Raw genomic sequence first — 56,196 nt, 5'->3', positions numbered from 1 at the left:
CCACCAGCCCCTGACCGTAGAGCAGCGCCAGCGCTCCGACCGGCAACCTGACCACCACTCGCTTGGTCACCGACGGCGTCTCGGCCACAGTCTCGACCTGCCGGCGTCGGGCGCCGACGGCAACGCCAAGCAGCGCCGAGGCAACGAACGTGATCCCGTTGAACACGAACAGCGGCATGGAACCGAAGTACTGCAAGGCGAATCCGCCGACCGATGCCGATAGCAACATCCCGCTCTGCAACGCGATCTCGTAGTGCCCGCTGAAGCGGCGCAGTTCCGGCGCCGGCACTCGCTCCCGCACCAGCGCGGCACTCACCGGCATGAACAGCGCGGCCAGCACGGCCAGCGCGAAGTTGCTCGCGTAGACGACAGCCTGCTGCGGCGCGCCAACGGCCAGACCGATCGGCAGACCCAACGCCGCGACCGCACTGACGACATCGCAACCGATCCACAGCAACCGCCGGTCGAGCCTGTCTGCCAGCCGGCCGAAGTACGGCGACAACACCGCCTGCGGCACGGCGACGGCGATGAAGAGCCAGCCGACGTCGAGCATCGACCCCTGCGCCTGGACGAGCAGCAGCGCGGCGCCGATCAGTTGGATGTTGTTCCCCAGGGAGGTGATGAAGGCTGCGGGCAGCAGCAGTCTGTGCGATCTGATCACCCGCCCGACGCTGCCACCAATCACTGACAATCGATGTCAGCCTTGTTTTTCGATACTGTAGTAGCGAAAATAGAGAAATGGTGAGAGGACGACCGAGAGATACCGGCGTCGAGGCACGTGTGCTCGAGGCCGCCATGGCCGAGATGCGAGCCGGCGGGTACGACGGCCTGTCGGTCGACCGGGTCGCGGACCGGGCCGGCGTGGCGAAGACGACGCTCTATCGCCGTTGGCCATCCAAGGCCGAGCTGGTGGTCGCGATGATCACCGGCCTGCGCGCCGCCGTGCCGTTCGAGCCGAGCGGCGACCCGCGCCGCGACCTCACCGAGCTGGTGACGGGCATCGCGACCACGCTGAGCGCCGTACCGACGACTCTGATCGCCGATCTGGCTGCGGCTGCCGCACGGGAGCCGAGGGTCGGTGAGAGCGTGCGCGCTCTGTGGGCTGAGCGGCATGCGGCTGTCACTGCGGTCATCGGGCAGGCCCAGGCGGACGGTCTCGTCCCCGGGCACGCCTCCCCTGCCGTGCTCGTGGACCAACTGGTCGGGCCGCTGTACTACCGGCTCCTCGTCACCGGTGAGCCCATCGATTCCGCCTACGTGAGGGAGCTGGTGCACAGCACCCTCGGACCTGATCCGGAGAAGTCATGAAGAAGCGCCACAAGATCCTGGTTGCCCTCGGCACTCTTGTCGTCCTGGTCGCCGGCTACACCATCTACACGATCGTCCGTCCGTTCGTGCTGCACACCGAGCTCGACATCGCCGCGCCACCGGACCAGGTCTGGAAGGTGCTCGCGGACCGGCAGGCATACCCGGAGTGGAACCCGTTCATCGTGTCGTCGACCGGTGAGCTGACGACCGGCGGGACCATCACCAACGTCCTGCGCGACACAAAGGGCGAGGAGCTCACCTTCAAGCCCACGCTGCTCGTGGTCGAGCCGGGCAAGGAACTGCGCTGGATCGGCAAGGTCGGCTTCGGCGGCATCTTCGACGGCGAGCACTCGTTCCGGCTCGAGGCGCTGCCCGACGGCCACACCCGGCTGATCCAGCAGGAGACCTTCCGCGGCGCGGCCGTCCCGTTCACCCGCTCCATGCTCACCGGCACCATCGAGCCCCAGTTCGTCGCGATGAACCACGCACTGGCCGCCCGCGCGACCGGCTACTGATCCATGCATCACACGCATCAATAGTGCGGAAAAGATTCATTGGACCGATGAAGCGATCCTTGGTTGGGTCGGTGTCATGGATATGCGCACGTTGGGACGAGTAGCGATCGAGGTCAGCCCGGTCGGGTTCGGGTGCTGGGCGATCGGCGGTCCGTTCAGCAATCCGGCCGGCGAACCGCTGGGCTGGGGTGAGGTGGACGACGAGGAGTCGGTGCGCGCGATCCGGCGGGCGATCGACCTCGGTGTGACGTTCTTCGACACCGCCGACGTGTACGGCGCGGGCCACAGCGAGCGCGTTCTCGGCAAGGCCCTCGGAGGCCGGCGCGACGAGGTCGTGATCGCGACCAAGTGGGGCAACACCTTCGACGAGTCGACGCGGGTCATGCACCACCAGGACGGCTCGGTCGAGTACGTGCACAAGGCTGTCCGGGCGTCGCTCGACCGCCTCGGCACCGACCACATCGACCTGTATCAACTGCACTTCGACACGACCGACGAGATCGCACTGCCGTTGCGGGAAGCGTGCGAGGACCTGGTCCGCGAAGGACTGATCCGCAGCTACGCGTGGAGCACGGACACACTGCACAGCGCGGAACTCTTCGCCGAGGGCGAGCACTGCTCAGCGGTGCAGCACGAGGCGAGTGTCCTGCACGACGCGTCGGACTTCTTCGCGCTCTGCGAACGGGCCGACCTCGCCAGCATCAACCGGACGCCGTTGGGCATGGGTATTCTCGGCCGCCGCGCCGCGGACCGGCCGGCCACCGGCGCGGACATCCGCACGTTGCCGCCGTCGTGGCTGCGCTTCTTCGACAAGGGCGGCGTACCGGCTCCGGAGTGGTGGGACAAGGTGTCGGCGATCCGCGACGTACTGGAGAGCGACGGCCGCACGCTGGCGCAGGGCGCGCTCGCGTGGCTGTGGGCACGGAGCCCGCGGACCGTCCCGATTCCCGGCTTCCGCACTGTCGCGCAGGCCGAGGAGAACGCGGCCGCGCTGTCGTTCGGTCCGCTCCGCGACGAGCAACTGGCGGAGATCGAGAAGTTGCTGACGGAGTGAGCTGACCCGCTGGGCAGGACGACACGTCTTGCCCAGCACGCCATTTATCGATATACCTCCTGTAGCGACAGGAGGTCCACGTGCTGCTAGTCGACGGGTTTGGTGGTGCCGCGCCGGATCAGGTGCGCCGGCACGATCAACTCCTGCGGGTCGCGGGTCGGACCTCCGCCGTTGAGCTGGGCGAGCAGCAGTGCGGTGATCGCGTCGGCCATCTCCTCGTGCCCCGGGTTGACGGTGGACAACGACGGGACCAGGTACGGCGCTTCGTCGATGTCATCGAAGCCGACCACCTGGACGTCGTCCGGCACGCGCAGTCCGGCATCGGCCAGCGCGCGCAACGCGCCGATCGCGACGAGATCGGTCAGCGCGAACACGGCATCGAAGCCGATCCCCCGCTCGATCAGTCGCCGGACCTCGTCGTACCCGTCCTGGAGGCGGAACCTGCACCGGACGGCCAGGTCCGGCTCCATCGGTACGCCGGCCTGGGTGTGCGCGAGCGCGTAGCCCTCAGCACGCAGAGCCGGCATGTTCGCGGAACCGGTGGGGTCGCCACCAAGCATCGCGATGCGGCGGGCGCCGGTGGCGAGCAGGTGCGCGGTCGCCTGCCGGGCGCCGTCGACGTTGTCCATCATCACGTGGTCGAACCCCGACGGCAGCGCCCGCTCACCGATCATCACCACGGGCGCATCGGTGCGGATCTGGGCCAGCTCGGCCGGGTCGATGTCGACCACGCTGAGGATCAGGCCGTCGTACATCCGGAGCCGGGAGAACGCGACCGCGTCCATCTCGCCCTCGCGGCTGGCGCCGGTCCGCTCCATCACGATCCGCAGACCCTGCGCCTCGAAGCGATCCGCGAGCCGGCTCGCCAGCTGACCGAAGTACGGGCGCTCAAGCTCCGGAACCGCGAGTCCGACCACGCCGGTGCGGCCGGCGCGCAGGTGCCTCGCGGCCAGATTGACCTGGTAGCCGAGCTCGTTGATCGCGGCCAGGACCCGCTCCCGGGTCGCGGCACCGACCCGCGGCCGGCCGTTGATCACGTTCGAGACCGTCATCGTGGACACCCCCGCGGACCGCGCCACGTCGGCCATCGTCACCACGGTGGATGCCTTCTTCATGGCGACAACTGTAAGAGACCAAGGAGCTGAGTCATGTCGACTGCATCAGCAGCGCGCGTCGTGATCGATCTCGACGTACCCGGTCCGGCCATCAGCCGGCATCTGTACGGGCACTTCGCGGAGCATCTCGGCCGCTGTATCTACGGCGGTTTCTACGTCGGCGAGGACTCGGACCTGCCGAACGAGGGCGGCATCCGGCTGGACGTGGTCGAGGCGCTGCGAGCGCTGGACATCCCCAACCTGCGCTGGCCGGGCGGCTGCTTCGCGGACGAGTACCACTGGAAGGACGGCATCGGGCCGAAGGCGGACCGGCCGTCGATGATCAACACGCACTGGGGAAATGTTGAAGAGAGCAACCACTTCGGCACCCACGAGTTCATGGCGCTGTGCGAACTGCTCGGTGCCGATGCCTACGTGAACGGCAACGTCGGCAGCGGGACCGTCCAGGAGATGAGTGAGTGGGTCGAGTACCTCACTCGCGACGGCGACAGCCCGATGGTCCGGCAGCGCAAGGCCAACGGCCGCGACGAGCCGTGGAAGGTGCCGTTCTGGGGTATCGGCAACGAGGCCTGGGGATGCGGCGGCAACCAGCGCGCCGAGGCGTACGCCGATCTCGCCCGCCGCTACGCCACGTTCTGCCGCGACCATGGCGACAACAAGCTCTACCGCATCGCCGCGGGTGCCTCGAACGACGACCTGGCCTGGACCGAGGCCCTGATGAAGGCGGTGAGCTGCCTCGGCTGTGGTCGCACGCCGCGAAACATCTTCCAGGCCGTCTCGATCCACTACTACACGGTGGCCGGGACCTGGGACAGCAAGGGCAGCGCGACCGACTTCGATGTCGAGGACTACTACCGCACGATCATCAAGGCCCAGGACATCGAGCGGGTCATCCGCGGGCACAAGGCCGTGATGGATGCCTACGACCCGGACCGGGCGATCGGCCTCGTGCTGGACGAGTGGGGCACTTGGTGGGACGTCGAGCCGGGCACGAATCCCGGATTCCTGTACCAGCAGAACGCGATGCGCGATGCGCTGGTCGCAAGCCTGCACTTCGACGTGTTCCACCGGCACGCCGATCGGTTGACGATGGCAAACATCGCGCAGACCGTGAATGTCTTGCAGGCGATGCTGCTCACCGACGAGGACGGTGGTCTGGTCCGCACCCCGACGTACCACGTGTTCGAGATGAACAAGGGTCACCAGGATGCGGTGTCGGTCCCGGTCCATGTGGTCGAGCGGCCGGCGCCGTACAAGCTGGACGGGAAGACGATGGAGCTGGTGTCGGTGTCGGCGAGCGTCAAGGACGGGCAGGCGCTGATCTCGGTCAGCAACCTGGATCCTGTTGCGCCGCTGGACGTCGTACTGGATCTGCGGGGTGGTGAGCTGCGGAACCCGGCCGGACGGTTGCTCACAGCATCGAAGCCGCAGGACCACAACACGCCGAGTGACCCGCAGGCAGTCTCGCCGGTCTCGCTGACCGGCTTGGAATCCGACCCCCGCGGCCTGCGGGTCACCCTGCCGCCACACTCGTTCGCGACGGTCAGTTCTGCTTTGTGACCGGGATCTGGAACTCGTGCACCCAGTTCGCCGGGTTGCCGGGGTCGAACTCCAGCGTCACCTCGCGGGCGTAGCCCAGGCTGCGGTAGCCGTTGTCCTCGATCCAGCGGGCCAGCGTCTGCATGCTGCGGTCCGCCTCCATCATGTCGCCCTTGTGCACGATGGTGGCGGCCTGCGGCAGCTCGGGCAGTTCGAGGAACTCGACGTCGGGGCTGGAGCCGGAGTCTGTGCCGGTGTCTGTGCCGGTGTCAATGGGTACGGCGGCATGGGCCCGGACCTGCTCCTCGTCGGCGTCCTCGTAGTAGGCGACGGCTGCACCGGTCGGCGTCACACCGGCGGCACAGAGGCGTTCGAAGAGCTGGACGAACAGCGGCTGGAGGACCGGGCTGATGTCCGCACCGTCGTAGCTGGCGCAGATCGCGGACAGCTCCGCGACCCTGGTCGGGGCGATACGTTTCAGGACAACGTCGTCGGTAGGCATGTGACCTTCCTTCTCGATCAGGCGGAGCCTCGCCTCGACACTGACGAGTTGCGCCGTACCGCGTGCCAGGTCGGCCTCCAGCTGCGCCTGGCGCAGCCGCAGCATGCCGCGGAGTTCCTCGGCGCTCAGCTTGGCGTCGACGATCTCCTGGACCTGCTGCAGGCTGAACCCGAGATCCTTCAGCGCGATGATCCGGTTCAGCCGGCTGAACTGGTCGGCCGAGTAGTAGCGATACCCGCTGACCGCATCGACCACGGCCGGCCGGAGCAGCCCGATCGCGTCGTAGTGCCGAAGCATCCGGGGCGATACCTGCCCGAATGCCGCGAAGTCTCCGATGGTGAACATGTCCCCACCTTCCGGCTTGACACAGTGTGAAGGTCAACCCTGCCGTGCGATCTGAGTACGGCGGTAGCGCCCGGGCGTGACATCGGTGGCCTCCCGGAAGGCTTTGCTGAAGGCCGACTCGGAGTGGTAGCCGACCCGGGCGGCGACGGCGGCGACCGTCAGCTCGGGGTCGGCCAGCAGGTCCGCGGCCACCATCATCCGCAGACTGGTGACGAACGCCGCGACCGTCGTTCGCGTGTGCTTGCCGAAGTGCCGGACGAAAGTTGCCCTGGACATCGAGGCGGTCGCGGCCAGGCGGTCGAGCGTCCAGTCGGCGCCGGGGTCGTCGAGGACGGCGTCGATGGTGCCGGCGATCCGCCGATCGGCGACGGCCGTCCAGGGCGCGACACCTGGCAGGTCACCGCGGCGCAGCATCATCGCGAGCAGCCCGGCACACAGTGCGTCGACGACGGCCGCCGTACCCGAGCCCTCGGCCAGCGCTTCAGCCCGTAGCAGTGCGGCGAGGGTCCGGACGGACTCGTCGGCGGCGTCGAACGACACGACCAACGGATCCGGCAGGCTCCGGAGCAGCAGTACGCCGGAACCCGACCCGACTGAGTAGTGACCGCAGAAGATGTCCGTCACCGCCTGGCCCGAGGGACTGCGGATCGTGTCGAACGCGGTCCCGGGAGTCTCGACCGACGAGCGGACCCGGCCCGGCCCCGCCGTTCGGATCAGATGCGGCGGGCTGCCGGCGAGCAGCACAGCGTCACCACCGCGGAGCGGAACCTGCCGGTCCGGCAGTTCCAGGACGCAGTCGCCGTCCAGGACGAAGTGGAACGCGGCCTCGGCGTCGCCGTACGCGGGGACCTTCATCTCGGTCGCCCCGGCGAGCAGGCAGCGCTTGTCCACGCTCGCCCGGATCCGGGCGAGTCCGATCACGTAACTGATGGCATCCATGAGACATCTGCGCAGAAAAGTGAGTTGGAATCGGCTGTTCTGTCTCAAGGCTACCCGTCAGACTCAAGCCATGACTGCTGCTGCGGAGAACACATTGCGGGCCGACGTCGTCGTGATCGGGTTCGGCAAGGGTGGCAAGGTCGCCGCCGCCACGCTCGGACGGGCCGGCCGCCGGGTGATCCTGATCGAACGCTCGGACCAGATGTACGGCGGGACGTGCCCGAACGTCGGCTGCGTTCCGACCAAGGCGCTGGTGCACCACTCCGGCCGGCGCCGTCCGGACGACTCACCGCAGGAATGGTTCGAGCACGCGATCGGCGAGGTGCAGGCGCTCACCTCCACGTTCCGGGCCGGCAACTACGACGCGCTCAACGGCGCCGAGACGATCACGGTCCTGACCGGCACGGCCCACTTCGTCGACGCGCACACTGTTGCTGTCAGCAACGGATCCGGCGAGGTCCGGGTGGTCGGCGAGACGATCCTGGTGAACACCGGCTCGGAGCCGGTCATTCCGGGTATCCCAGGTCTGCGCGAGAGCCCGCGGACGGTGACGAACGTGGACCTGATCCACACCTCCCACCTGCCCGGCCGGCTGGCCGTGATCGGCGGTGGCTACCTGGGCATCGAGTTCGCGTCGATCTACCGGCGATTCGGGACCGCGGTGACCGTGTTCGAGGCGTCGCCGCAGATCCTGGGCCGGGAGGACGACGACATCGCGGCCGCCGCATCGGAGATTCTGGCCGGGGACGGCGTGGAGGTGGTGACCGGGGCCGAGGTGCTGGAGATCCGCGGTGAGGACACGGTCGTCTACCGCAAGGACGGCCGCGAGCACAGCCTCCCGGTGGACGCGATTCTGGCCGCGACCGGCCGTACGCCGGCGACCGCCGAACTACGGCTCGAGAACGCCGGTGTGAAGACGACGGACGGTGGTGCGATCGAGGTCGACGAGCACCTTCGGACCAGCCAGTCGCACATCTTCGCGCTGGGCGATGTCAACGGTGGACCGCAGTTCACCTATATCTCGCTCGACGACAGCCGGATCGTGCTCGACCAGCTCCTCGGCTCCGGGAAACGATCCACTGCCGACCGGATCGCCGTACCGCAGACGTTGTTCATGTCCCCGCCGCTGGCGACCGTCGGGCTGACCGAGAAGGCGGCCCGTGCGGCCGGTCATCAGGTCAGGATCGGGATGCAGCGGGTGGCCGACATCGTGGCGATGCCGCGCGCGTACATCGTCGAGGAGACGCGCGGGGTGATGAAGTTCGTCATCGACGCGGCGTCCGACGAGATCCTCGGGGCGGCGCTGCTCAGCGTCGACGCGCAGGAGTTGATCAACACCGTCGCGCTGGCGATGCGGCACCGGATCACCGCGACCGAACTGCGCGAGTCGATCTACACCCACCCGTCCTCGACCGAGGCGTTCAACGACGTCCTGGGCACGATCGTCCGCGGCTGACGCCGCGACAGGAGGGTCAGGAGGAGATGACGCGGTCGCGGCGGTCGCGGACCGCCGCGACCGCGAAGCCGGCCAGCAGGACGGCGATGCCGCCGGAGCCGAAGCCGATGACCAGGTCGCTGCGAGACTTCAGCCGCGCATCGCACTGCATCGGCGTGACCCCGTTGCCCGGCTGGAAGACCGAACCGCAGTTGAAGTCGTCGACGTGGACCGGACGGACGGCGAACACGACCCCGGCGATCAGCAGGACCACACCTACCGCGCCGAGTACCTTGCTCAGCACTGCCCGTCTCGCGGTGTGCAGGGAACAGCCGTACGGTCCGACCACGCCTGCCTGGTCAGATCCCGCATACGGCGCTCACACTCCCTGGGTCCGGTAAGATTTGATCAAATCTAACGCAGCTAGCCGTCCTCCCTGAAGTCCGGACCCCGCCCCCGGATCAATCTTCACTTAGTTCTAACGCTCAACAGGCCGGTCCGGTTCAACCGGGCAGGACGGCGACCAGCGACCCCACGGCACGGCCGTGCGCGACGTCGGACAGCGCTCGGTCGACCGCGTCGAACGGGACCTCGGTGGTGTGCGCACGGACCGGCAGCCGCGAGACCAGACGGAACAGTTCCTCACCATCGCGACGGGTGTTGGACGTGACGCTGCGCAGATCGCGCTCGTGGAAGAGATGGCGCTCGTAGTTCAGCACTGGTACGTCGCTCAGATGGATCCCGGCGACCGCGACGGTTCCTCCCGGTTTGAGCGCTTCGAGGGCGTACGGCACCACGTCACCGGCCGGGGCGAAGACGATGGCCGAGTCCAGCGGGACGGGCGGCCGGTCGGTGGTGTCGCCGGCGAACGCGGCCCCCAGCTCTCGGGCGAGCTCCTTGTTCTGCGCGCCCCGGGTAATCACGAACAGCTCCGCACCCTGCGCGATCGCGAGTTGGGCGGTGAGGTGGGCGCTGGACCCGAATCCGTAGATCCCGAGGCGGCCACCGGGCGGCAGGTTCGCCCGCAGCAGTGAGCGGTAGCCGATGATCCCCGCACAGAGGAACGGGGCCAACTCCACCGCCGGGCGATCGGTCGGCAGCGCGTACGCGTAGTCCTGCGGCACGACGGCGTACTCGGCGAAACCGCCGTCCGCGTCCCAGCCTGTGTACGACGATCGCGGGCAGAGGTTCTCCGAGCCCGACCGGCAGAACTCACACGATCCGCACGTACGCCGCAGCCACGCGATGCCAGCGCGGTCGCCGATGGCGAACCGGTCTGCTCCGGTGCCGCGATCGACCACGGCACCAACGACCTGGTGGCCCGGCACGACTCCCGGTCTGCGCGGCTCGAGGTCGCCTTCACACAGATGCAGGTCGGTCCGGCAGATGCCGCACACCTCGACCCGGATCAGTACCTCACCCGGTCCGGGTACGGGGACGGTACGACGTACTCGCTGCAACGGACCCTGATCGATCGGCGCGGGCCGGTCGACTGCCCACACGTCCATGAGATCGCTCATACTCCGACGATCGCAGACGCCGTTCAATTGGGCATCGTGAACTCGACCTTCTGGGTGGACGGCTTGCCGGAGTGGTGTGCGGTCGCGATCGTGATCCGGCGCATGATCGTGGAGAACGTCTCCCAGTCGGGAGCGCAGTACCCGGTGCCGATCGGGAACCACAGCGCCGTGTCGTGACCGATCGACGTCGCCACCCCGGCTTCGACAGCCTTCGCTGCCTCTGGTCCCATCGCGGCGCGGCCGTCCTGACCGATCACGAGTGCAACCGGATCGGCGACGCCGGTGAATCGTGGCAGCAGGCAAGCATCCGCGGAGCCGCCGATCCCCAGCATGAACATCGAGACCAGGTCGAATCGCTCCGCCAGTTCACGAACCGCCGGGAAGAGTGCCTCGGGCAACGGCGTCTCCATGCCTTGGTAGCCGATGGCAATGGTTGCCGTCTCCTCCAATCCGGCCGGACGAACGTCGATGTCGATCACGCCGCTGACCGGGCCTTCACCCGCCACCGTCAGCAGGGTGCTGCGCGGCGCCCAGCGGCGGCAGAACTGGGTGAGCTCCCGGATGTCCCAGAGCTGACTGACCGGTTCCTCGGTCCCCCAACCTGCCGGCGGTCCGCCGGCCAATTCGCGGAACAAGAACTCCGTGGCGCCGCCAACGACCGCGGACTCGACCGCGGCGTGCCGGACTCGCGCGACGATCTGCAGATTCGCATGGATCTCGTCCGGCGGCGCCAGCCAGTGCTGACTCGGCCGCGGCTGGCCCGTCTCCCCGGTCGGCACGAACAGCTCGCCGTTCCAGGTCAGCGGTACGCCGGTCAGACCGTCGTACGGACTGTCCGCTTGGACCACCCACCGCGAGCCGCCGACGAGGAGTTGGGTCCGGACCGCGTGCGTCACTCTAGAGGTGGGCGGGGTGACGAACTGCAGTTCGCGGTTGGCTTTCTCGGCTGCCAGCGCAGCGTCGAGGAGCCAGGTCGACAGGCCGATCACTGCTCTGTCCTGCATGAGCACGACGGCCTTCTCGGTGATCAGATCGGCGCCGGCGATGTAGTCGAGGAATTCGCTCATCGCTGGCCCTCCTCTCGGGCCGCGCGAACGGCCTTCGCCAATGAGAGTTCGCTCGGGGCGAACGAGAATACGTTGCTGTCGGCAACCAGGAAGAGGCGGTTCGCGTTGCCGGGTGATGTGAAGACGATCCACTCCTCGGCGTGTGAGGTGTGCCAGCCTTGCAGAGCCTCCGGTGTCCAGGTGTCGGGCGCGACCGAGTGCTGCGCGAGCCAGGCCGCCAGTACTGTCCTGGCTTCTGTCACTGACATCAGAGGTCTCCTGTTCTGCCGGTCCCGGTTACCACGTGGACTCCGGATCCGCGGACGAGCCGCCTTCCCAATCGCCGTTCGGCTCGCGGATGGTGAACTCCAGCCTGCTCAGCTCGGTCGCGTACACGTGCGGCCACGGTTCGTCGATCGCGTTCGGCGCCGGTTGCGTGTCGATCGCGCGGACGTCGCCGTTGTGATCGACGTACGCCGCGAACCAGTGACCGCCGCCGTCGGCCCACCCGATGCAGATCGCCGCCACCGTGCCGGGTGGGCGGCCGCGGAGTCCGTCCTCGACGGATTGGTACGCCCTGCGGGTGAAATCTGTCAGGTCTGCGGCCGAGTTCGGATGCCCAGGCAACGGTTGGAAGTCCATCCGGTGCCCTGGACCGCGGACGCCCATCCATTCGTAGCTGTCGTCGTAGTCGCCGGGGATCGGCGTACCGGGCGTGCCCTGATGGGGCGCGGGCGCCCTGCGGAAGTCACCGTCGGCCAGCCGGACCGCCCGGCCCTGAAGCAGGTCGACGGTCGCCCGCATCACGGCCGAGCAGTTGAACATGAACTCGACCCACTGCTTCTCGTAGTTCGGATTGAGCAGGTTCTTCCACCGCGGCACGGTGTGCAACGGGACCGGGCCGGCCGCGTTCGTCAGGTTCTGCTGATGGACCTGGCCGGGGTCGAGCGGGTTGTAGCGAGCGCGGTCGCGATCACCCCGGTGCACGCCGGGTTCGCCGTACGCCGGTGGTGGCTGGAGGTCGAGCTCCTGCTCCCACTGGTGCTCCTTCGGCCCGAACTCGTCAAAGATCGGATCCCCCGGCCGCACCCGAGCCCGAGGCGGCCGCCCCCGCTCCTGCGGCACGTCATACGAGATCCGCCCCGGATCAACCATGTCCTTCCACCGCGGACTGTAGGTCCCGATATTGCTCGGATCCGGCTCCTGACTGCTCCGCCCCAACGGCTCCGTCGGCACCGGCCCATCACCATCAACCTCCCCAGGCTGATTCCGATAAAGCCCAGCCTCTCGCCGCCGCCAAGCATCCACCCCACCCTGATCCACCCGCCCCTGCGTGGGCTTCTGCCCACGACCAGGCTGCCCTTGCCCACGACCGGGCTGCCCCGGGTGCCCACGACCGGACTGCTTCCCGTGGCTGGGCTGCTGGCCGTGCTTTGAGTGCCCGGGTGCTTCTCCCGGCGCATCGGATCCCTCGGAACCCCTGCCTCTTCCAGGCTGGTCGGGCGCGTCCGTACGACGCCCCCACGGGTTCGGACCATTCGCCCGCGAAACCCGCTGCGTAGCATCCGGATCCTGCGCACCACCACTCTCCGGCATCTGCTCACGAGCCTCGCGGTCCGGATCTGGTCCATCACCAGGCTCCCCCAACCCCTCGCCCGGAAAACGATCCGGGTCCGGCGCACCGTCGTGCTCCCGCATCTGTTGACGCGGGATGCGTTGGGTCGCGTCCGGGTCGGGAGCGTCGCCGTACGCCGGCAGCTGGTCCTGCGGGACGCGGGCCGGGGCGCCCTCATGCTCCCGCATCTGCTCGCGCCGGATGACCTGCGTTGTCTCCGGATCCGGTGCGCTCCCGTGCTGTCCCAGCTGGTTGCTTGGGATGGGTTGGGTGGCTTCGGGGTCAGGGTCTTCTATCCGGTGGGTGGGGTTGGGGGGTGGGAGGTGGTCGAGGTGCGGGACGGCGGGGAAGTCGTCGACGTCGACCATGTGGATGACGATCTCGCGACGTACGCGGGGCTTCCCGTCAGCGGTCAGGAACCGCTGGTCGAAGGAGACGTTCTCGCTGATGCCGACGGTCCGGTAGCGGACGTTGCGCGGCTGGATGTACTCGGACTCCGAGTTCCGCAGCCCGCTCAGCTTCCCGCTCGGGGCTCCCTTGCGTGTCTGGACCTCGAGGACCACACCCGTCCGGTTGTTCTCATGCGCGAAGTCCGACGCCACCGCCGGATCCGTCGACGTGAACTGGAACCCCTCGAAGTCCGTGTTCTCACCGACCTTGAACGTCTCCAGCACCCAGTTCATCAGCTCGCTGTGCGGCAGATGCCTCGGCAGCCGCATCCCCCGCCACACCATCCGCGGATCCACCGCGTCGGCTGCGCTCATCACCACCGTGTCGACGTCCTCCGCCACCCGGATCGCTTCCTCGGTCAGCCCGCTGCTCCCGTCGGTGTTCATCACCCGCCGCAGATCGCTCAGCTGATGCCCGGCGTACAACGCCCGGTTCACCGCCCCGAAAGTGCTCTGCGTCATCAACTTCACCGACTCGTGAAACCGCTCCGGCACAGTCCGCCCAAACTCCTCCGCCTCCTGCCTGGTCCGCGCCAACACCTCAGGATCCGCCGCACGCCGCACATCCCCCGACGCAAACCCGTAATCCTCCGGCGTACGCCGCACATCCGGCACATCAACGTGAGAAGCATCCGGGACACCCTCACCAGAGCCCTGCGAAGTACGCCGTGCATCCGGAGTGTCGGCGTGGCGAACGTCGGGGACCGCCTCGGCGAAGTCCTGCGGAGTACGACGTACATCCGGCGCCTCGAAGTCCTGCGGCGTACGCCGCACATCAGGCGCCTCGACGCGAGAAGCATCCGGGACACCCTCACCGAAACCGCGCGCAGTACGCCGGACATCCGGCGCATCAACATGAGAACCGTCTCGCACGCCCTCACCGAAATCCTGCGAGGTAGGCGGTGCGTCCGGCGCCTCGAAGTCCTGCGGAGTACGCCGTACGTCCGGGGCATCGACATGAGAAGCGCCCGGGACACCCTCACCGAAAACCTGTGGGGTACGACGTACGTCTGGGGTGTCGACGTGACGGACGTCGGCGACGCCCTCGGCGAAGTCCTGCGGAGTACGCCGGACGTCCGGCGCATCGACGCGAGGAGTGTCCGGGAGGACGTCACCGAGGTCCTGCGGCGTACGACGTGCGTCCGGCGCGTCGAAGTCCTGCGGGGTGCGGCGTACGTCTGGGGTGTCGGCGTGGCGGACGTCGGGGACGATCTCGGCGAAGAGGTGGATTTTGCCGTTGTGCGGGAAGACGCGGGTGAACTTGATGGTGAGGCCGCGGCCGAGGACCAGCTCGCGTTCGCCCTCGCCGTGGGCTGAGTGGTGGCCGGTGTAGAGGGCCGGCGTGCCCTTCGAGACCTTCAGGTGGATGATCCCGGGCCGGCTGGACGGGATCGCCTCGCCCAGCGACGTCGAGAGGAACGACGGGTCGCGGAACGTCTTGTTCACCAGTTGGTCGATCGGTCCGTCGAAGTGATCGATGTCGGTGACGCGGCGTACCACCACGTCCTCCGGGACCCGGCGCCCATTGAGTACGTCGTCGAACTCGTCGATCAGCGGGTCGAGTTCGGGACGGTGTTCGATGCCGCGTAGGTGGTCGCCGACCTGCTTGTACGAACCGTGTACGTTGTCACCGCCGCGGGTGAATCGCTCGACCACGTCCGCCTTCCGCGGGTCGAGGTCGCGGGCATAGTCGCCCCAGTGCCGCCGCCCCCACGCCGTCGCCTCAGCCTCGGACGCGAAGGTACGCGCACCACGCGAGATCTCAGCAGTCGCCTGCGCCAACCGCCCACCCGAATCCAGCCGATCCCACTCAGGATCCACCGGCCGCTGGTCATCTGGATGCCGTACCGGCCCAGCGTCATCAGGCACATGCGCCGCCACATCCGGCCCATCCTCCCCCCGCAACCGCCGCGAGATGAGGTCGTCCCCATCACCATCCCCGTCTCCATGCTTGCCCTCAGCAACCTTCCCGGGCTCACGGTCCGGCCCGCCGGTGCGATCCGGCTCGGAGTGCCGGGCCGGCTCGGAGTGCCGGGCCGGCTCGGAGTGCCGGGCGGGGTGGTGAGTGCCGGGTTGAGTGCCGGAACGTCGGGCGCTCGAGTGCTCGAGGCCTTCGCCTTCAACGCGATGACCTTCGACGCGATCTCCACTCACCCGATCACCGCTCACGCGCTCGGGATCAAGCTCATCCGCGATAGACCGCTCACCCGGCCGGGTAGCAGGACGCTCACCCGGTCCGTGACGCTCACCCGGGGTCGGGCGGTCGGCTGGGGTTGGGCGGTTGGCGGTTGGGTCGGGGCGGCGGACTGGGTCGCCTGGGGCGCCTGGGGTGTGGGGTGGGATGAGCGGCTGGATCGGGGCGACGACGGGGTCCGCGTCGCGGTGGGTTGGGGTCTGGGTTGGTTCGTTGGGGTGGGTCGGAGTGGGGTCGTTGGAGTCCGGGCCAGTTCGGGTGGGGTGGGGCTCCGGGCCGGTGCGCGTCGAGTGGGGGTCGGGGCCTGTGCGCGTGGGCTCCGGGCCTTCCGGGTGTTTGTTGGGGTCGGGGAGTTCGGTGTGGTCTGGCTTGTCGGGGCGGGTTGGCTGGTGCTGGGTGGGGTCGTCGTCGTCGCGCTTGGTACGGCGGTCCGTTGGTTCGGGGCGACCGGGTTCACCGGTGCTGCCGTCACCCGGACGCGTCGTGTGACCTGGCTGGCCGGTGCTCCCGGGCGCGTGCGTGCTCCCCGGCGTCCCCGGCAAGCCTGTGCTGCCAGGGGTCCCGGTGCTGCCAGGAGTGCCGGTGCTGCCGGGCGTTCCGGTGTTGCCGGGCGTACCCGACATGCCGACTGTCCCCGGAGTGCCGGGCGTGCCCGGAGTGCCAGGAGTGCCCGGCGTACCCGAGGTGCCGACTGTGCCGGGTGTACCGGGAGTCCCCGACGTACCCGGCGTACCCGAGGTACCAACCGTGCCCGGAGTGCCCGGCGTACCGGGAGTCCCCGACGTACCCGAGGTACCAACCGTGCCCGGAGTGCCAGGCGTACCGGGCGTTCCCGAGGTGCCGAGGTTGGCTGGGGTGTTGGGGATGATGGGGGTGTTGGGGATGACTGGTGGGATGGTGGTTTCGGGGTCGAGTGAGTCGGCGGGGCGGGTGGGGCCGGGGTCCACCGTGTTGCCTGGACCCGGGGTGTTGCCGGGCGTTGTGCTGCCCGGCGTCGTGGGGCCGGGCGTCGTACTGCCCGGTTGTGTCGTGCTGCCTGGCGTGGACCCTGGGGTGTTGGCCGTTTGGCCCGGGGTGTCGATGGTGTTGCCGGGGGCGTTGGTTGGGTTGCCGGGGAGGTCGACCGGGTCGCCGGGAGCGTGTACGGCGTCGCCGGGGACGTGGACCCGGGCCGCGGGGCCGTGCCCGGCGGGAACCCGCTCGCGGGGGAGGTCTATGCCGGACGGGACGTCGACCTTCGGACCGCGGGTGAGGGGTACGCCGCGTTCTAGGCGGACTGCGTCGCCTAGCAGGGGGATGTGGGAGTAGCCCTTCAGGACGGCGCCTACGCCGGGGATCTTCAGGCCGCCCTCGATCGCTGTGCTGCGGAGTTTGTTGCGGAGGTCGAGGAAGTTGTCGGCGGCGTGGGCGGCGACGCGGACCGGGGGGACCTTGTCGGCCAGTTTGCCGAGCTTGCCGAGTTTGGATGCGACGCCGGCCAGCTTGCCGGGGCCGACCGGGATCAGGCCGACGGCGCCCATGATGGATGCGGCCTGGTTGCCGTTCGACCAGTCGTCGCCGATGGTGTCGATCGTGTCGTCCCAGCGCTGGTCGAGCTCTTCGCTCATGCCGTCGGGCAGCAGTCCGCCGACGCCCGGGACCTTGTTGGCCAGCATCATGATGTCGTCGGCGACGCCCTCCCAGGCGTCGAACATCTGGTACATGTCGGCCGGCGGGTGCCCGAACAGCTTCTCGAAGTTCTCCTTCCCCCAGTCCCAGCCGGACACCTGAAGCGCCCACTGGAGTCCGAGGAGTGTGGTCAGACCGTCGACGACACCGAGTGCGAGCTCGCCGACGTCGGCGATCCACGGCGCGTCGTACACCTCCGGCGAACCCCACGGCGGCGGCTCCGGGTCGTGGTCGACGCCGATCCGCCGAGGGTGCGACTCGTGGCCGAAGCGGTCCCGGGTCTTGCGGTCCAGCGTGTCCGGCCACCAGCCGAGGCCGCCGATCAGCGCCTCGATCTTGTTCGCGGCGACGACCTGGATGTCCATCATCTGCTGCAGCAGCTTGGCGGTGCCCTCGTGGTAGGAGTTCTCCTCCTGGACCCAGTTCTCCCAGCCCTGCCAGTCGTCGCCGTTCGCCTCGGCCTGCTGGCACTTCACGATGAAACCGCGGGCCCGCTCGAGCAGGTCCTGCAGCCGGTCGTACGGCTCCTGCATGTCGTACCCGAACTGCTCGATGATCCCGCCCATCGCCTCGACATCACTGCCGAAGTCGTAGGCCAGGATGTACACCGGCCGCAGCGACGTGATCAGCGTCTCCGCCTCAGGCGCCTGGTAGCAGGTGGACAGCCCTTCGAACGAGCTGTTCACGTCGTACCCGGTGGACCTGATCTGGCCGCCGACCTTCTTCAGTTCGGCGCCGGTGAAGGCCAGTACGTCGGGACTGGTGCCGGGGAAGAAGTCCGGCACCCCGTCGGGATTGAACATGGCCGCCTCACTCGATGTTGTGGCGCTGGCGGGAGGCATTCTCCGCATTCGCCCGGGATTCGGCGGCGCGGCGCTTGCCCGGTGCGTCGGTCGCGTTCCGCTGCGCGTTCAGGGCCATCTCTTCCTGGCCGTTCACGTACGCGATGGTGGCGTCCTTGGCGCCGGTGAGGGAGGCGTTGGTCTGGTCGACGATGTCCTGCCAGGCGTCCTGGTAGAACGCCAGTACGTCGGCCACCGCTTGACCGACGAGCGTCGCCTGAGCCTGCCGGACCGACCGTTCGGCGTAGTCGGCGTACCCCTTCGCCACCGCCTCGTACCCGGATGCCTTCTCGCCGGTGGTCTGCAGCACGTTCGCGACCGCGTCGACGTCGATGTTCCAGTCCATGCGTGACCCCTCGTGGTCCCAGCCTGCTGTCGCGTCGACGCTAGGAGCAGGCCGGGGCCACCGACCTTTCAAAACGCTTTCAAGCCACTCGGCGCAGCGCCCGTTCCCGCCGCTCGGCGACCTGGGAGCCGGACTCCCGCCGAGCCATCCGGCGCAGTACGACGGGCGCGACCAGCAAACCGGCGACGACCCACACCCCGAGTACGCCGACCGTCTCCAGGTGCCGCCAGGAGTCGCTGATCTCGACCACGACCATGCTGTCCGGGAGCAACGCGGACCGCATGCCGAGTCCCATCCAGTAGATCGGGAAGACCTGCCCGATCCACTCCAGCCAGCGGGGCAAGGCAGCAATCGGATAGAAGATGCCCGAGATCGCGATCAGACCGAGCACCGGCAACTGGAGCAGCCCCTGCGACCGCGCGGTAGTGAACACGGATCCGAGGACCGCGCCGATCGGCAGCGTCGCGACCATCCCGAGCGCCAGCACCCAGACCAGCGTGAACCAACCGCCGAACGACCCGAGCGCGAGCCCGTCGACAATCAGCAACCCCGGGATGAGCAGGATCGCCAGGTCGGCGAGCAAGCCGCCGGCCACCGAGGCGACCTTGCCCACGAGGTAACCGAGCATCCCGTTCGGTGTCGCCTTCGCGCGAAGCAACGTGCCGTCCTCACGATCCGCGGTGAGCTGCTGGCTCATGCTGACCATCCCCATCGCCGCATTCATCCCGAGAATGCTCGGCAGCGCGAACGTACCGAGCAGCAATCCGGTCGAGCCGAAGCCCCGATGCCGCAGGAAGAACAGCGCCCCCAGCATCAGCACCGGCCAGAGGAAGTGACTGAACAACTCAGGCCCGTTCGTGAACGACTGTCGCAACTCGATCCGTCCCCGCCGCCACCCGGCCCGGACTGCAGCCATCCGAGGGCTCACAGCGCCACCTCCTGTCCGCGGACCAATGCGAGATACGTCTCCTCGAGCGACGCCCGTCGTACTTCGAGATCGCGGACGGAGGCGCCGTACTGCGTGAAGAGGTCACGGACGAAGCCGGTCGAGTCCGGCGTGGTCTTGCGGAAGTGTTGTCCGTCGACGCTCCAGCGCACCTCGTCCTCGCCGGCGATCAGCGCGGTCAGCTCGCGAGTCGTCCCGGCCGCGACGATCCGGCCGGCGTTGAGGATGAGGATCCGGTCCGCCAGTTTGCTCGCCTCGTCGAGGTCGTGCGTGGTGAGCAAGATCGTCGTCTCGTGCTCGGCCGCGAGTCGCCGGACCAGGTCGTGAAACTCGTACCGCGCCTCAGGATCGAAGCCCGCAGTCGGCTCATCCAGAAACAGCACCTCCGGCCGCCCGACGATCCCGATCGCGACGTCGAGCCGGCGCCGCTGCCCACCGGACAGCGTCTTGGTCTTCTGCTCCGCCTGCGAACCGAGGCCGACCTCGGCGAGCAGTTCGTCGGTGTCCCACGGACGGTCGATCGTGTTCGTGGCGTACGGCGCGTAGTACGTGCCGAGGTGGTGCAGCAGTTCACGAACCCGCCAGTTCCCGTGGTCGCGCCACGACTGCAGCACGATGCCGAGCCGGGACCGCCAACGCTCGTCGCCGGCAGCCGGGTCGACGCCGAGCACCTCGACGGTCCCCGCCGAGCGCAGCCGGAAGCCCTCCAGGATCTCGATTGTCGTGCTCTTGCCCGCGCCGTTCGGGCCGAGCAAGGCAACGACCTCGCCATGCCGGGCCTGGAACGAGACGTCATGCAGTACTTCGGTGTCGCCATAGCGCATCCGCAACCCGTCGACCGCCAGAACCATCCACTGCCTCCTTCAGGAATTCCTGAAAGCTACGCAGCAGCCCGGCCGCCCGGCAACCACAACAGCCGCCAGACGCTGAAAACCTCAAGGAAATATGGCAATCTGTGCAATGAGGCTGCCGCAGAACGCAATCCCGGCCAATACGCCGTTGCAATGAGCTGACGTCGAACGCACCACGGAGGACCGATGCCCGGAGGCAGACTGACACACGACGACCGGCGCGAGATCGCGTCCGGCTTGGCGGCAGGACTCGGGTACGCCGAGATCGCGCGGCAACTGGACCGCCCGACGTCGACCATCAGTCGCGAGGTCGCCCGCAACGGCGGCGCCCGCGGCTACCGAGCCGACCACGCGCACTACTCCACCGCATCCCGAGCACGCCGCAGCGCAGGCAAGGCAACCAACCACGCCGACCTCCAGTCAGGCGGCGACCACCAGGTGCGGGACTTCATCGAACGGTTCGCCACGATGATGGTCGAAGGCGGCCTACCAAGGATGGCGTCGCGCGTCCTCGCCCGGCTCTACACGTCAGATTCCCGCAGCCTGACCGCCGCCGACCTCGTCCGCGAACTGCGCGTCAGCCCGGCGTCGATCTCCACCGCCGTCGGCTACCTCGAACAGGTCGGCATGGTCCACCGCGAGCCCGATCCTCAGCGCCGCCTGCAGCACTACGTCATCGCCGACGACGTCTGGCTGCAAGCCTGGAAGGTGAGCGCCCGCACCAACCTGAACTGGGCCGAGACCGCCACCGAAGGCGCCGCACTGCTCGGCCCCGACACCCCAGCCGGCGAACGCCTGACGCACATGGCCGACTTCTTCCACCGGCTCGGCGAGGACATGTCCGGCGGCCCGACGGTCGAGCTCACCGACGACGCCCTGACCACACTCGCCGCCCTGATCCACGCGGGCCGTCCACTGAGCGCCGACCAACTCTCCACAGCACTCGAATGGCCGCCGGACCGTCTCGCCGAGGCGCTGAGCAACGCGACGAAGTACGCCGAATACACCGACCCGGTCGTCCTCGACCAGCCAACACCCGGCACCTACCAGGCGATCCCCACGCCCGGCCGTCTCACCGCGAGCCAGCGCGCCGCGGTCGCACCAACGCCCGCAGCAGCGGACGCGTGATCAACCCGTCGGCCAGTCCCAGCTCAACGAGATCGTCGAAGATCCGCTGATCGGCCGCCGCCGCGCGGATCCCCGCGTCGAGCACGCGTCCCGACCGACTGAGCTGCGCGGTGAGCGCGGTGTGCCGCAAGTGCCGCCCGAGAAGTCGAGCGGCCTCCCGGCGGTACGTCGTACCCGCGTCGGAACTGCCAGACCTCAGTGCCTCGGCGACTGCACGACCGGCGAGCAGCCCGGTCGCGACCGCGTAGTAGATGCCCTCGCCCGTCATCGGGTTGATCAGTCCGGCCGCGTCCCCGGCGAGCATCACCGGCCCCGGCTGCGGGCGCCAGGACCAGCCGGCCAACGGCAGGTGATGGCCCCACCACGACGTCCCGTCATCGGTTGCCCCTGGCAACAGCTTCTCCAGCTGGGCGGTCAGGTCCGCGCGGGTCGGTCGCGGTCGCGCGGGCGTGAGCTGCTCGCCGTACCCGACGTTCGACCAGCCGTCGCCACGATCGAACGACCAGGCGTACGACGGTTGCCGCCCCGGACCGTACGCGATCACCTGACTGGCAGCCCGCCCGGCCGGCGTCGGCGCGTACCCCCGGATCGCCAGGGCCACCGGCCCCGGCGCAACCCCCAGCTCCCGCCGTACGACGGAATGCGCGCCATCCGCACCGACGACGAAGCGGCCATGCAACTCACCATCGACGGTGATCGACGCGCCGTTCCGCTGCAGCCCCCGCACACGTCGGCGGACGAGCTGCGCACCAGCCGCCTGTGCGGCCTCTGCCAGACGCTGATCGAACACGGTCCGCGGCACCACCCAGTTCGGCCGAGCCATGATCCGGTCGACACCTACGTCTCCCTTGGTCAGAACAAACCGTCCGACCGGAGTCCAGTCGTCGAGAATCCCGGTCACGCCCACTTCGGCCAGCAGATCGAGTACGTGCGGCGCGATGCCGTCCCCGCACGCCTTGTCCCGTGGGAAGTCATGCCGGTCGAGCATCAGCACCGACAGACTGGGATCAGCAGCGAGCGCCCCCAGCGCGGCCGACGCTCCCGCCGGTCCGGCTCCGACGATCACCAGATCCCACACAGGCACCTCCCGAGAAGCCCTCCCAGTGTGTCAGCCCGGGCGATCTCCCCAACCGGCGCGCCGGTCAGGTGCCCGGGCGTCGGCCCGGTTTGTTCGTACGGCGGGACACCACGCGACGTGGACGCGGGGTGAGCCGGTCGGCGTGACCGCTGGAGATCGGTGCGGACGAGACCGGACGGGCCTCGTCGAGATCGACCACGCGCGGCGGTGGCGGGACGAAGACCGGGATGGTCTCCTCGTCGTCCGGCGCCGGCGGTGGAGGGGGTGGCGGTGCAGGCACGGGCTTGGCGCGGGCGGCCGATTCCTTGCTCACCCTGGGCGCCGCGACCGCGGCCGCAGCGATCGGGATCCGGACCGGGCGACGACGCCGCAGCTTCGTCCGCAGCTCGATGCCCAGCGCATCGATCAGCTTGTGGGTGGCAACGATCGACAGGGCCACCGCGAACACCGTGCAGCCGGCGAACAGCACCGCCTGCCCACCGGCTCCCCAGTTCGACGGATCGGTACGCCGCATCGCGGCGAGCATCGCCACCACGATCGAGTTGGTGATGCCGAGAGCAACAGCAAGGCCGACGGTCCGCAGCAGAACCCGCCGTTCCAGCCCGACGTCGTCGGCCGCGGCCACCAGCCCGGCGATCAACCCGGCCAGCACCGGCACTGTATAGACGAGCGCGAGTGTCAGTCCGGGGCTCGCGACCAGATAGAAGACGTCGAAGACCAGGGCCGTCCCGGTGAGTGCGGCCGCGAAGCAGATCACCATCGGCGGGTACGCCCGCACGATGGCGACCGCGTCCGCGGGCACCGTTCGAATCATCCGGAACGCCAAGACCAACGACTCCATCCCCTAGTTCTTCCCCATTGTGCAGTCCCTGCGCACGATGGGTAACAACCAACGCCAGGTGAGTCGAAACCAGGCTGGTGGAACGGACGCTTGACACACCCCGTGGTAGAGGCCGCCGGAGGAGGTCAAGGACCGGCGAGGTTGCCGCTGGCAAGGAACTAGGCGGCCGCGGGGAGCGGGGTCAGCTTGCCGCGCAGGTCGTCGAGGATCTTGCGCAGGACCCGGGACACCTGCATCTGGCTGACGCCGATGTCGCGGCCGATCTCGGACTGGGTCCAGCCCTCGACGAACCGCAACTGCAGGATCCGCCGCTCGCGCTCGCCGAGATCCGAAAGGACCGGCTGCAGCATCTCGACCGCTTCCAGCTGGTCGATGCTGCCGTCCTCTTCATCCGCGACGACGTCGGCCAGAGTCAGATCCGCGTCCGCCTCAGCCGGCCGATCAAGCGACAGCACATTGAAACAGCCTTTCGCGGCCAGCGCCTGCTCGACCTCGTCGACCTCGACGCCGAGGTGTTCGGCGATCTCGGCCGGTGTCGGCTCCCGGTTGAGCTTCTGCTCGAGCAGCGGGAGCTTGGCAGCGATCGTGCCTTGCATCTCTTGCAGCCGGCGCGGGATCCGCACAGTCCAGGCGCAGTCGCGGAAGTACCGTTTCACTTCACCCCGGATGGTCGGGACCGCGAATCCGATGAACGGTGTGTCCGCGTCGAGCCGGTAGTGGTGGGCGGCTTTCACCAGCCCCAGATACGCGACCTGCTCCAGGTCGTCGGCCTCGGCGCCGCGGCCGCGAAACCGGCGCGCGATTCCCCGGGCCATTTCGAGATTGAGTTCGACCACCTCTTCGAGCAGCCGCTGCCGCTCGAGTTCGTCGGTGCTGGCGTCCCGGCGTTCCATCAGGTTCCGGGTGGCCACCTCACGGGCGGCCCGGTCAACAGCAGTGGTGCTCGTCATGGGTATGACCTCGCGACTGTCGTCACGGCGTGGCACTTCGCTGAACCACGGTCATGCCTGCAGGGGACCGGTACCCATCGACCGCGGATCGCATGCATTCATGCGAAAGGCGCGCATCCCGTGGGATGCGCGCCTTCGTCTCGCAGTGACCGGTCAGGCCTTCTTGGCCAGGCCTGCCATCAGGATCCGCTGGTACGGCTCCAGGTCCTCCGCGGCCGGCACATCGGCGTCGGGGTCCTCCGGGAACCACCGGGCGAGGAAGTCGAGACCCGGCGGCACGAGCGGCATGCCGAGGAAGTGCTGCTCGATCCGCTCCGGGGTCCGGATCCACCCGTTGCCGAGGCTCTCCAGGCCGGCCCGCTCCATCCCCTTCTGCAGCGGCTCGCCGGTGTCGACGAAGTCGGTGATGAACAGGTAGCTGCCGGGGGCGAGCGTGTCCATGATGGTGCGCACCCACTCGTCGGGCTTCTCGTCATCGTGGAAGTGCATGTGGATGCCGACGATCATCAGCGCCATCGGACGGCTGAAGTCCAGGTGCGTCCTGACTTCCTCGTTGCTGAGGATGCTCTGCGGATCACGCAGGTCGGCGGTGACCACGATCGTGCTGTTGTTGGTCGCCAGCAACGCGCGGCCGTGCGCCAGCACGATCGGGTCGTTGTCGACGTACGCGACCCGCGCGTTCGGGTTGATCTCCTGGGCCGCCTCGTGCGTGTTCTTCTGCGTCGGCAGACCGCTGCCGATGTCGAGGAACTGGTCGATCCCCGCCTCGCGCACGAGATAGTGAACGCCCTTGACCAGGGCCTCGCGGTTCTCGATCGCGCAACGACCGGCGTCGGGAACGTACTTCAGGTACAGAGCCGCGCCTTCGCGGTCGGCAGCGAAGTTGTCCTTGCCACCGAGCAGAGCGTCGTAGACGCGAGCGATGGTCGGTTGGGAAGTGTCGAAGCCCGGATTCGAATCCGGACCGTCGGGAGTCGCCATCGGCGCAGCCTTCGTGTCGGGGGAATTGTGCTTGCCATCGTAGGACAGGTGCGGACCTGCCGGTACGCCGGATCGGCGCTGCGCGCATCTTGATCCGGAAATCGCCTCAACTCCTTGATTCGTCAATAAGAGAAGGCTTTTCGGATCATCCCCACGTCCGGACAAACTCGCCACCGGGCGCCGCGCTAACCATCAGGGCCCGGGCCGCATCGAAGCGCGCGCAGCGGTCGGCGCTCACTACTACTACTGCGCCGCTGCGACTCAGTACTACTACGCCACCGCCACTCACTTCTGCTCCGCCACCGCCACGTCGCCGCCAGGTCGCGGAATTCGGTCACCGATCGCGACCGAAACGGGGTCCCAACAGGTGTTTGACGGCGACACGATCACAGCAAGTAAGGGTGCGGACACCGAGGCCCGAACCGTGTACGATGCAAATGCAAGGCCAAATGCACGTGCATATGCCAAGGACGTACGGAAGGTGCAGCTGATGACTGCTGTCTACAACGGCATGCCCGGCGACGCGAACAGCGAGCTGATCTGGCGGAAGAGTCAGCGGAGTGGCCCGAACGGCAACTGCGTAGAGGTAGCGAAGCTCCAGGGTGGTGGGGTGGCGGTGCGGAACTCGCGTCACACCGATGGCCCGGCGCTCGTGTTCACGAAGGCCGAGATCGAGGCATTCCTCGGCGGCGTTCACGACGGTGAGTTCGACGACCTCGTCTAACCGTCACACGGAAGCAGAGGCCCCTTCGCCAGGCGAGTGACGAAGGGGCCTCTTCCTGTCTGCGGAGAGTCCGCGTACGACGCTGTGCGGCGATCTGAGCCACCGTCGCGCGTCGATGTGTCCAAGAGTCCGCCGACCCGCGGAAGCGGCGTACGGCGGCAGAGAACAACGAAGGCCGGCCCCTCGACGAGGAGCCGGCCTTCAGTGCTGTTGAGGGCGGTGGGCCTACTGGACGGTGAGCGGCCAGAGCTGCTCGCTGCGCGGCAGCTCGGAGGCCGCGCCGCCGGCCGCATTGTCAACGGTGATTCGCAATCCGGTGAACTTCGGCGTCATCACGCGCTGGTATCGCGAGGCGCGATCCGGCTCCGCGGTGTACTCGGCGATCAGGTGGTCGCCCAGCCAGATCCGCACCATCTTCCGTCCTCCTGCTGCTCTCTCGGTGTTCATGGGGCCAGGCTCACGATCGGGTCGCCGTCGAGATGGCGCACGCCGCGCAGCCAGCCCTCGAAGGCCCAGCGCTGTTGCTCAGGGCAACGCGCCACCAGTTCCTGGATCTCCCGCTCCGTCAGCTCGTCGGGCGCGCGGCCACCGGCGATGTCGGCGGTGTGCTCCGCTGCCTCACTGTCGTCGTCGTTCATCGACTCGGGTTCCCCAACCAGTCATGCCAACGGGGGGCCGTCGGCGGCCTGTAGGACCGGCCCGCTACATCACGCGATGTCACTTTTCGCGAGATCCAGCTCACCTTCTGTGCATGAATCAATCATGGCGTCGGCACGCTGCGAATGCAAGCGCCCGATGCACGTGCATCCGCACGTTTTCCGATTCGATACCCAAATCGGCCCCTCGCCCGCCTGTTGGCACCCTCGAGGAGCACATTTCGAACGGTGTTCGTCGACGTTTTGGCCGCAACTTTGTCCTGACAAAGCGATCTTGGGTCAGCGGGCAAGCGCTACGCTGCGTGACGAGATCCTCCGGATCGGAGGGGCTTATGTAAGAACTCCGGCAGATTGCCTCGCGAGCGTGCGATGATGTGCACCTGCGGGCGAGTTGTCGCTGGTGAGAGCTGCTGGGGCGTGGAGGTGGGTGTGACAAAGTCGGGCGCGCACAGCGGGCCGACTGCGCTTCGAATCATCCTCGGAGCGCACCTGCGGCGGATGCGGGACGCGGCAGGGATCAGCCGGTCCGACGCGGGGTGGGAGATCCGCTCGTCGGAGTCGAAGGTCAGCCGGATGGAGCTGGGCCGCGTCGGCTTCAAGGAACGCGACGTCAGCGACCTGCTCAGTCTCTACGGGTTGGACGACGCGGAGGAGCGCGAGCGACTGCTGGCGCTGGCCCGCGATGCGAACAACCCGGGCTGGTGGCACCGCTTCGGAGATGTGCTGCCCAGCTGGTTCCACTCCTACCTCGATCTCGAAGCCGTCGCCCAGCTGATCCGTAGTTACGAGCTCCAGTTCGTGCCAGGCCTGCTGCAGACGCCGGAGTACGTGCGTGCCGTCGTGCAACTCGGCCGCGGCCTGATCCCGGCCGAGGAGATCGACCGCCGCGTCTCGCTGCGGGTGAACCGTCAGCAGGTCCTCACCCGGCCCGACCCGGTGCGTCTGTGGGCCGTCATCGACGAGTCCGTGCTGCGCCGCCCGATCGGCGGCAAGAAGGCGATGCAGGCGCAGTTGGAGTTTCTGCTCGAGGCGAGCCACATGCCGAACGTCACGCTCCAGGTGGTGGAGTTCGGCTCAGGTGGCCACCCCGCGACCGGTGGCGCGTACAGCATCCTCCGGTTCCCGGAGCAGGACCTGCCGGACATCGTCTACATCGAGCACCTGACCAGTGCGCTGTACCTGGACAAGCCCGAGGATCTCGACACCTACACGGGCACCATGGAGGCCCTGTGCGTCGCGGCTCCGCCGCCGAACCAGACCCGCGACATCCTGGCCAAGGCGCTCAAGGAGTACGACGCCTGACGCTCCGTTTTCAGGAGTGGTCCGACAGCCAGGTGAGTAGCGGCCTGGTCGCCTTCCAGTCGGCGCGGATCAGCGCGGCCAGCTCCGGCGTGTGGATGACCGGCTCGAACCCGTAGGACTTGCTGACCGTCAGGGACTTGTGCCGGAGCAGGTCGATCCGCGGGTGCTCGGGGTCGTACCCGCGCGGGCTCGTCTTCAGCTTGTCGCCGCCGACCGTCCAGCCGGTCGCGGTCAGCTTGGCCAACAGCTTCTCAAGCTGCTTGCCCCGCCGGTCGTCGTCAATCGCTGCCCGGACCCGGGCCAGTCGTTCCGAGCTCGCCTCGTAGAAGCCGGCCGCGACCCGCACACCCGGAGCCGCCACCTGGACGTACCAGCCGGTCGACGGAGCCACGTCGATGAACGCACCTTGGTGCGTCTTGTACGGCGACTTGTCCCGCGCGAACCGGACGTCGCGGTACGGCCGGAACAGCTTCGCCGGACCGAACTCCGGCTCGAGCTCCGCGAGCAACGCGGTCATCGGCGCTTTCACCGACTCCTCGTAGACGTGCTTGTGCGCCGTCCAGTAGGTCTTGCTGTTGTCCATCTCGAGGTCGTCGTAGAAGTCCAGCGCCGCCGCCGGGAACCCGGTGAAGCTCATCCACGTCCTCGCTTCGCTCCGGGCGCGGACGAGGCACGAACCACGCTGTGTTTGATGGTGAACTCGCTTCGCTCCTTCACGCCGCAACGATAGTTCGACTCATTTCAGCGATGAGAAGAAGGCCCTGATGTCGGCGACCAACACGTCCGGTTGTTCGAGGGCGGCGAAGTGGCCGCCGTGCGGGTGACTGGTCCAGCGGACCACGTTGTCGGTGCGGGCGACCTTGTGCCGGAGCGGGATGAAGTTGTCGTAGGCCAGGTCGAGCAGGGCGGTTGGGGTGGTGGACGGCTCGGCCGGCTGACCCCAGTACGACGCGTGGGCCCGTTCGTAGTAGATCCGGCCGGACGATCCCGCCGTACGCGTAAGCCAGTAGAGCATCACGTTGGTGAGCAGGAGGTCGCGGTCGATCGTGCCGGCGGGGTCGGACCACGCTTCGAACTTCTCCACGATCCAGGCCAGCTGTCCCACGGGTGAGTCGGTCAGCGCGTAGGCGATGGTCTGCGGTCGCGTCATCTGCAGGTCGGCGTACCCCTGCAGCTCCTTCGTCCAGTGCTGGAATCGTCGCCAGGACGCCCAGGTGCGTTCGCGCTCGGCGGGGTCGAGCGGCTCCAGTTCCGCCGGCGTCGGCTCGGAGGTCGCGCCGCCTCCGGGGATGAGATTGAGGTGTACGCCGATCACCTCGTCGGCGTGGATGCGCCCGAGCTCCCGCGAGATCCCGCCACCCCAGTCGCCACCTTGTACGCCGTACCGGTCGTAGCCGAGGCGGGACATCAAGGCGGACCATGCGTTGGCGACGCGGAGCAGTTCCCAGCCGGTCTCTCGGGTCGGACCGGACAGGCCGAAGCCCGGGATGCTCGGGATGACGAGGTGGAACGCGTCCGCGGGATGACCGCCGTACGCGCGCGGGTTGGACAACGGTCCGGCGACCTCGGTGAACTCGACGATCGAACCGGGCCAGCCGTGGGTGATGATCAGCGGTGTCGCGTCCGGCTCCGGCGAGCGGAGGTGGGCGAAGTGCACATTGGCGCCGTCGATCGTGGTGGTGAACTGCGGCCACTCGTTCAGTCGCGCCTCGGCCCGGCGCCAGTCGTAGTCATGCCGCCAGTACTCGACGAGCTCCTGCAGATAGTCCAGCGGTACGCCGGACTCCCAGCCGGTGCCCGGTAGCTGGTCCGGCCAGCGGACCAGGTCCAGTCGCGCGCGCAGGTCCGCCAGTTCGGTCTCCGGCACGTCCAACCGGAATGCTTCGACAGTCACTGCCGCAGTCTGTCGCGACCACCTGCTGCCTGCACCTGAATTCAGGCGTTCACCTTGGCACGGACGACCCTGGCGAGGACCACCCGGAGGGTGACCGCCGCGATCAGGCACAGCACGCCGGCGCTGAGCACGATCGTGACCAGGGTGCCTGCGCTGTTCAGCGAACCGTCGCACGCCATCGGAGTGACCCCACCGGCCGGCTGGAAGGCCGAACCGCAGTCCGTGCCGCCGGCCGAGACCGACCGGAAGCCGAGCGCCAGCCCGCCGAGAACCAGCACGGTCCCGGCGATGGCGAGAATCTTGTTCAGTGTCGTCACGACGACCCCGGCACAGTTGGTTTCGGGCACGCCGACGGCGTACCCCGTGAGCCCCGTTGCACTTCGTTCACTCCTGACTTCGACTGACCACCCGGACCGAACTTACGGTCCGGCGCCGGATGATCCACACCCGTGCGGCCCGTCAGGACTGATTCTTCACACAGTCCTTACTCAGGACATGACCGCCCGTGACCACGGTCACGCGCCCGGGCCTAACCGGTTCAGCCGAGGCGTTCCTGCAGGTGAACGGTGATCTCGTCACCGGGCTCCTTGCCCAGCCGGTCCCGCAGGTCGCCCTTGACCGGCAGCTTGTGGGTGCCGTCGCCGAGCGCCATGAACGAGCTCTCGAACGGGTGGCCGTCCATCGTGCCGCGGACCTTCACCAGCCCGCGGGTGCCGAAGTACTCCGCCGAGCCGGGCATCTGCAGGTAGGTCCAGCCGCCCTTGGCCGGGCTCTTCTGCAGCGCCGCGGTGAAGGTCTTGTCCAGCTTCTGGTTCTTGCCGCTCATGGTGAGCTCCTCTCTACACCCTGAGGTAGAGGCCGGTGGACCGGTTTCGACATGGTCCCCCGAACTATTCTGAGTTTCGTGCAGATCTCCATCCGCCGCGCGGGGCGGGACGACGTACCGGCGGTGCTGGCACTGCTCGACGGGGCGACCGAGTGGCTGGTCGCTCGTGGCCGGACCGATCAGTGGGGCACGGAGGCGCATTCGACCAATCCGCGCCGGGTCGCGCAGATCACCGGGTTCGCCGACGACGGGCTGTGGGTGGCCGAGGCGGACGGCCGGGTGGTCGGGGCGCTCGCAGTCGGCCCGGCGATGTCGTACGTACCAACCGTGGACGAGCCGGAGCTGTATGTCCGGCTGCTGGTGACCGATCGGGCCTCCGCGGGAAATGGCATCGGCGGCGAGCTGCTCGACCACGCGCGCGGGCTGGCGCGGGAGGCCGGTGTCGGGCTGATCCGGGTGGACTGCTTCGCGGGCGGGGACGGCGCCTTGGTCCGGTACTACGAGAAGCAGGGATTCGTGCGGGACGTGGAGTTCACGGTGCCGGTCAATGATTGGGAATGGCCGGGTCAGGTCCTGTCCCAGCGGCTGTGATCGAGCGGTGCACGGTGCCGTGCGCGTCGCTGCAGTGCGCGTCGAGATCGTTGCCGGAGGCATGGTCTACCTGGAGCGTCGAGTGGGTCAGCTGATGGCGCTCGGCCAGTAGTTCCTCGACCTTGACCCGGATCTGGTGGCAGTCGAGCCCTTGCGCGACGAGGATGTGCGCGGACGCGGCCGGTTCCCCGGAGGTGATCTCCCAGACGTGCAGGTCGTGTACCTCGACCACACCGTCGACGGCACACAACTCCGTGCCGAGGGCCTGTGGGTCGATCCGGGCCGGCGCGGCCTCGAGGAAGATCCGGCCCGAGTCGCGGACCAGCGAGACGCCCGCCTTCAGCATCAGCGCGGCGACGACCAGCGCGGCGATCGCGTCGGCGCGGGCGAAGCCGGTGAGCAGGACGACGAGACCAGCGATGGCCGTCGCGATGAACGCGAAGAGGTCGTTGAGGATGTGCTGGAACGCGCCTTCGACGTTCAGGCTGGAGCGGTTCGCCTTGCTGATCAGATAGGTGGCCAGCAGGTTGACCGCGATGCCGGCGACACCGGTGATCAGCACGAGCGCGCCCTTCACCTCGGGCGGGTCGATCATCCGGTTGATCGCTTCGTAGACGAAGTACGCCGCCAGCAGGAGCAGCGTGATCCCGTTGGCCTGGGCGGACAGGATCTCGACCCGCTTGAAGCCGTACGTGAACCCGCCGGCCGGCGGCCGGGCGGCCAACCGGATCGCGATCAGCGCGAGGACGATCGCGATCGCGTCGGTGAGCATGTGCGCCGCGTCGGTGATCAGGGCCAGCGATCCGGCCGCGAGACCGACCACGACCTCGGCCACCATGAAGCCGACAATCAGCGCGAGCGCGCCGCTGAGGAACTTCCGGTCCGCTTCGGTGCTCACGCCATGCCCGTGCCCGTGGCCGTGCGCCTCGGCCGTCATGAACCGGACCTCTCCGGGTGAATGGCGTCGGTGTGCTCGGTGTGCGCGACAGCGAGGTCGACCAGCATCCGCACGTGCGCGTCGTCCAGGCGGTAGTACGCCATCCGGCCGTCCCGCCGTACGGCGACCACGCGGTGGGCTCGCAGCAGCCGGAGGGCGTGCGAGGTCGCGGATTCGCTCAGCCCGGTCACCGCGGCGAGGTCGCAGACGCACAGTTCGCCGTCGAGCAGCGCCACCAGCAACTTCAGCCGGCGCGGATCGCCGAGCAGGCCGAAGACGTCGGCGGTGTCGACGATGTCGTCCTCCCCCGGCATCCTGGCATTGACGCTCGCCACCCGCTCCGGGTCGACGACCCGGATGTTGCAGGCGTCGATCGCCGTGCTGCCCTGCACATCTGCAGAACTCTTCATACGTCGACAATAGGGTGGTCCTCGACCGCCAGGCAAGCTACAGCGTCTCCCCCAGCCATCGCAGTTGCCGCATCCGTTGCACCTGAGCGCCGCCTTCATGGCCGTTGTACGGCCAGACGTCGATCTCTGCAGGACCGCGGTAGTGGTTGTACGCCGCGAACACCGTCGACGGCGGGCAGACCGCGTCCATCAACGCGACCGAGTACCGGGCCGGAGCCGTCGCCCGGGCCGCGAGGTTCACCCCGTCGAAGTAGTCGAGTACGCCGAACACGTCCTCCGGCGGCACCCGCCGACGGGCGAGGTAGTCGGCGATCTCGCCGTACCCGGTCTTGTCCACCATCTCTGCCGCCCGCCGGAAGTGGGTCAGGAACGGTACGTCGATCAGCGCCGCGGCGACGTCCGTCCGCAGCCCGGCCACCGCCTGCGCGATCCCGCCCCCTTGGCTGCCGCCCGCGACGACGATCCGGGCCGGGTCGGCGATCGGATGAGTCCGTGCCGCGTCCACCGCCCTGACCGCGTCGGTGAACACGCGCCGGTAATAGTAGGAATCCCGGTCGACGAGTCCGCGAGTGAGGAACCCGGGCACCTGCGGGTTCGCGCCCGGATCGGGGTCGGCGGTGTCGGTGCCCTGACCTCGTGTGTCCATCACGAGTACGGCGTACCCGGCGGCCGGGTACACGAGCCAGTCGATCGGCCAGTTCCGCCCACCCTGGTACCCGAGGTACTGCACCACCGTCGGCAGCGGTCCGGCGACCTCACGCGGCGCGAGGAACCAGCCCGCGATCCGATGCCCACCGAACCCGGTGAACCGCACGTCCCACACCTCCACGGTCGACAGCCCGGCGTCGTACCGGACGAACGCCGGCTCGAGCGGATCGGTCTCGGCCTTGGCCAAGGTGTCCCGCCAGAACAGATCGAAGTCGGCCGGCTCGCTGCGCTCCGGGCGATACTCGTGCAACTCCGGCAGCGGCTTGTCGAACAAAGGCATAGCTGTCCTTTCGCTACCCGGCGGCCCGGGTGAGGTCGGCGGGAAGAGGCCGGAGGTCGAGCTCGACCCGATGCTCCGCGGTGAACCCGAGCAGGTCGCGAGCCCGGGACAGATCCATCGGTACGGCGCGACCCGGCAGCGCGCGCCGTACCGGGACCGCCGGGTGATACCGCGCCAGCAACTCCTCGGTCGGATACGGCGCCAACGTCTGCGGGGACGCAACCAGTACGGCGTGAAACCCCGACGCGGGCGCGGTCAGGGACAACCGCAACGCCCGTGCAGCGTCGCGCAGGTCGAGGTACGCCCACAGCTCGGCCGATCCGTACAGCGGATCGGCCGTGGTCGCCGCGAGCCGATCGCGCCGGCGCTTCTCGTCGGCGACGAACGGCAGGCGCAGCGCGACCACCGTCAGGCCGTGCCGCCGCGTCATCATCAACGCGGTCGCCTCGTCGACCTGCTTGGACAGCCCGTACGGGTCCTCGATCTGCACCGGCAGGTTCTCGTCCACCGGCAGGTACGCCGGATGCCGGATCCCGGCCGCGAACGGCAACCCGGTGATCGAGTAGCTGCTGCTCAGCGCGACCCGCCGAATCCCCCGCCTGCCGGCGGCCTCCAGTACGACGAACGTCGCACGGGTGTTGCCGCCGAAGACCTCGAACGGCGTACCGTGACCCGGCGAGGCCAGCCCGGCCAGGTGGATCACCGCATCCGCATCGGCCATCGCCTCGTCGACCGCGGCCGGGTCGCGGGCGTCACCGATCACCATCCGATCGGCCGGCAGTCCGTCCGGCTCGATCCGGTCCAGTGCGGTCACAAAGATGCCTTGGGCAACCAGATCGTCGACGACGGCATGACCGATCATGCCGCTCGCCCCCGTCACGAGCACCCGGGTCACCGTCACGCGTTCTCCTTCGAGTTGATGGTCAGCCCTTGATCCCGCCGGCCAGACCGGCCCCGCGGAGGAAGTAGCGCTGGAAGAGCAGGAAGATGATGATCGGCAGCACCACCGAGATCAGCAGTCCGGCCATGAACAGGTTGATCTGCACGTTGTCGCGGATCGACGGCAGCATCACCGACAACGGCTGCTTGGTCCGGTCCGGCAGGACCAGCTTCGGCCACAGGTACTCGCGCCAGGCCGCGATGATCGACAGCAGCGACACCACGCCGATGATCGGCCCGGACAGCGGCAGTACCAGCGAGGTGAACATCCGGAAGTTGCCGACGCCATCGATCCTGGCTGCCTCGAACAGCTCGGCCGGCAGTTGCGCGAAGAACCTGCCGGTAATGATGACGTTGAAGGCGCTCGCACCGGCCGGCAGCCAGATCGCCCAGTAGGTGTTGATCAACGTCCCGCCGACGATCGGTACGTCGATGACCGTCAGGTAGAGCGGCACCAGCGAAATGACCCCAGGGATGAACAGCGTCGCGAGCAGAGCACCGTCGATGATCTTGGCGTACCTCGGCCGCAGGATCGCCAGCGCATAGCCACCGGTCGTTGCCACCAGCACCGACACTGCCCAGTTGCCGAGGGCGACCCAGACCGTGTTGATCAGTGCGGGACCCACCCGCAGGCGGGACCAGGCTGTCTCGATGTTCTGCCACTGCGGTTGCCCGGTCCACAGACCGAGTGGGTTCGACGCGATGTCGTGAGGCTGCGAGATGGCCGCCTTGGCCAGCCAGAGGATGGGCCCGAGACCGGCCAGTGCGAGCAGGACCAGGATCAGGACCTGACCGCTGCCGAGCGTCCAGCGCACGAGCGGACGACGCCGGTCCGCCGCGGAGATGAGACCGCGGTCCTCGCCCCGGGCGCTCACGTCGTGCTCCAGCGCCGCGTCAGCCGGAAGTACAGCAGCGACAGCAGACCGAGGAAGATCGCCAGCAGCACCGACAACGCCGTGGCCTCTCCGTAGTCGCCGTTGATGAAGGCGTAGTTGTACAGCAGCAGGAGGATCGTCGTCGTCGCGTTCGCCGGCCCACCACCGGTGAACAGGAACGGCTCGGTGAACACCTGGAAGGTCCCGATGATCTGCAGCAGCAACGTGATCAGCAGGATCGTCCGCAGTTGCGGCAAGGTCACATGCACCACCCGCCGCCAGATCGAGGCCCCGTCGATCTCGGCTGCCTCGTAGAGATCCGCGCGTACGCCGGACAATGCGGCCAGATAGATGATCATCGTCGCCCCGGCGTTCGCCCAGGTGGCCTCCAGCACGATGCTCGGCATCGCCCAGTGGGCGTCCTGCAACCACTGGAACGGACCGAGACCGATACCCCGGGCCAGCGTGTTGAACAGGCCCTCGTCGCTCGCGTCGTAGAACACCCGCCAGAGCAGGATCGCCACCACCGGCGGCAGCACCACGGGCAGGTAGGCGAGCACCGAGAACATCGCCCGGCCGCGACGCAACTCACGGACGAAGACCGCGAGTGCGAGTGGCGCGGGATAGCCGAACACCAACGCCAGCAGGGCGAACCACGCAGTGTTCCGAACGGCGGTGAACAACAGCGGGTCGGCCAGCACCTTACGGAAGTTGTCGAAGCCGACCCACTCGGCCGGAGTGATCAGGTTCGTCTGCTGGAACGCGAGGACGAGGCCTCGGGCGATCGGCCACCAGGAGAACAACCCGAAGACCAGCAACGTCGGGACCAGGAACACCAAGGTGCTGATCCCGCCGTGCCGGACCCACTTCGTCGTACGTCCTCTCACGGGTTGGTCAGCAGCCCGTCGACTGTCTTCGACGAGTCGCCGAGCAGTTTGCCGATGTCGGTGTCCTTCTTGGTGAGCACGGTCTGGACGACGGAGTCGAGGCTCGCGTACACCTTCTGCCCGGCCACCGGCGGCTCGATCATCAGCTTCAGCGAAGCCGCCTTGGACGTGTACGGCGTGAAGTTCGCCTGGACCGTGTTCACGTACGGCTTGATCCAGGAGTTGTACTGCTGTTGCGACGCGTCGTCGAACAGCCACAGCATCGGCAGCCCGACGGAGTACACCTTGTCCGCGTTCGCGGTCTTCGCGTCCGTGACAGCGTGGTCCTGGTCGGTGAACTTCTCCAGCCAGAAGAACTCGGCCCACTTCACCGCGGCCTCGACCTGCGCCTTCGACGCCTTCGGGTTGAACATCTGTACGGCGCCACCGGTGAGCGTGCCGCCGTCCGGCGAGTCCAGCGGCAGCGGCGCGACCCCGATGTCCTCACCCTTGCCGCCCATCGTGGTGACCTCGTCGCGGTAGTCGCCCGGCGCACCGATGTACATCCCGACCTTGCCGCCGGCGAACTCCTGCAGCAGTTGCTTCTGGTTGAACAGGAAGTTGCTGCCCATCGAGTTGTCGGTCCAGCGCATCTCCTGCAGGGCGGTCAGCGCGTTCTTCATCGGCGCGTCGTTGAACGCGGCCGAGGCCTTGCCGCCGTCCACCTTCTCGATCGTCCCGCCGTACGTGTAGGTCATCGCGGTGAGGACCCAGCCGCCGGTGTTGCCGGTGGTCATCATCGAGTAGCCGGCCTTGCCGGTCTTGTCCGCGATCGCCTTGGCGTCCGTCCGCACCTCGGCCCAGGTCGCCGGTGGCTTGTCCGGGTCGAGCCCGGCCTGCTTGAACAGTGCGCGGTTGTAGTTGAGGCTCATCGTGTACGCCTGCACCGGCAACCCGAAGACCTTGCCGCTGGAGTCCTGGACGGTCTTCAGCACCTCGGGGTTGATCTTGCTGCCGATCGGCGACGCCTTGACGACGTCGGTGATGTCGGCCAGCTGCTTGCGTTCGATCAGGCCCTGTACGTCGGTGTACGGGATCGCGACCACCGTCGGCAGCGTCCCGGCGGCCAGGTCGGCCTGGAAGGTCTGGACGTCGTACCCGTACTCCGAACCCTCGATCTTGATGTTCGGGTTCGCCTTCTCGAACTCGGCGACCCGGTCGGTCCACGTCTTCAGCGCGGCCGCCTGGTCGGGCGTCGGCTTCTGCCCGACCGTGATCGTGACCGTCCCGTCGCCGCTGTCTGCCGCGCTCCCGGATCCCGATGACGAGCAGGCGGTGGCCGCGAGGCAGGTGGTGATCACCAGCGCGGCGACCGTTCCCGTCCTCCGTCGTGTGGTCTGCACAGTTACTCCTTCTGCTAGCTGGTGAACGTTCCCGGGAGGAACAAGGTGGTGGTCTTGCCGGTGACGATGCCGCTCGCCCATTGCATTGCCCCCGCGCGCCCGGTGCCGTCGTTCTCGTTCAGGGCAAGGGACATCGCGATCGGCCCCGCCGGCGCGGTCTGGAACCCGAGCGCCGCCCACGGCACCTTCACCCGGTACGACGTGACGCCGTCGGCGCGGGTGATCGAGGCAGTGGCGCCTGGTGTGGGTCCGGCCGGGCTGCCGTCCGAGGTGCCGAAGCTGTAGACGGCCGGTCCGGTCGGCAGGAGGGCGGCGCCGATCTCGGTGGAGGTCGCGTTCTCGCCGGGCAGCCCGTTGCTGATCGCGAACTGCAGGCCGTCGCCCCGCCACAGGTTCGGCGCGGTCTCGGTTTGCGAGAACACGTCGTCGGTGACGGCCGCGTTGACGGTCAGCCCGGTCCCGTCGTACTGGAAGTTGGCCGAACCGGACAGGTCGGCTGCGCCATCCCAGGGGCGGGTGAACGCGAGCCAACTGGCGTCGGTGGCGAGGTTGATCGAGCTGACCGGAGTCGTTGCCGAAGGCACGATCGGATCGAACGCCGTGGTGCCTTTGGCGGAGACCTTGTTGCCGTCGGACGTAGTCAGGTCAACGGTGTAGGCGTACGCCTTCCAGGGCGCCAAGCCGGTGACCGGGATGCTGATCGTTGCCCTCTGCCCCGGTTCTATCGACTGGCCGGCGCCGGCGGTTCCGTGCTGGCCGGCGATGGTCCAGGTCAGGTCCTGGATCGTGGCCGGCGAGCTCGCTCTGGTGTTGGTCAGCTCGACACCGAGGCCGGTTGGCGACGCCGGGGTGAGCTGCGGTACCACGCGGATCTTGGTCGCCGGCTCGACAGTGGTCCAGGCGACCAGGCGGGCAGTGGTCTTCCCGAGCCGGGAGACTGTCGCGACGACGTGCCGCGGCCCGAGCGTGTCGCTCGCCGGCACCGGAATGGTGACCTGGGTGTTCCGACCCGGGAGAACCAGGGCCTGCTCGGTCTGGCCGGCCACCGTCACGGCGGCCTGGCCGGCGTTGAACGGCGTGCCCTTGATCGTCACCGTGACCGCGGTCGGCTCCTGCGAGTTCGACGGATCCGCGGCGGCGACCTTCGCCTGGGGTGCCGTCGTGACGGCAACCCCGGTGGCCGGGCCCTTCACGAAGACCGGGTCCTGGTCGGCCGTCATCGTCACCACGCCCTGCGTCGGGGTCAGCGTGGTCTTGTGGCCGTACATGTCGGTGACCTGGAGCGGGCTGGTGGTGTTGAGCTGCACCGACGACGAGCCGGTGCCGGTCGACCACAGCACGCGGGTGGTCGACGTACCCGAACCGAAGCGGTACGAGTACAGCGGCGCGGCCAGGGTGTCGCGGCCGCTGTAGGCGAGGCCGGTGAGGGCGCGGATCGTGGTCGCCTTCGCGACGAGGCCCGGTTTCGGCGCCATCCCGGCGATCGGTCCGGCCGGGGCCTGCAGGAGACCGAAGGTGCTCTCCTTGTCGTCCAGGTTGGTGCCGTCGTTCAGGGCGTCGTACCAGTAGAACTGGCTGACGCCGTTCGCGATCATGATCGTGTCGTTGCGGATCGACTTGCGGGCCTGGTCGAGCATCGAGCCACCGGAACTGGCGGCGGTCGGGTAGCCCTCCTCGCTGATCCAGATCGGCTTGCCGGTGCCGCCGTGCGCGTTCGCCGCGGTGCGCAGGTTCTGGATCTGGGTGTCCAGGTCGCCCTCGGGGCCGGGGAACGTGTAGATGTGCGCGTTGATCGAGTCCATGTACGCCAGACCGCCGAGCGACAGCAGCTGGTCGCGGAACGAGGTGTCACCCTTGTTCGGGCCGACGTCGACGATGACGTTCGCGTTCGGGTTGTCCGCGTGGGTCTGCTGGTAGGCCGCCTTGATCAGCTGGAGGAAGCACGCGCCGGTGATGCCACAGGCGCTGTCGTTGAAGCCGGGCTGGTAGTACTCGTTGTACGTCTCGATGTCGTTGGTGGTGCCGGCGAAGTGCTTCAGCCAGAAGCTCTGGTAGCGGCCGAACCCGGCCAATCCGGCCGTGGTGCTCGGGGTGTGCCCGCCGTCGTACAGCGCGTTGCGATAGCCGGTGACCAGGAGCGGGATGATGCCGTTCGCCTTCGCGTCCGCGACCATCGCGTCGTACTGCGGCTCGACGGTGTAGTTGCCGGGTGAGCCGGACTCCACGTGGGGCCACTCGAGGCTGTCGCGGATGTGGGAGAAGCCGGCCAGGGCGAGGGTGCGGATCAGTGCGCCGCTGAGGTTGTAGTAGTGGTTCATGTGGGTGTTCACGCCCCACTTGCCCTGTGGGGACTGGATTCCGGCCGGCAGCGGCGGGATGACGGCGAGTGTCGTACCGACGACCGTCTGGCCGGCCGTGAGGCGGAGGTTGTAGAAGCCGGGGCCGAGGGTCGCCACGTTGATGGCGCCGTTGGTGGTGTTGCCCGAGGCAACGGGCAGGTACTGGTCGTCGGTGATGCTCCAGGCCACCGAGGACACGGTCGAGGTGAGCGTCACCGCGCCCGATCCCTGCGTGAACACCAGACTCTGGTTGGTGACGGTGATACCGGTGGTGTCGGCGAACGAGATGCTGACCGACGAGATGCAGACCGAGCTGATGACTCCACCAGGTGCATTGGCCATCAGCCGGATGTCGGCGCCGTTCGCGCGGTTCTGGAAGTTGACGTTGGACATCCGGAACTGGGTGGTCGCCCACGCGCCGGTGCCGGGGAAGGTGAACCACGGCAGCGGCGTGAAGGCCGCGCTGACGCTGTCGTACTGCGCGCTCAGTTGCTGGCCCGGGGTGTCGAAGTAGTTGACCGTAAGCACCGCATCGGTGGCGCCGGCGGGGATCCGGGCCGCGTCGATGTTCAGGTAGATGTACTGGTCCTTCAGCTCGTTGCTGGTCTGCCAGCACGGCACTCCGAGGCGGCTCGACGCCGCGTGCTCCGGAGTCTTGTCCGGGTCACCGGGCCAGGCGGTGATCCCGTCCGCGGCGACCGGGTTGGTGAAGACGACACCGGGATCACTCGCCGCCTGCGCGGGTGATCCCAGCTGAACGGCGGCCAGCACTCCGGCGGCGACCACCGCGAGCACCTTCCGAACCGAACCATGCATGGGCGGTCCCTTCGCGAGTTCACATACATGAACAGAATCTGTGATGTTGAACGACGACGAAAAAGTAGGCGGCCAGCCCGGATGTGTCAACGGTTGGGTCCGCGGAGTGACCGGAACGGCGAACGTCGAGCGCTCAGGCGCTGGGGAGGCGACGCAAGGTGGCGCCGATCTCCTCGGCGTGCTGGTGGAGCGCCTCGACCACGTCCCGCTGGTGGGCGTCGGTGAACCGCGACAGCGGGATCGAGCAGCTGAGTCCGTACGCCGCCGGGCGGCCGAAGGGGATCGCCACCGCGATGCTGCCCAGGCCCAGGGCGTCCTGCTCCCGCTCGGCGGCCCAGCGCCGTACGCGGACATCCTGGAGCTCACGCGCGAGCGCCTGGTGGTCGGCGATCGTGTGCTGGGTTTCCGCCTTGAGTTCGGCCGGGACGCGTGCCTCGACTTCCTCGGGCGAGAGTTGCGCGAGCAGCACCTGTCCCATCGCACTCGAATGGGCGGGCACCCGGCGACCGACCCAGGACCCGCTGCGGAGGATGTGCATCGACTCGCGACTGGCCAGATAGACCACGTCCGCGCCGTCGAGCCGGGCCAGGTGAACGGTCTCGTTGAGGTACGCACGCAGCGCGGCGAGGTGTGCCGTCGCGACCTGGTTGACGACGTCGCGGTCGAGGAACGCGGTCCCGACGAGGAGCGCGCGGACGCCGATGCCGTACGCCGTACCTCGTTCGTCGGACTCGACCCAGCCGGCGCCGACCAGCGTCCGGAGCAGCATGTGGATGCTGGACTTCGGGTAACCGAGCCGGCTCGCGAGCTCGGTCAGCGTCAGTCGGCCCGGGGCCTGGGCCAGCGCCTCGAGCAGCTCCACGGTCCGAGCCGCCGACTTCACGGCGGGCGTCTTGTCAGCATCACTCACGTGTTCGGTATACCAGACAGAGTTCGCATCCGTGAACCTCGGAGCTTTTACGCCAGCCCCAGGCGGTACGCGTAGGCGACGGCTTGGGCGCGGTCGCGGAGGTTGGCCTTGGCGAAGAGGTGGTTGATGTGGGTCTTGACCGTGGCTTCGCTGACGACCAGGTGCCGGGCGATCTCCGTGTTCGACAGTCCGTCGGCGATCAGGCGCAGCACCTCGATCTCGCGGGGCGTGAGGCCCGAGCCGGCGAGGTCGGCAGGCTTCGGGGTGGCGGCGCCTTCGATCAGGCGGCGCTGGACCTCGGCGTCGAGGATGGACTGCCCGGCCGCGGCCGCCTGCAGGGCCCGGCCGATCGACTCGGCGTCGGCGTCCTTGGTCAGGAACCCGCGCGCACCGGCTCGCAACGCGGACAGCACCGAGTCGTCGTCGCTGTAGGTCGTGAGTACGACGACCTCGGTGCCGGGGTGGTCCACGCGGACCCGCCGAGTCGCCTCCACCCCGTCGCACTTCGGCATCCGCAGGTCCACGAGCAGGACGTCAGGGTTGTGCTCGGCAACCAACCGCACGGCTTCCTCGCCGTCGGACGCGGCCGCGACCACGTCGATCCCGGGCAGCAGCTTGAGCAACGTGACCAGGCCGTCGCGGACCACAGTCTGATCGTCGGCGACCACCACGCGCACTGCACTCATACCGGAATCCTCAGTTCTACCCGCCAGCCCTCGGACGTCGGACCGGCCTCGACCGATCCACCGACCAGGTCGGCCCGTTCCTTCATCCCGAGCAGACCATAGCCGCCGGGCGTCGGCGGCGCCGGACGCTTCCCCGGCCTGTCCTCGACGGTCAGCCTGACATCATCGGCGTACCGGAGCCGTACGTCGACCGGCGCGCCCGGCGCGTGCTTGCGGGTGTTCGCCAGCGCCTCCTGCAGCGTCCGGTACAGCGTGCTCATCGCGTCTGCCGGCAACTCCCGAGCCTCCCCCTCCACCTCGAAGTCCGCCGCTGCCCCACTCTCCAGCCGGTACGACGTGACCAGATCGCCGAACGCCCGTACGTCGGGAACCGCGTCCTCCCGCAACGCGGCCACCGCACGCCTCGCCTCGGCCAGACCTTCGACCGCCAGCCCCTGTGCCCGCGTCACCTGCTCGATCGACTCGGGCGACGCACCATCCCGGATCAGCATCAGCCGCGCCCCTTGCAGACTCAACGACAGCCCGGCCAGCGAATGCGCCAGTACGTCGTGCACGTCGCGGGCGATCCGGGCTCGTTCGGCCAGGGCCGCGGCACGCCCGTGCTCCTCGATCGCGGCCTGCTTCCGGGCCAGCGAGACCTCCAGGTCCTCGATCTGGGACTCCCGGTTCCGGCGGTTGATCGAGGCCAGCACCAGGGCCACCAGGCCGAACGCGGGCCCGACCGCCCCGGCCACCGAACCGGTCGTGATGTACAGCGGCACCGAGGCGCCCACCACGCCGATGACGACCACCGCGATCTCGCGCGGCCCGGCCCGGTGATAGCGAACCGCCGCTCTGGACACCCAGAACGGCAGCAGGATCAGTGGACTCTGCGGCAACGCGAACCACAGCAGCGATCCGGCGACCGCGAACACCAGGAGTCCGTAGGTGGCGTTGCCCAGCGGCTCGCCGTACCGGAGACCGAACAGCGAGAAGTTGCTGATGACAACGAGTAGGGCGAGGACGTAGATCACCGGGTACGGCAGCCGGTGCGGGTCCCCGCCCGCGAAGACCAGCGTGCCGATCGTCAGGACGCCGGGAATCGCACGGATCAGGAGACCGGGCGCGGTGGCGGCCCGCACCCGGCTCCTGAGCGTCGACGTCATACCGTCATCATGCCCGTTCGGCCGCGAGCGGGATGTGCATGCTCAGCGCCCGACGGTAGATCATCGCGTTCTGCGCGGCGATGGTGAGTCCGATGGTCAGCGCGAGCGTCGCGTGGTTCAGCGTGCCGTGCGGCCAGAGCACCGGCGCGGTGAACGCGGCGCCGACCCGGATCCCGAGCGTCACGATCCAGAGGGCGAGCGTGGCGCCCGTCCCCTTCTGGTACAGCCCGTCCTCGCGCTGGGTGAGGTGCAGACTCGCACCCCGGGACAGTCCGAGCCCGACCAGTACGGCGCAGTCCAGCACCAGGAAGGCGATCTCGCCGGTCGACGCCGTACCGAGCGCCGCCGGCAGCGGCAGCAAGCCGATGATCAGCAGGATCGCCGGCATCAGCATCAGCGACCGCTGCGTGACCAGCGACCCGGTGATCTGCCGGCCGACGACCCGGAACAGCACCCACAGCCCTACCAAGATCCCCACCACTACTCCGGCCGACATCTCTCAGTTCCTTTCCGAGGAGGTTGTTCGTTGCTGGTGACAACACTCCTCGGATCCGGCGTTCGGAACGTCAGCCCGCGGTTCGCACCCGGGTGGAACCCGGACTCAACCCGTGGGTTGAGGTCCGGGTCCGGCTCACGCCAGCGAGACCAGTTCCAGATACTCGTCGGACCAGAGATCTTCGCTGGCGTCCGGCAGGAGCAGCACCCGGTCCGGCTGCAGGGCCTCGATGGCACCCTCGTCGTGGGTGACCATGACGATCGCGCCCGGGTAGCTGCCGACCGCGCCCAGCACCTCGTCCCGGGAGGCCGGGTCCAGGTTGTTGGTCGGCTCGTCCAGCAGCAGCACGTTGGCGCCGGAGTGGACCAGCCCGGCGAGCGCCAGGCGGGTCTTCTCCCCGCCGGACAGCACGTGGGCCGGCTTGTCCGCGTCGTCACCGCTGAACAGGAACGAACCGAGTACGTTCCGGACCTCGCCGTCAGTCAGACCGGGCGCGACCGACGCCAGGTTCTGCCGGACGGTGCCGGCCAGGTCCAGGGTGTCGTGCTCCTGGGCGAAGTACCCGATGCGCAGCCCGTGACCGGGTACGACGCGACCTGCGTCCGGCTCCTCGCGGGCCGCGAGCAGCCGGAGCAGGGTGGTCTTGCCCGCGCCGTTCAGCCCGAGGACGACGACCCGACTGCCCCGGTCGATCGCGAGGTCGACGCCGTTCAGCACCTGAAGTCCGCCGTACGCTTTCTTGAGGCCGACGGCGGTCAGCGGTGTCTTGCCGGACGGGGCCGGAGCGGGCAGCCGGATGCGGGCTACTCGCGCGGCCCGGCGTACCGGCTCGAGGTCGGAGAGCAACTTGTCCGCCCGACGCGCCATGTTGCGCGCGGCAACGGCCTTGGTCGCGCTCGCCTGCATCTTCTGCGCCTGGGTGTGCAGGACCGCGGCCTTGCGTTCGGCCGTGTTGCGCTCCCGGGTCCGGCGGCGCTCGTCGGTCTCCAGCTGTTCGAGGTACTTCGTCCAGCCGGTGTTGTGGATGTCGATCGTGACCCGCAGCGGATCCAGGTGGAAGACCCGGTTGACCGTTGCCTTGAGCAACTCGCGGTCGTGGCTGATCACGATCAGGCCGCCGGGGTACGACAGCAGGAACGAACGCAGCCACAGCACCGAGTCCGCGTCGAGGTGGTTGGTCGGCTCGTCGAGCAGCAGCGTGTCGTGCTGCGCGAACAGGATCCGGGCCAGCTCGACGCGACGGCGCTGACCGCCGGACAGCTCGCCGACCGGCTGCTCGAGGGCGCGGTTCGGCAGGCCGACGCCGGCCGCCAGCCGGGCCGCCTCTGCCTCGGCCGCGTACCCGCCGCCGGCCTGGAACTGTGCCTCGGCCCGCGCGTACGCCGCCATCGCGCGCTCCTGCGCGTCGCCGGTCGCGGTGCTCATCGCGGCTTCGGCCTCGCGCAGTTTGCGGACGGCGACGTCCAGGCCGCGGGCGGAAAGGATCCGGTCCGTGACCGTGACGGCGGGGTCGGCGGCGCGCGGGTCCTGCGGCAGGTAGCCGATGGAGCCGGACACACTGATGGAGCCGGTGGCCGGGCGGTCCTCGCCGGCCAGCGTCTTCAGCAGGGTGGTCTTGCCGGCGCCGTTACGGCCGACGAGCCCGACGCGGTCGCCGGGGCTGACGTGGAAGGACAGGTCGGACAGCAGCAGATGGGCGCCGACGCGAATGTCTACACCGTTGACGGTGATCATGGTGGTTACTCTCCGTGATAGCCAAGGGACGCACTTCAGGTACGGAAGCGGGTCCCGCAGCTAGACACAGAGGCAAGTAGCCATAAATCCAAGTTACCTAGTACCTCAAGGTCACGTCACTTGAATTACTGCTCAGGTGATTTTGGCGGGGAGTTCTACTACGAAGCGGGCGCCGCCGGAAGGGCGGGTGGTGACCTGGATGGTGCCTTGGTGCCATTGGACGTGGCGGGCGACGATGGCCAGGCCCAGGCCTACACCGCGACCCCGGCCGCTGGTCTCGCCGCGGCCGAAGCGCTGGAAGATGCGTTCACGATCCTCGGGCGCGATCCCGGGACCGGCGTCGTCGACGGTGATGATCACGCCGAGTCCACCGGCCTCGACGCCGACACCCTTGCAGCCGCCGGCGTGGTCCTCGGCGTTCTCGACCAGGTTCGCGATCACCCGCTCGAGCCGCCGCTTGTCCGCCTGCAGCGTCAACCCCTCGGCCTCCGGCGCAACCGTCGTCACCTCACGCCCAGCGGTCCCATCGGCCGCAGCCCGCACCAGGTCAGCGATCCGCACGATCTCCCGGCTGCCCTGATCACCACCGTCGTCCCGCGAGATCTCCAGCAGATCGATCACCAGCCGCCGGAACCGATCCAGATCGTCACCGAGCAACTCGACCGGCTCCCGCACCGCCGCGGGCAGTTCGGCCCGATGGTTCTGGATCAACTGCATCGAGTTGAGCATCGTCATCAACGGCGTACGCAACTCATGGCTCACGTCACCCGCGAACCGCGCGTCCGCCGCAACCCGCCGTTCCAGATCCGCCGCGGTCTGGTTGAACGATCGCGCCAGCCCACCCAGGTCGCGGTCGTTCTCCGCCTCCAGCCGCGCATCCAACCGACCGCGTGCCACCGCATCCGCCACCTTGGTCAGCGCCGCGAGCGGCCGCAGCGCCAGCGTGCTCGCCAGCCGCCCGACAGCCAGGCCGATCATGGCGGTCACGATCGCCGCGGCGACGAGCGTGATCTTCAACGTCCGCAGCGTCCCGTCGAGACTCGCCAGCGGGTGCCACTCGAAGAACGCCGTACCCGGCTGCTTCATCGGTACGCCGACCGCCAGCACGTGCTGCCCGCCCACGGTGAGCCGGCGATCGGCCGCCGTACCGTTCCGGACCTCGGTGACCAGGTCGACCGGCAGATCCGACGGCTTCCCGGTCAGGGAGTACCAGGTGTCGTCGTAGTAGACCATCGAGGCAGCGGCATCCGTGGACGGCAGGCTGGTCAGCAGATCCGTCACGCTGACCTCCGGGTCCGGCGTCAGACTGCCGCACTCGGCCTGCTCACGCACCGGCCGGCACGGCTGTGGCGCGCCGAACAGCCCATAGTGGAACGCGGCCGCGTTGTCGGCGGTCTCGACCATCGCCGAGGACTCGCGCTGCTCGGTGAGGTAGTCGGAGACGACGCCCCACGTGACCAGCGCCAGCACGGACGAAAGCCCGAGCGCGAGCAGGCCGTAGGCCACCATCACGCGCCCGCGCAGGCCGGGCTTGAGACCTGTCCTGCCCCGAAGCCGCCTCAGTCGCCCCGGTCGCCATTGCCGCCGTCGCCGCAACGTCAGCTCACCAGTCGATAGCCCAGGCCGCGGGCGGTGACGAGATGCTTCGGACTGGCCGGGTCGTGCTCGATCTTCAGCCGCAGCCGGCGGACGTGTACGTCGACGATCCGGCTGTCACCGAAGTACCCGTAGCCCCAGACCTTGGACAGCAGTTGCTCACGGCTCAGCACCTTGCCCTCGGCCCCGGCCAGCTCGGCCAGCAGCTTGAACTCGGTCCGGGTCAGCGGCAGCACGGAATCGCCGCGCGTCACCTCGGCCCCGGGCACGTCGATCGTGAGGTCGCCGACCACGAGTACGTCGGGCTGCCGCGCGTTCGCCGGCTCGACCCGGCGCAGCAGTGCGCGGATCCGAGCCGACAACTCCTTGGCAACGAGTGGTTTCGTCACGTAGTCGTCGGCACCGGCCTCCAGCCCTGCGACCACGTCGTGGCTGTCGGTACGCGCGGTCACCATGATGACCGGCACGTCGCTGGCCCGGCGGATCTCGCGGCAGACCGTGAATCCGTCCCGGTCCGGCAGCATCAGATCCAGCAGCACCACGTCCGGTGGTTCCCGGCGCAGCGCGGCCAGAGCGTCGTACCCGTTGGCCGCCTCGGCGACCTGGTACCCCTCGTCCTCCAGGGCGAGCCGCAGCACCCGGCGGATGCGCGGCTCGTCGTCGACCAGCAACAGACTGTGTGGCACGCACCCAGTGTCCCGCACCACCGGAGCGACCGCCGGTTACGGCTGTCATGAATCCGTCATCTTCGCGCCGGGCCGAAGGTGACAACCTCTTGACGCTTCGGTGACCCGGGCCGGACGGCGCGCGGAACGGTTCTAATTTCGGCGCTATCGAGTCCCGGAGGAGGACCAGAAAATGGCCAGAAGACGGCTGGCGGCAACATCCCTTGCCGCCGTGGCGGCGCTCGTCGCGCTCGCCGCATGCAGCAACGGTGGCACGACACCGACCGGATCCGGAGGTGACACCGCCACTCCCGTGAAGGGCGGAACCCTGAACATGCTGGGGGCCGGCGACGTCGACTACATGGATCCGAACATCAGCTACTACTCGGTCGGCTACCTGAATCTGCGGATGTGGAGCCGGCAGCTGTTCACGTACCCGGCCGAACCCGGTGGCAAGAACACCTCACCGGTCGCGGATCTCGCCACCGACATCCCGACGACCGCGAACGGCGGGTTGAGCGCGGACGGCAAGACGTACACGATCAAGATCCGGCCTGGCGCGAAATGGGGTACCTCCCCGGCTCGCCAGGTGACTGCCGCCGATGTGGTCCGGGGCGTCAAGCGGACCGCGAACCCGGTGCAGCCGTTCGGCGGCATCCCGGACTTCGCCAACCTGATCGACGGGTACCAGGCGTTCGCGGCCGGCTTCGCCAAGGCGCCGAAGACGGTCGCCGGGATCCAGGACTACATCGACAAGACGGCGCTGCCCGGTGTGGTCGCCAAGGACGACACCACCGTCGTCTTCCACCTGACGCAGCCGGCGACGTACTTCGTCGACATGCTGACGCTGCCGGCCTTCTCGCCGGCCCCGGTGGAGTCGCTGAAGTACCTCCCGGCCAGCACCGAACTCGGCAACCACTTCCCGTCCGACGGTCCGTACAAGGTCGACTCGTGGGTTCCGACCAAGTCGATCAACTACTCGCGCAACCCGGCCTGGGACGCGGCCACCGACCCGGTCCGCAAGGCGTACGTCGACAAGATCGTGGTGAACGAGACCGTCACGCAGGACTCGATCCAGCAGCAGTTGCAGACCGGTACGCCGACCGCCGACATGGAGTTCGATGTCGCACCACCACCTTCGCAACTGCCCGCGCTGCAGGCCAAGAAGGACCCGAACCTGACCATCGGCGACACCGCCAGCTCGAACCCGTACGTCGTCTACAACACCGCCTCGCCGAACAACAACAAGGCGCTGGCGAACCCGAAGGTCCGGCAGGCGATCAGCTACGCGATCAACCGCGACCACGTCCTGCAGGTGCTCGGCGGCAAGACGCTGAACCCGCCGCTCACGCACGTACTGCCTGACGTCATCACCGGCTCGAAGCAGATCGACCCGTATCCGTACGACCCGGAGAAGGCCAAGCAACTGCTCACCGAGGCCGGGTTCCCGCACCTGACGCTGAAGTTCCTCTACCGCAATGCGACCGAGGGCAGCAGCAAGGGCTTCCAGACGATCCAGCAGGACCTGTCCAAGGCCGGCATCACCGTCACCGGCGTACCGTCGCCGAACGCGGACTTCTACGTGAAGTACCTGCAGGTGCCGACGGTCGCTCAGCGCGGTGTGTGGGACCTGTCGCTGGCCGGCTGGGGCGCCGACTGGTACGGCAACGCGGCGCTGTCGTTCTTCAACCCGTTGTTCTCCGGTGAGCCGTCGTTCCCGCCCGTGGGCAGCAACTTCGGCCTCTACAACGACCCGGAGACCAACGACCTGATCCAGCAGGCGATCGCGGCGCCGACGACGGACGCGGCCGCCGAGCTGTGGGCCAAGGCCGACGCCCGGGTGATGGACCAGGCCGCGTTCTACCCGCTCACCAACAACAAGCAGGCGAACTACCACGCCGCGCAGGTCCACAACGCCGTCTACGTCCCGTCGATGCAGAACTACGACCCGACGAACGTGTGGATCGACAAGGCCAAGCAGGGCGGCTGAACCTCATGGCCCTGCTTGAAGTAAGGGATCTTCGGGTCTCCTTCGACACCCCGGACGGCACCGTCCGCGCCGTCCGGGGCCTGTCGTTCGACGTCGAGGCCGGACAGACGCTGGCGGTGGTCGGCGAGTCCGGGTCGGGCAAGAGCGTCGCCACCCAGACCATCACCGGTCTGACCCGCGGAGCCGAGGTGTCCGGTACGGCGTTCTTCGACGGGACGGATCTCATCAGCGCGGACCAGTCGACCCTGCGCAGGTTGCGCGGGGCGCAGATCGGGATGATCTTCCAGGACCCGCTGTCCAGCCTGCACCCGCACTACCGGATCGGCTGGCAGATCGTCGAGATGATCCGGGCGCACGACACCGTGATCAGCAAGCAGGCGGCCCGGCAACGGGCCGCCGAACTGCTCACCCTGGTCGGCATCCCGCGGGCGTCGGAGCGGATCGACGACTACCCGCACCAGTTCTCCGGCGGGATGCGGCAACGGGTGATGATCGCGATGGCGATGGCGCTCGACCCGGCGCTGCTGATCGCGGACGAGCCGACGACCGCGCTCGACGTGACCGTGCAGGCCCAGGTGCTGAACGTGATGCGCCGCCTGCAGGAGCAGTTCGGTACGGCGATCATCCTGATCACCCACGACCTCGGCGTGGTGGCGGAGATGGCCGACGAGGTGGTCGTCATGTACGCAGGCGCGGTGATGGAACGGGCACCGCGTCGCGACATCTTCTACCGCAACCACCATCCGTACACCCAAGGCCTGCTGGCATCCCTGCCGGCCCGCAGCGGCGACCGGTTGACCCCGATCGCCGGCAGTCCGCCGAGCCTGATCAGTCTGCCCGCGGGATGTCCGTTCGCCGCCCGCTGCCCGCACGTGTTCGACAAGTGCCGCACCGAGCCGCCGCCGCTGACCAACGTCGGTGGCGACCCGCGGCACCAGTCGGCCTGCTGGCTGCCCCACACCGTGAACGAGGCGATCGCGTCATGAATGAGCGAAGCGAATTCATCAGAAAGCACAGCATGCTCGGAGCCTCATCCGCGCCCGGAGCGAAGCGAGGACGTGGATGAGCAACGTACTGCTGAAGGTCGATGACGTCCATAAGGAGTTCCCGACCCATTCGAAGGAGGTGGTCCATGCGGTCGACGGAGTCTCTCTCGAGGTGCACAAGGGCGAGACGCTCGGGCTGGTCGGCGAGACCGGCTGCGGCAAGTCGACGCTGGCCCGCTGCATGGCCCATCTGTACGACGTGACGTCTGGCTCGGTCTGGTTCGACGGGCAGGAGATCAGCACGCTGTCACGGCGGGCGATGCGGCCGGTACGCCGCGAGGTCCAGGTGATCTTCCAGGACCCGTACGGCTCGCTGAACCCGCGCCGCCGGGTCGGCTCGATCATCGGCGACCCGTTCGCCATCCACGGCATCGCGTCCGGGGCGGAACGGAAGAAGAAGGTGCAGGAGCTGATGGAGCTGGTCGGGCTGAACCCCGAGCACTACAACCGGTTCCCGGCCGAGTTCTCCGGTGGCCAACGGCAACGAATCGGGGTCGCACGGGCGCTGGCGCTGCGGCCGAAGCTGGTGATCTGCGACGAGCCGGTGTCCGCGCTGGACGTGTCGATCCAGGCGCAGATCATCAACCTGCTGGCCGATCTGCAGAAGGAGTTCGACCTGACCTATGTGTTCATCTCGCACGACCTGTCCGTGGTCCGGCACGTGAGCGACCGGATCGCGGTGATGTACCTGGGCAAGATCGTCGAACTGGCGCCCACGCACGAGTTGTTCGGGCAGACGCGTCACCCGTACACGCGGGCATTGCTGTCCGCGTTGCCGGTGGCTGATCCGGACACGGCCGACAGCCGTGAGCAGATCATCCTCGGTGGCGACATCCCCGCCGCGACGAACCCGCCGGAGGGGTGCAGGTTCCACACGCGGTGCCCGAAGGCGCGAGCCGACTGTGCCGCCGGGGAGCCGCTGCTGATCCCCGTCCTCGACGACCAGCACGACCACCGGACCGCCTGCTTCCATCCGCTGACGATCGGCGAGGACATGTCGACCGCCGTACCGGACCTGAAGGCATCATGACCGCAGCCATCGAAATGGTCGACGTTGTCGACGAGCCCAAGGCGATCGAGGGCCGCAGTCCGTTCGTGCTGGCGTTGCGGCGGCTGCGCAAGGACAAGGTGGCGATGATCTCGCTGGCCGTGATCGTGCTGATCGTGCTGATGGCGATCTTCGCGCCGGTCTTCGCGGCGATCACCGGTCATCCGCCGAACGAGCAGTACCGCGACATCGGCCTGACCCCGGACGGGTTGCCGCGCGGGCCGAACGGGACGTTCTGGCTCGGCACGGACGACCTCGGCCGGGACATCCTGGTCCGGATCGCGTACGGCGCTCGTGTCTCGCTGCTCGTCGGAGTGATCGCGACCGCGATCACCGTGGCGATCGGCGTCGTACTCGGGCTCGCGGCCGGGTTCCTCGGCGGGGTCGTCGACACGGTGCTCGCGCGGCTGATCGACGTCGTACTGTCGGTGCCGTTCCTGCTGGTGGCGATCGCGCTGGTGTCCGTCACCGGGCCGAGCCTGACGGTGACCGTGCTGGTGATCGGGTTCTTCAGTTGGGCGTCGGTGGCCAGGATCGTGCGTGGGCAGGTGTTGTCGTTGCGCGAACGCGAGTTCGTCGAGGCAGCCCGGTCGTTGGGGGCCGGTGACAGGCGGATCATGTTCGTCGACGTGCTGCCGAACGTGCTGGCGCCGGTGATCGTCTACACCACACTGCTGATCCCGGTGGTGATCGTGACCCAGGCGACGTTGTCGTTCCTCGGGCTCGGACTGCCGCCGCCAACGGCCGACTGGGGCGGGATGATCAGCGCCTCGCAGAACTACTACACGACCGCGTGGTGGTTCATCCTCTTCCCGGGCCTGGCCCTGCTGATCACGACGCTCGCGTTCAACCTGTTCGGTGACGGGGTCCGCGACGCCTTCGACCCCCGCGCAGATCGGACCTAGTGATGGCTCTCTTCCTGATCCGCCGGCTGGGGCACGGACTCCTGGTCCTGTGGCTCATCACGGTGGCCGTGTTCGCCCTGTTCTTCGTTGCCCCGAGCAACGTCGCCCAGACGCTGGCCGGCCGGCAGGCGACGCCGGAGACCGTTGAGCTGATCAAGCACCGGCTCGGGCTGGACCTGCCGGTGTGGAAGCAGTACCTGCACTTCGTCGAGAACGCGCTGCACGGCAACCTCGGGTACGACTACTACCACCAGGTGCCGGTGACAACGATCATCGGGACGGCGTTGCCGATCACGGTGTCGCTGGCGCTCGGAGCCGCCGTACTGTGGTTGGTGCTGGGCGTCTTCAACGGGGTCGTCTCCGCGGTGCATCCGCGGTCGCTGGCCGATCGCGGGCTGACGCTGTTCTCGTTGTTCTTCTACTCGTTCCCGTCGTTCCTGCTCGGGTTGCTGCTGCTGTACTTCCTGTACTTCCGGCTCACGCTGGCCGGGTTCCACTGGTTCCCGGCGGGTGGGTACTCCCCACTGACCGCCGGGGCGGGCGCCTGGTTCCAGCACCTGCTGTTGCCGTGGGTGGCTCTCGCTTTGTTGCTGGCGGCCACCTACACCCGGTTGACCCGCGGCTCGATGCTCGACGTCCTCGGCGAGGACTACATCCGGACCGCCCGGTCGAAGGGCATCCGGGAGGGCCGGGTGATCGTCCGGCACGGTCTGCGCAGCGCGCTGACTCCGGTGGTCACGCAGTTCGGCATCGACCTCGGTCAGCTGATCGGCGGTGTCGTCGTCATCGAGACCGTGTTCAGCCTGCCCGGCCTCGGGCAGACCGCGGTGACGGCGATCAACCAGCAGGATCTCCCCGTCATCATCGGGATCGTCCTGTTCGCCTCCGCCGCGGTGGTGGTCGCGAACATCCTGGTCGACATCGCGTACGCCTTCCTGGATCCGCGGGTTCGACTCCACTAGATGTACCGGAGGACAGGAGGTAGTGGCCGGTTGGTTGGCCTCTCAGGGGTGGGCCAAGCGGAGCCGCGCCGGTCGATGCTGACTACCTCCTGTCCTTCGGTACGGTGGTGCCGTGTCGATCGTGGTGTACGGCGCCGGCGGGATCGGCTGCTACGTGGGTGGACGGCTGCTCGCGGGTGGGGCCGACGTGGCGTTCGTCGGGCGGGAGCGGATGGCGGGCGAGCTCGCGGCCCATGGGCTGCGACTGACCGACTACCTCGGTGCGGATCTCCGGGTTGCCGAGGTTCGCTACGAGACCTCGCCTGAGGCGGCCGGGGCGGCGGATCTGGTCCTGCTGACCGTCAAGTCGGCGGCGACCGAGGCTGCAGCCGCCGAGTTGGCCGGTGTGCTCAAACCGGGTGCGATCGTGGTCAGCTTCCAGAACGGCATCCGCAACGGTGACGTCCTGCGGGAGCAGTTGGCGGACCAAGTCGTGGTGCCCGGGATGGTTCCGTTCAACGTCCTGAACCGTGGTGAGGAGTCTTCCACCAGGGCACCGCGGGCGCGCTCGATGTCCAGAAGCATCCAGGTCTCGCGCCGTACGTCGAGGACTTCGCCCGGGCCGGCCTGCCGCTGAAGCAGCACGACGACATCCTGCCGGTGCAGTGGTCGAAGCTCCTCCTCAACCTCAACAACCCGATCAACGCGCTCTCGGACCTCCCGTTGCGCGACGAGCTGTCCCAGCGGGCGTACCGTCGCTGCCTCGCCGCGGCCCAGGCCGAGTCACTCGCGCTCCTCGCCGCGCACGGCATCGAACCGGCTCGGATCCTGGCAGTGCCGATGCGCCGCTTCCCGGCCGTCCTCCGCCTGCCCGACTTCCTGTTCCGGCGCTTGGCCGGCTCGGTCCTCGCGATCGACCCGCTCGCCCGGACCTCGATGTGGGAAGACCTCAAAGCCGGCCGTCCGACCGAGATCGACTACCTGAACGGCGAGGTCGTCCGCCTGGCCGAAGCCCTCGGCCGCAAGGCTCCGGTCAACGCCAAGCTGATCGAGCTGATCCACAAGGCCGAGACCAACCATCACCCCTGGCCCGGCCCGGAACTACTCCGCGAACTGCAGCGGTAGCTTCGCCCGGACATCGACGCTCACGATGCCGTAGGTGAACCCGAGGTGCTCGTTCAGCCGGCGCATGTTCTCGTTGCCGCGCTGGGTCCAGGTGTAGATCTCGGTGATCCCGTGCTCGGCCGCCCAGGCCATGCTCGTTCGCTTCAAGGTCGAGGCGACGCTCTTGCCGCGCCAGTCCGGATGGACGGCGGTGTAGGCGACCTCGGCCCGCTCCGGTTGGTCCGTGTCGAGCATCAACCCGGCGACACCGATCACGTCGTCACCGACAACGGCCAGGAACATCGCCTCCGGGTTGTTGATCCACTCGGTCTCCCACTCCTCGGCCGAGACGTCCATCGGTGCCGGCACATCCAGGTCGGGAAGGGTCGGCACCGCCACCTGCTCGTACGCCTTCGCCCAGAGCTCGGGCCGCTCGGCCACGGTCACGATCCGGTACGCCGTCGGCTGCTCCGGCCACGGCTCGGCGCCGATCTTGCGGAGTTGCTCGACCTGGCGGTTCGTCTCGGTGAAACCGAAGTGGTCGGCGAACGCGCGTGACTCCTCGTCGTCGACCGAGCAGCCCGCGGCTTGGTACCCCTCGGCAACGGCATGCTCGGTCAGCGCACGCAGCAACTCGGTGCCTGCACCTTGCCGTCGCGCCTCGGGCCGGACCCGCGGTTTGATGGCCGCACGACCCGCCTCGCTGGAGTGATCCGACGTCCCGCTGCCGACGACCGCACCGTCCATCACGGCCAGCACCAGGAGCCGTCCGGGGTTCGCCAGCTTCTGCAGCTCGGCCACACTCGGGCAGCGCTCGTACGGCTGCACCGCGAGTCGCACCGCACGCCAGTCCTCGTAGTCCCGCTCCGACTCGACCGGCCGGATCACGATGTCACCCATGCTGCCAACCTTGCCCTACCCGGACTCCGTGCGCACTCGATTTCATCGTCTCAATATACGAGTAAGTTCTTCTCGAATTGTGGATGCAGCGGCAAGATGGCGCTGTGATCGACGCAGCAGTGATCGGTGGAAGTGTGGCAGGCCTGCAGGCGGCCCTGACCCTGGGACGGGCCCGGCGCCGAGTGGTGCTGTTCGACGACGGGAAGGCACGGAACCGGGCGGCTGAGCATGTCCACAACTTCCTCGGAGTCGAGGAC

At 68.3% G+C, this 56,196-nt stretch carries 55 protein-coding genes (2 of these 55 only partly in view); 17 read left to right on the top strand and 38 right to left on the bottom strand.

The window, feature by feature from the left end; all coding sequences use genetic code 11:
* Positions 1-661, bottom strand: the 5' portion of a protein-coding gene (locus tag E0H73_RS29620) for an MFS transporter (RefSeq protein ID WP_165555873.1). It extends 500 nt beyond the left edge of the window; only the first 661 of its 1,161 coding nucleotides appear in the window; the start codon lies at positions 659-661; its stop codon lies off the left edge, out of view.
* Positions 662-738: 77 nt separating this feature from the next.
* On the opposite strand from E0H73_RS29620, the gene E0H73_RS29615 reads away from it, so the two are divergent.
* From E0H73_RS29615 to E0H73_RS29605, 3 genes are all read left to right on the top strand, one after another.
* The gene (locus E0H73_RS29615) at positions 739-1,308 is read left to right on the top strand and encodes a TetR/AcrR family transcriptional regulator (protein ID WP_131361885.1); all 570 of its coding nucleotides are present in this window, start codon (positions 739-741) and stop codon (positions 1,306-1,308) included.
* Complete coding sequence (locus tag E0H73_RS29610; protein WP_131361884.1) at positions 1,305-1,823, top strand: SRPBCC domain-containing protein; 519 nt, start codon at positions 1,305-1,307, stop codon at positions 1,821-1,823. Before E0H73_RS29615 ends, E0H73_RS29610 begins: the two co-directional genes overlap by 4 nt.
* A 76-nt stretch (positions 1,824-1,899) precedes the next feature.
* Positions 1,900-2,877, top strand: a complete 978-nt coding sequence (locus tag E0H73_RS29605) for an aldo/keto reductase (protein WP_131361883.1) — start codon at positions 1,900-1,902, stop codon at positions 2,875-2,877.
* Positions 2,878-2,963: 86 nt separating this feature from the next.
* Here the strand turns inward: E0H73_RS29605 and E0H73_RS29600 are convergent, their stop codons facing one another.
* Complete coding sequence (locus tag E0H73_RS29600; protein ID WP_202867613.1) at positions 2,964-3,992, bottom strand: LacI family DNA-binding transcriptional regulator; 1,029 nt, start codon at positions 3,990-3,992, stop codon at positions 2,964-2,966.
* A 33-nt stretch (positions 3,993-4,025) separates the two neighbouring features.
* On the opposite strand from E0H73_RS29600, the gene E0H73_RS29595 reads away from it, so the two are divergent.
* The gene (locus E0H73_RS29595; RefSeq protein ID WP_131361882.1) at positions 4,026-5,552 is read left to right on the top strand and encodes an alpha-N-arabinofuranosidase; all 1,527 of its coding nucleotides are present in this window, start codon (positions 4,026-4,028) and stop codon (positions 5,550-5,552) included.
* Here E0H73_RS29595 and E0H73_RS29590 read toward each other — a convergent pair.
* Positions 5,536-6,378 carry a MerR family transcriptional regulator gene (locus tag E0H73_RS29590; protein ID WP_131361881.1) on the bottom strand — a complete coding sequence of 281 codons (843 nt, stop codon included), beginning with the start codon at positions 6,376-6,378 and terminating at the stop codon, positions 5,536-5,538. The genes E0H73_RS29595 and E0H73_RS29590 overlap by 17 nt on opposite strands.
* A gap of 33 nt (positions 6,379-6,411) precedes the next feature.
* The gene (locus tag E0H73_RS29585) at positions 6,412-7,317 is read right to left on the bottom strand and encodes an AraC family transcriptional regulator (RefSeq protein ID WP_131361880.1); all 906 of its coding nucleotides are present in this window, start codon (positions 7,315-7,317) and stop codon (positions 6,412-6,414) included.
* Between the two features lie 70 nt (positions 7,318-7,387).
* Here E0H73_RS29585 and E0H73_RS29580 point away from each other — a divergent pair, with 70 nt between their 5' ends.
* A complete protein-coding gene (locus E0H73_RS29580; RefSeq protein ID WP_131361879.1) occupies positions 7,388-8,773 on the top strand; it encodes an FAD-dependent oxidoreductase in 1,386 nt (461 codons plus the stop codon).
* 16 nt (positions 8,774-8,789) lie between these two features.
* On the opposite strand, the gene E0H73_RS29575 is transcribed toward E0H73_RS29580, so the two are convergent.
* The 8 genes from E0H73_RS29575 to E0H73_RS29540 form a co-directional block, all read right to left on the bottom strand.
* A complete protein-coding gene (locus E0H73_RS29575) occupies positions 8,790-9,056 on the bottom strand; it encodes a hypothetical protein (protein WP_131361878.1) in 267 nt (88 codons plus the stop codon).
* Positions 9,057-9,255: 199 nt separating this feature from the next.
* On the bottom strand, positions 9,256-10,272 hold the full coding sequence (locus E0H73_RS29570) for a zinc-dependent alcohol dehydrogenase family protein (protein WP_238164363.1): 1,017 nt from the start codon (positions 10,270-10,272) through the stop codon (positions 9,256-9,258).
* 23 nt (positions 10,273-10,295) lie between these two features.
* The gene (locus tag E0H73_RS29565; RefSeq protein WP_131361877.1) at positions 10,296-11,339 is read right to left on the bottom strand and encodes a DUF6177 family protein; all 1,044 of its coding nucleotides are present in this window, start codon (positions 11,337-11,339) and stop codon (positions 10,296-10,298) included.
* Positions 11,336-11,587 (bottom strand): hypothetical protein, encoded by a 252-nt coding sequence (locus E0H73_RS29560; protein ID WP_131361876.1) that lies wholly within the window; start codon positions 11,585-11,587, stop codon positions 11,336-11,338. The genes E0H73_RS29565 and E0H73_RS29560 overlap by 4 nt, the downstream gene beginning before the upstream one ends.
* A 28-nt stretch (positions 11,588-11,615) precedes the next feature.
* Positions 11,616-18,047, bottom strand: coding sequence for an ADP-ribosyltransferase (locus tag E0H73_RS29555; RefSeq protein WP_131361875.1), 6,432 nt, complete (start codon positions 18,045-18,047; stop codon positions 11,616-11,618).
* A gap of 7 nt (positions 18,048-18,054) precedes the next feature.
* The gene (locus tag E0H73_RS29550; RefSeq protein ID WP_131361874.1) at positions 18,055-18,432 is read right to left on the bottom strand and encodes a DUF6507 family protein; all 378 of its coding nucleotides are present in this window, start codon (positions 18,430-18,432) and stop codon (positions 18,055-18,057) included.
* Between the two features lie 79 nt (positions 18,433-18,511).
* Positions 18,512-19,360 carry an ABC transporter permease gene (locus E0H73_RS29545; protein ID WP_238164362.1) on the bottom strand — a complete coding sequence of 283 codons (849 nt, stop codon included), beginning with the start codon at positions 19,358-19,360 and terminating at the stop codon, positions 18,512-18,514.
* Positions 19,357-20,229, bottom strand: coding sequence for an ABC transporter ATP-binding protein (locus tag E0H73_RS29540; RefSeq protein ID WP_131361873.1), 873 nt, complete (start codon positions 20,227-20,229; stop codon positions 19,357-19,359). Before E0H73_RS29540 ends, E0H73_RS29545 begins: the two co-directional genes overlap by 4 nt.
* Positions 20,230-20,415: 186 nt before the next feature.
* Here E0H73_RS29540 and E0H73_RS29535 point away from each other — a divergent pair, with 186 nt between their 5' ends.
* On the top strand, positions 20,416-21,357 hold the full coding sequence (locus tag E0H73_RS29535) for a GbsR/MarR family transcriptional regulator (RefSeq protein WP_131361872.1): 942 nt from the start codon (positions 20,416-20,418) through the stop codon (positions 21,355-21,357).
* Here the strand turns inward: E0H73_RS29535 and E0H73_RS29530 are convergent.
* The 4 genes from E0H73_RS29530 to E0H73_RS29515 all read right to left on the bottom strand — a co-directional run bounded on the left by E0H73_RS29530 (position 21,302) and on the right by E0H73_RS29515 (position 25,207).
* Entirely contained in the window at positions 21,302-22,435 is a 1,134-nt protein-coding gene (locus E0H73_RS29530; RefSeq protein WP_238164361.1) for an NAD(P)/FAD-dependent oxidoreductase, read from the bottom strand. The two genes, E0H73_RS29535 and E0H73_RS29530, sit on opposite strands and share 56 nt — an antisense overlap.
* A gap of 64 nt (positions 22,436-22,499) precedes the next feature.
* Entirely contained in the window at positions 22,500-23,276 is a 777-nt protein-coding gene (locus E0H73_RS29525; protein WP_238164360.1) for a hypothetical protein, read from the bottom strand.
* Between the two features lie 158 nt (positions 23,277-23,434).
* Positions 23,435-24,226, bottom strand: coding sequence for a SigB/SigF/SigG family RNA polymerase sigma factor (locus E0H73_RS29520; RefSeq protein WP_131361871.1), 792 nt, complete (start codon positions 24,224-24,226; stop codon positions 23,435-23,437).
* 153 nt (positions 24,227-24,379) lie between these two features.
* Positions 24,380-25,207, bottom strand: a complete 828-nt coding sequence (locus E0H73_RS29515; protein WP_131361870.1) for an SAM-dependent methyltransferase — start codon at positions 25,205-25,207, stop codon at positions 24,380-24,382.
* Between the two features lie 490 nt (positions 25,208-25,697).
* On the opposite strand from E0H73_RS29515, the gene E0H73_RS29510 reads away from it, so the two are divergent.
* Complete coding sequence (locus tag E0H73_RS29510; protein WP_131361869.1) at positions 25,698-25,931, top strand: DUF397 domain-containing protein; 234 nt, start codon at positions 25,698-25,700, stop codon at positions 25,929-25,931.
* Positions 25,932-26,156: 225 nt separating this feature from the next.
* On the opposite strand, the gene E0H73_RS29505 is transcribed toward E0H73_RS29510, so the two are convergent.
* A complete protein-coding gene (locus E0H73_RS29505) occupies positions 26,157-26,378 on the bottom strand; it encodes a hypothetical protein (RefSeq protein WP_238163377.1) in 222 nt (73 codons plus the stop codon).
* Positions 26,375-26,569 (bottom strand): hypothetical protein, encoded by a 195-nt coding sequence (locus E0H73_RS29500; protein ID WP_131361868.1) that lies wholly within the window; start codon positions 26,567-26,569, stop codon positions 26,375-26,377. Before E0H73_RS29500 ends, E0H73_RS29505 begins: the two co-directional genes overlap by 4 nt.
* Positions 26,570-27,016: 447 nt before the next feature.
* On the opposite strand from E0H73_RS29500, the gene E0H73_RS29495 reads away from it, so the two are divergent.
* On the top strand, positions 27,017-27,889 hold the full coding sequence (locus tag E0H73_RS29495) for a helix-turn-helix domain-containing protein (RefSeq protein ID WP_202867611.1): 873 nt from the start codon (positions 27,017-27,019) through the stop codon (positions 27,887-27,889).
* A 10-nt stretch (positions 27,890-27,899) separates the two neighbouring features.
* On the opposite strand, the gene E0H73_RS29490 is transcribed toward E0H73_RS29495, so the two are convergent.
* From E0H73_RS29490 to E0H73_RS29475, 4 genes are all read right to left on the bottom strand, one after another.
* Positions 27,900-28,526, bottom strand: coding sequence for a DUF2461 domain-containing protein (locus tag E0H73_RS29490; RefSeq protein ID WP_131361866.1), 627 nt, complete (start codon positions 28,524-28,526; stop codon positions 27,900-27,902).
* 99 nt (positions 28,527-28,625) lie between these two features.
* Positions 28,626-29,783 carry an epoxide hydrolase family protein gene (locus tag E0H73_RS29485; RefSeq protein WP_131361865.1) on the bottom strand — a complete coding sequence of 386 codons (1,158 nt, stop codon included), beginning with the start codon at positions 29,781-29,783 and terminating at the stop codon, positions 28,626-28,628.
* A 41-nt stretch (positions 29,784-29,824) separates the two neighbouring features.
* Positions 29,825-30,130, bottom strand: a complete 306-nt coding sequence (locus E0H73_RS29480) for a hypothetical protein (RefSeq protein ID WP_131361864.1) — start codon at positions 30,128-30,130, stop codon at positions 29,825-29,827.
* Between the two features lie 191 nt (positions 30,131-30,321).
* Positions 30,322-30,609 carry a DUF1905 domain-containing protein gene (locus E0H73_RS29475; protein ID WP_131361863.1) on the bottom strand — a complete coding sequence of 96 codons (288 nt, stop codon included), beginning with the start codon at positions 30,607-30,609 and terminating at the stop codon, positions 30,322-30,324.
* 78 nt (positions 30,610-30,687) lie between these two features.
* Between E0H73_RS29475 and E0H73_RS29470 the strand changes: the two genes are divergently transcribed.
* Positions 30,688-31,200, top strand: coding sequence for a GNAT family N-acetyltransferase (locus E0H73_RS29470; protein ID WP_238164359.1), 513 nt, complete (start codon positions 30,688-30,690; stop codon positions 31,198-31,200).
* On the opposite strand, the gene E0H73_RS29465 is transcribed toward E0H73_RS29470, so the two are convergent.
* The 15 genes from E0H73_RS29465 to E0H73_RS29395 form a co-directional block, all read right to left on the bottom strand.
* Positions 31,154-32,137, bottom strand: a complete 984-nt coding sequence (locus E0H73_RS29465) for a cation diffusion facilitator family transporter (RefSeq protein ID WP_131361861.1) — start codon at positions 32,135-32,137, stop codon at positions 31,154-31,156. The genes E0H73_RS29470 and E0H73_RS29465 overlap by 47 nt on opposite strands.
* Positions 32,134-32,547, bottom strand: coding sequence for an ArsR/SmtB family transcription factor (locus E0H73_RS29460; RefSeq protein ID WP_131361860.1), 414 nt, complete (start codon positions 32,545-32,547; stop codon positions 32,134-32,136). The genes E0H73_RS29465 and E0H73_RS29460 overlap by 4 nt, the downstream gene beginning before the upstream one ends.
* Positions 32,548-32,584: 37 nt before the next feature.
* On the bottom strand, positions 32,585-33,535 hold the full coding sequence (locus E0H73_RS29455) for an acetylxylan esterase (protein WP_131361859.1): 951 nt from the start codon (positions 33,533-33,535) through the stop codon (positions 32,585-32,587).
* 13 nt (positions 33,536-33,548) lie between these two features.
* The gene (locus tag E0H73_RS29450) at positions 33,549-34,436 is read right to left on the bottom strand and encodes an NAD-dependent epimerase/dehydratase family protein (protein ID WP_202867610.1); all 888 of its coding nucleotides are present in this window, start codon (positions 34,434-34,436) and stop codon (positions 33,549-33,551) included.
* A gap of 22 nt (positions 34,437-34,458) precedes the next feature.
* Positions 34,459-35,349: a carbohydrate ABC transporter permease gene (locus tag E0H73_RS29445; protein WP_131361858.1), complete on the bottom strand. Its 891-nt coding sequence runs from the start codon at positions 35,347-35,349 to the stop codon at positions 34,459-34,461.
* Entirely contained in the window at positions 35,346-36,236 is an 891-nt protein-coding gene (locus E0H73_RS29440) for a carbohydrate ABC transporter permease (protein WP_131361857.1), read from the bottom strand. Before E0H73_RS29440 ends, E0H73_RS29445 begins: the two co-directional genes overlap by 4 nt.
* Positions 36,233-37,618, bottom strand: coding sequence for an extracellular solute-binding protein (locus E0H73_RS29435; RefSeq protein ID WP_165555872.1), 1,386 nt, complete (start codon positions 37,616-37,618; stop codon positions 36,233-36,235). The genes E0H73_RS29440 and E0H73_RS29435 overlap by 4 nt, the downstream gene beginning before the upstream one ends.
* A 14-nt stretch (positions 37,619-37,632) precedes the next feature.
* Positions 37,633-40,773 (bottom strand): sugar-binding protein, encoded by a 3,141-nt coding sequence (locus tag E0H73_RS29430; protein WP_131361855.1) that lies wholly within the window; start codon positions 40,771-40,773, stop codon positions 37,633-37,635.
* Between the two features lie 133 nt (positions 40,774-40,906).
* Positions 40,907-41,683, bottom strand: a complete 777-nt coding sequence (locus E0H73_RS29425; RefSeq protein ID WP_131361854.1) for an IclR family transcriptional regulator — start codon at positions 41,681-41,683, stop codon at positions 40,907-40,909.
* Between the two features lie 47 nt (positions 41,684-41,730).
* Positions 41,731-42,369 (bottom strand): response regulator, encoded by a 639-nt coding sequence (locus tag E0H73_RS29420; protein WP_131361853.1) that lies wholly within the window; start codon positions 42,367-42,369, stop codon positions 41,731-41,733.
* A complete protein-coding gene (locus E0H73_RS29415; protein WP_131361852.1) occupies positions 42,366-43,514 on the bottom strand; it encodes a sensor histidine kinase in 1,149 nt (382 codons plus the stop codon). The genes E0H73_RS29420 and E0H73_RS29415 overlap by 4 nt, the downstream gene beginning before the upstream one ends.
* 7 nt (positions 43,515-43,521) lie before the next feature.
* Positions 43,522-43,992 carry a hypothetical protein gene (locus tag E0H73_RS29410; RefSeq protein ID WP_131361851.1) on the bottom strand — a complete coding sequence of 157 codons (471 nt, stop codon included), beginning with the start codon at positions 43,990-43,992 and terminating at the stop codon, positions 43,522-43,524.
* A 153-nt stretch (positions 43,993-44,145) separates the two neighbouring features.
* Entirely contained in the window at positions 44,146-45,744 is a 1,599-nt protein-coding gene (locus E0H73_RS29405; RefSeq protein ID WP_131361850.1) for an ABC-F family ATP-binding cassette domain-containing protein, read from the bottom strand.
* Between the two features lie 132 nt (positions 45,745-45,876).
* The gene (locus E0H73_RS29400; RefSeq protein ID WP_131361849.1) at positions 45,877-47,253 is read right to left on the bottom strand and encodes a sensor histidine kinase; all 1,377 of its coding nucleotides are present in this window, start codon (positions 47,251-47,253) and stop codon (positions 45,877-45,879) included.
* Between the two features lie 89 nt (positions 47,254-47,342).
* The gene (locus E0H73_RS29395; RefSeq protein WP_131361848.1) at positions 47,343-48,026 is read right to left on the bottom strand and encodes a response regulator transcription factor; all 684 of its coding nucleotides are present in this window, start codon (positions 48,024-48,026) and stop codon (positions 47,343-47,345) included.
* Between the two features lie 172 nt (positions 48,027-48,198).
* On the opposite strand from E0H73_RS29395, the gene E0H73_RS29390 reads away from it, so the two are divergent.
* The 7 genes from E0H73_RS29390 (at position 48,199) to E0H73_RS47415 (ending at position 55,060) form a co-directional block, all read left to right on the top strand.
* A complete protein-coding gene (locus E0H73_RS29390) occupies positions 48,199-49,995 on the top strand; it encodes an ABC transporter substrate-binding protein (RefSeq protein ID WP_131361847.1) in 1,797 nt (598 codons plus the stop codon).
* Positions 49,996-50,000: 5 nt separating this feature from the next.
* A complete protein-coding gene (locus E0H73_RS29385) occupies positions 50,001-50,981 on the top strand; it encodes an ABC transporter ATP-binding protein (RefSeq protein ID WP_131361846.1) in 981 nt (326 codons plus the stop codon).
* A gap of 76 nt (positions 50,982-51,057) precedes the next feature.
* A complete protein-coding gene (locus E0H73_RS29380) occupies positions 51,058-52,071 on the top strand; it encodes an ABC transporter ATP-binding protein (RefSeq protein WP_131361845.1) in 1,014 nt (337 codons plus the stop codon).
* Positions 52,068-52,994, top strand: a complete 927-nt coding sequence (locus tag E0H73_RS29375; RefSeq protein ID WP_131361844.1) for an ABC transporter permease — start codon at positions 52,068-52,070, stop codon at positions 52,992-52,994. Before E0H73_RS29380 ends, E0H73_RS29375 begins: the two co-directional genes overlap by 4 nt.
* 2 nt (positions 52,995-52,996) lie before the next feature.
* Positions 52,997-53,956, top strand: a complete 960-nt coding sequence (locus E0H73_RS29370) for an ABC transporter permease (protein ID WP_131361843.1) — start codon at positions 52,997-52,999, stop codon at positions 53,954-53,956.
* A 112-nt stretch (positions 53,957-54,068) separates the two neighbouring features.
* Complete coding sequence (locus tag E0H73_RS47420) at positions 54,069-54,572, top strand: 2-dehydropantoate 2-reductase N-terminal domain-containing protein (RefSeq protein WP_238164358.1); 504 nt, start codon at positions 54,069-54,071, stop codon at positions 54,570-54,572.
* 23 nt (positions 54,573-54,595) lie between these two features.
* On the top strand, positions 54,596-55,060 hold the full coding sequence (locus tag E0H73_RS47415) for a ketopantoate reductase C-terminal domain-containing protein (RefSeq protein ID WP_238164357.1): 465 nt from the start codon (positions 54,596-54,598) through the stop codon (positions 55,058-55,060).
* On the opposite strand, the gene E0H73_RS29360 is transcribed toward E0H73_RS47415, so the two are convergent.
* Entirely contained in the window at positions 55,037-55,939 is a 903-nt protein-coding gene (locus E0H73_RS29360; RefSeq protein WP_131361842.1) for a GNAT family N-acetyltransferase, read from the bottom strand. The genes E0H73_RS47415 and E0H73_RS29360 overlap by 24 nt on opposite strands.
* A gap of 104 nt (positions 55,940-56,043) precedes the next feature.
* On the opposite strand from E0H73_RS29360, the gene E0H73_RS29355 reads away from it, so the two are divergent.
* Positions 56,044-56,196, top strand: partial view of an NAD(P)/FAD-dependent oxidoreductase gene (locus E0H73_RS29355; protein ID WP_165555871.1) — the 5' end (the start) only. 729 nt of this gene lie beyond the right edge of the window; only the first 153 of its 882 coding nucleotides appear in the window; its start codon is at positions 56,044-56,046; its stop codon lies beyond the right edge, outside the window.

The sequence above is a fragment of the Kribbella pittospori genome, from assembly GCF_004331465.1.
GTDB lineage: Bacteria > Actinomycetota > Actinomycetes > Propionibacteriales > Kribbellaceae > Kribbella > Kribbella pittospori.
The sequence above is the reverse complement of the archived record's forward strand: the minus strand, read 5'-3'. Positions and strand labels throughout refer to the sequence as shown.

What these genes read in the sequence shown, in the direction of transcription:
- E0H73_RS29615 (WP_131361885.1), top strand. Translation starts at nt 739, where the DNA reads ATGGTGAGAGGACGACCGAGAGATACCGGCGTCGAGGCACGTGTGCTC.
- E0H73_RS29610 (WP_131361884.1), top strand. Translation starts at nt 1,305, where the DNA reads ATGAAGAAGCGCCACAAGATCCTGGTTGCCCTCGGCACTCTTGTCGTC.
- E0H73_RS29605 (WP_131361883.1), top strand. Translation starts at nt 1,900, where the DNA reads ATGGATATGCGCACGTTGGGACGAGTAGCGATCGAGGTCAGCCCGGTC.
- E0H73_RS29600 (WP_202867613.1), bottom strand. Translation starts at nt 3,992, where the DNA reads ATGAAGAAGGCATCCACCGTGGTGACGATGGCCGACGTGGCGCGGTCC.
- E0H73_RS29595 (WP_131361882.1), top strand. Translation starts at nt 4,026, where the DNA reads ATGTCGACTGCATCAGCAGCGCGCGTCGTGATCGATCTCGACGTACCC.
- E0H73_RS29590 (WP_131361881.1), bottom strand. Translation starts at nt 6,378, where the DNA reads ATGTTCACCATCGGAGACTTCGCGGCATTCGGGCAGGTATCGCCCCGG.
- E0H73_RS29585 (WP_131361880.1), bottom strand. Translation starts at nt 7,317, where the DNA reads ATGGATGCCATCAGTTACGTGATCGGACTCGCCCGGATCCGGGCGAGC.
- E0H73_RS29580 (WP_131361879.1), top strand. Translation starts at nt 7,388, where the DNA reads ATGACTGCTGCTGCGGAGAACACATTGCGGGCCGACGTCGTCGTGATC.
- E0H73_RS29570 (WP_238164363.1), bottom strand. Translation starts at nt 10,272, where the DNA reads ATGAGCGATCTCATGGACGTGTGGGCAGTCGACCGGCCCGCGCCGATC.
- E0H73_RS29565 (WP_131361877.1), bottom strand. Translation starts at nt 11,339, where the DNA reads ATGAGCGAATTCCTCGACTACATCGCCGGCGCCGATCTGATCACCGAG.
- E0H73_RS29560 (WP_131361876.1), bottom strand. Translation starts at nt 11,587, where the DNA reads ATGTCAGTGACAGAAGCCAGGACAGTACTGGCGGCCTGGCTCGCGCAG.
- E0H73_RS29555 (WP_131361875.1), bottom strand. Translation starts at nt 18,047, where the DNA reads ATGTTCAATCCCGACGGGGTGCCGGACTTCTTCCCCGGCACCAGTCCC.
- E0H73_RS29550 (WP_131361874.1), bottom strand. Translation starts at nt 18,432, where the DNA reads ATGGACTGGAACATCGACGTCGACGCGGTCGCGAACGTGCTGCAGACC.
- E0H73_RS29540 (WP_131361873.1), bottom strand. Translation starts at nt 20,229, where the DNA reads ATGGTTCTGGCGGTCGACGGGTTGCGGATGCGCTATGGCGACACCGAA.
- E0H73_RS29535 (WP_131361872.1), top strand. Translation starts at nt 20,416, where the DNA reads ATGCCCGGAGGCAGACTGACACACGACGACCGGCGCGAGATCGCGTCC.
- E0H73_RS29525 (WP_238164360.1), bottom strand. Translation starts at nt 23,276, where the DNA reads ATGGAGTCGTTGGTCTTGGCGTTCCGGATGATTCGAACGGTGCCCGCG.
- E0H73_RS29520 (WP_131361871.1), bottom strand. Translation starts at nt 24,226, where the DNA reads ATGACGAGCACCACTGCTGTTGACCGGGCCGCCCGTGAGGTGGCCACC.
- E0H73_RS29515 (WP_131361870.1), bottom strand. Translation starts at nt 25,207, where the DNA reads ATGGCGACTCCCGACGGTCCGGATTCGAATCCGGGCTTCGACACTTCC.
- E0H73_RS29510 (WP_131361869.1), top strand. Translation starts at nt 25,698, where the DNA reads ATGACTGCTGTCTACAACGGCATGCCCGGCGACGCGAACAGCGAGCTG.
- E0H73_RS29505 (WP_238163377.1), bottom strand. Translation starts at nt 26,378, where the DNA reads ATGAACACCGAGAGAGCAGCAGGAGGACGGAAGATGGTGCGGATCTGG.
- E0H73_RS29500 (WP_131361868.1), bottom strand. Translation starts at nt 26,569, where the DNA reads ATGAACGACGACGACAGTGAGGCAGCGGAGCACACCGCCGACATCGCC.
- E0H73_RS29490 (WP_131361866.1), bottom strand. Translation starts at nt 28,526, where the DNA reads ATGAGCTTCACCGGGTTCCCGGCGGCGGCGCTGGACTTCTACGACGAC.
- E0H73_RS29475 (WP_131361863.1), bottom strand. Translation starts at nt 30,609, where the DNA reads ATGAGCGGCAAGAACCAGAAGCTGGACAAGACCTTCACCGCGGCGCTG.
- E0H73_RS29465 (WP_131361861.1), bottom strand. Translation starts at nt 32,137, where the DNA reads ATGACGGCCGAGGCGCACGGCCACGGGCACGGGCATGGCGTGAGCACC.
- E0H73_RS29460 (WP_131361860.1), bottom strand. Translation starts at nt 32,547, where the DNA reads ATGAAGAGTTCTGCAGATGTGCAGGGCAGCACGGCGATCGACGCCTGC.
- E0H73_RS29455 (WP_131361859.1), bottom strand. Translation starts at nt 33,535, where the DNA reads ATGCCTTTGTTCGACAAGCCGCTGCCGGAGTTGCACGAGTATCGCCCG.
- E0H73_RS29430 (WP_131361855.1), bottom strand. Translation starts at nt 40,773, where the DNA reads ATGCATGGTTCGGTTCGGAAGGTGCTCGCGGTGGTCGCCGCCGGAGTG.
- E0H73_RS29420 (WP_131361853.1), bottom strand. Translation starts at nt 42,369, where the DNA reads ATGAGTGCAGTGCGCGTGGTGGTCGCCGACGATCAGACTGTGGTCCGC.
- E0H73_RS29415 (WP_131361852.1), bottom strand. Translation starts at nt 43,514, where the DNA reads ATGACGTCGACGCTCAGGAGCCGGGTGCGGGCCGCCACCGCGCCCGGT.
- E0H73_RS29405 (WP_131361850.1), bottom strand. Translation starts at nt 45,744, where the DNA reads ATGATCACCGTCAACGGTGTAGACATTCGCGTCGGCGCCCATCTGCTG.
- E0H73_RS29400 (WP_131361849.1), bottom strand. Translation starts at nt 47,253, where the DNA reads ATGGTGGCCTACGGCCTGCTCGCGCTCGGGCTTTCGTCCGTGCTGGCG.
- E0H73_RS29390 (WP_131361847.1), top strand. Translation starts at nt 48,199, where the DNA reads ATGGCCAGAAGACGGCTGGCGGCAACATCCCTTGCCGCCGTGGCGGCG.
- E0H73_RS29385 (WP_131361846.1), top strand. Translation starts at nt 50,001, where the DNA reads ATGGCCCTGCTTGAAGTAAGGGATCTTCGGGTCTCCTTCGACACCCCG.
- E0H73_RS29380 (WP_131361845.1), top strand. Translation starts at nt 51,058, where the DNA reads ATGAGCAACGTACTGCTGAAGGTCGATGACGTCCATAAGGAGTTCCCG.
- E0H73_RS29375 (WP_131361844.1), top strand. Translation starts at nt 52,068, where the DNA reads ATGACCGCAGCCATCGAAATGGTCGACGTTGTCGACGAGCCCAAGGCG.
- E0H73_RS29370 (WP_131361843.1), top strand. Translation starts at nt 52,997, where the DNA reads ATGGCTCTCTTCCTGATCCGCCGGCTGGGGCACGGACTCCTGGTCCTG.
- E0H73_RS29360 (WP_131361842.1), bottom strand. Translation starts at nt 55,939, where the DNA reads ATGGGTGACATCGTGATCCGGCCGGTCGAGTCGGAGCGGGACTACGAG.